The sequence below is a fragment of the Flavobacterium azizsancarii genome, from assembly GCF_027980145.1.
GTDB lineage: Bacteria > Bacteroidota > Bacteroidia > Flavobacteriales > Flavobacteriaceae > Flavobacterium > Flavobacterium azizsancarii.
In genome coordinates, this window is the sequence record NZ_JAMZNK010000035.1 from 1 (window position 1) to 57,671 (window position 57,671).

Sequence of the window (57,671 nt, forward strand, 5' to 3'; positions counted from 1 at the left end):
ATCTATCTTAAAATGTATCGTAAATTAAGAACCGCCTTGGTACGGATCCGTATGCCGGGTGGTGTGGAAGGTCGCCTAGGGAATTAATCCCTAGGCTCCTATCCGATTTTATTTATTGCTGAAGCTTAAAAAGATAAAAAGCAAAACCCAAATTCCTGATATAATATAAATAGAGTTTAGGTATTGTTTGTTTTCTGATTTATGATATCTGAAATAAAGAATTAGAGAATAAATTATACTCACCGGAATTGAAAGTAGAAATAATAAAAACCCTGGGCCTGGAGCGCAGACTCCACTTAGACTTCTTTTCTCTCCTATTAATGCGATTGTAAAGTAAAAGATAAAAAATAATATGGTTTTAATCTCGGGTCTAATTTTTGCCATAAAGGTTTTAAAATATTATCTAATTGACACATTATCTCATTTTCTAATTACAACTGAATCTGTCTGTCAATCTGCTGATCCAGGGAAATAAACGTTTCTGTTCTTGAAACCCCTTCTATGGCTTGGATTTTAGTATTTAAAAGTTGCATTAGGTGTTCATTGTCGCGACAAATGATTTTGATTAAAACAGACCAGTTTCCTGTTGTGTAATGGCATTCCAAAACTTCGGGAATCTTTTTTAAATCCTTTACAGCTTCCGAGTTTCTTGAAGCTTTGTCAAGATAAACACCAACAAATGCCATTGTATTATATCCTAAAACTTTTGGGTTTACAGTAAATTTAGAGCCTGAAATAACACCTGATTGTTCCAGTTTTTTCAAACGCTGATGAATTGCAGCTCCGGAAATACCTATTTTATTGGCGATTTGCAAAATTGGTTTTCGGGCATCATCCATTAAGTAGCGCAGGATTTCCTTGTCGATGCCGTCAATTTCAATTATAAGGGAGTTGATTTTCATAGTTGTAGTTTGAAACTTATTTAGATGATTTGCTTTAGAATAGAAATCAAATGTAATGAAAATGCTGTGAAATAGAAAATTCCAATATTCAAATTCCAAATTCCAATTTTCTTCACTTTAAGTTCAAAGAAATAAATTCCAATTTTCTTATTTGTAAAATTTTCAACGTATTTAAAACATAGCCCAAGGTTTTAGCCTTGGGAGACGGATTGGGATAATGAATGAAAAATGATAAATTACACTCCACGGTTAAAAAACGTTGGCCATGTCAATATGTACAATGTTTAAATTTTTAAATAAAAATAAACATGGAATTTGATTAAAAAAGAAAAATTCCAAATCCCAGCATTAAAGTTGGAATTTGGAATTTTAAAAATTGAATATTTTGAAGGGATTATTTCCCTTTGTTTGCTTCGCTTATATATTTTTCCAGAGCCATTGTCATAGAAGGAGTTTCAGGAGTTGGAGCAAGAATATCGATTCTTAGTCCGTAGTCTAAAGCTTCTTTTTGAGTTGTGCTTCCAAAGACAGCAATTCGTGTTTCGTTTTGTTTAAAATCAGGAAAGTTTTTAAACAAAGATTTTATTCCGGTTGGACTAAAAAATGCTAAAACATCATAATAAACATCAGCAAGATCAGATAAGTCGCTCATTACAGTTTTGTAAAAAACAGCTTGTGTCCAGTCTACTTTGAGATTGTTTAATGTTATAGGAGCATCCGCATTCAATTGATCAGATGCCGGAAGCAGAAATTTTTCGTCTTTGTACTTTTTGATAAGAGGTGATAAATCTGCAAAATCTTTTGCACCAACGTAAATCTTACGTTTTCTATACACAACATACTTTTGCAGGTAAAATGCAACAGCTTCAGATTGGCAGAAATATTTCAATCCTTCAGGAACTTTATAACGCATTTCATCTGCTACTCTAAAAAAATGATCCACCGCATTACGGCTTGTCAAAATTATCGCAGTATAGTGATTAAGATCGATTTTTTGCAATCGAATCTCTTTAGCATTAACCCCTTCCACATGAATAAATGGTCTGAAATCAATTTTTATTTTGTGTTTTTGTTGGAGCTCAAAGTAAGGAGAATTTTCCACTTTAGGTTCAGGCTGTGACACCAAAATTGTTTTCACTTTCATATTATAAACATTTTCTAAGCACTCCCTTTTGTAATCCAATAATAGAGAAAATAATAAGGTGCTATTTCAAGAGCGCAAAGATATAAAATAAAATAAAATAACTTGCTGATTATTACGTTTTGATATGTTTTTATTGAAATAAAATATGAGTATAGGCTGATACATAGCGAAATACCTATGATTGCAAGCGGTATAATTTTAGGAATATTGTCATAATAAAACAAAATAGCATTAATAGGAAGGATTAAAACGCCAATATAAGTTCTATAGGTAACTTTTTGTAAGTTAAAAAGATCAGCAAACTCATCGATGTTGAATGAAGTTGCAACAATTTTCTCGATTAAAAACTTTGCCAGAATAAAATAAAGCAAAAAAGTTGCGATCTGAATGAATAAAATCCAATCTGTTTTTAAGATGCTGTAAGTTCCGGTTTTATCATCCTGTGAAAAGATGTGCATCGTTAACTGAATGAAAAAAGCATACGAAACAACTTGCACGAAAAACAAGCCTACCGTAAAGCTGCTTTTTAAATGGTTGTTATCACGATATATTTTTGCGTATTTGTCTGAAAAAATAAGCCTGCTAAATTCACTAAATCTGGTTTCATATGCAGATTTAGTCATAGCAACTACAGCAAAGGTCAACACAAATAAAAGTGTTGCCCAGTCTTTGTTTTCGATAATTCGAGGGTGAAGTTGTTCAATCATAACGCCACAAAATTAGTAATTTTTTGTCTCAATACTTTTATTATATATTTATTATGAATCAAATGCTATAAAAAGTTTACTTTTGCGATGAAATTTACGCAGAAAAATGAATGATTGTATTGTCATAATTCCCACTTACAACGAAATCGAAAATATTGAAAGTATAGTTAGAGCTGTTCTTTCACAACATAAGCCTTTTCATCTTTTAATTATCGATGATAATTCGCCGGATCATACGGCTGATAAGGTTATTGCGTTGCAGGAAGAATTTCCGGACAGGTTATTTTTAGAGAAAAGAGCTAAAAAAGCAGGTTTAGGAACCGCTTATGTTCACGGTTTTAAATGGGCTCTTGAACGCCAATATGATTTCATTTTTGAAATGGACGCTGATTTTTCTCACAACCCCAATGATCTTGAAAAATTGTTTGATGCTTGTCATTTTGGCGGAGCAGACTTAGCTATTGGTTCTCGTTATGTAACCGGTGTAAACGTTGTAAACTGGCCCTTGAGCCGTGTTTTAATGTCTTATTTTGCATCTGTTTACGTGAAGTTTATTACCGGAATGAAAATTCATGATGCTACAGCCGGATTTGTTTGTTACAAAAGAGAAGTTCTGGAAAAAATCAATCTTAATAAAATTAAATTTGTGGGCTATGCCTTTCAGATCGAAATGAAATACAGGACTTACTGTGCTAAATTTGAAATTACCGAGGTGCCAATTATTTTTACGGACAGAACCAAGGGAGTTTCAAAAATGAGCAATGCCATTATCAAAGAAGCTATTCTGGGTGTAATTTCATTAAGATTAAAAAAATTAGTCAATACCTTATAATACCACTATGGCGATGAACAGGATTTTAATAAAGAATGCTAAAATTGTAAACGAAGGATCTATTTTTGAAGGTGATGTTTTGATCGAAAACGATTTGATCGTTGAGGTTGCAGACAGCATTAGCTTAAAAACATCAGATTGTAAAGTGATCGATGCTGAAGGAAGTTACTTAATGCCGGGTGCAATCGATGACCAGGTACATTTTAGAGAGCCTGGATTAACACATAAAGGCGATATCGAATCAGAATCAAGAGCGGCAGTTGCTGGGGGAATTACTTCTTTTATCGAACAGCCCAATACAGTTCCCAACGCTGTTACTCAGGAAATCTTAGAAGATAAATATCAAATTGCAGCCGTAAAATCATTTGCGAATTATTCGTTTATGATGGGGGCAACCAATGATAATCTTGAAGAAGTTTTAAAAACAAACCCTAAAAATGTTGCAGGAATCAAGATTTTTCTAGGATCTTCGACAGGAAATATGTTGGTCGATAATGAAGCGACTTTAGAAAAAATATTCTCAAGTACACCAATGTTAATTGCTGTACATTGTGAAGATGAAACTACAATTCAAAATAATCTTGCTGCATTCAAAGAGCAATATGGTGATGATGTTCCGGTTACGGCGCACCATTTGATTCGTAGTGCAGAGGCTTGTTATATTTCGTCATCAAAAGCTGTTGCTCTGGCGAAAAAAACAGGAGCGCGTTTGCATATCTTTCATCTTTCGACTGCGAAAGAAATGGAATTGTTTACGAATAAAATTCCGTTAGAAGATAAAAAGATTACTGCTGAGGTTTGCGTACATCACCTTTGGTTCACTGATGAAGATTATAAAACAAAAGGAAACTTTATTAAATGGAACCCTGCTGTTAAAACGGCTGAAGACAGAGCAGAACTTTGGAAAGCTTTGAATGACGGACGTATTGATGTAATTGCTACAGACCATGCGCCTCATACAAAAGAAGAAAAAATGCAATCTTATCTTAATGCGCCGTCAGGAGGTCCGCTTGTGCAACATGCTGTAGTGGCAATGTTTGAAGCGCATCATCAGGGAAAAATTAGCGTGGAGAAAATCGTGGAGAAAATGTGCCACAATCCGGCTAAAATTTTCAAAATAGAAAAAAGAGGATTTGTTAAAGAAGGTTATTTTGCTGATTTGGTAATTGTAAACCCAAGTTTGCCATGGAGCGTAAAACCGGAAAATATCCTGGCAAAATGCGGTTGGTCGCCTTTTGAGAATTATACTTTTAAATCAAGGATTACACACACTTTTGTAAATGGTCAGATGGTGTATAATAACTTTAAAGTAAAAGATATCCGCGCTGGAAAAAGATTATTGTTTGATAGATAAAAAGCTGAGATGAAGAATTGTATAGTAATAATATTGGTTGTGTTTCTTTCTGTAAGTTGTAAAAAAGAGTTGGTCAAACAACCTGCAAAACTTATTGAGAAAGAAAAGATGATTGATATTATGTATGATCTGTCTCTTCTGGATGCTATGAGATATCAAAATCCATTGTCATTAGATTCTATTGATACTAATCCGGTTAAGTTTATTTTGCAAAAATATAAAGTAGACAGTTTGCAGTTTGCTCAGAGTAATATGTACTACGCGACAGATTATGAGACTTACAAGGAAATGTTTGATGAAATTGGCAAAAGACTTGCTGTTGATCAAAGAGCTACAGATTCAATAGTGAAAATTGAAGATAAAAAGGCAGCGAAAGAAAAGAAAAACAAAGCCAAGGATACGATTAAAGATCTTGTTAAGAAACCTATGAAAGAACAAGTCAATATAGATTCTATAAAACAATTAATACAATCAAGAAAGAAGAGATAATTTTATAATTTCGAAGTATCCTTTATATATTGATGTACATCTAAAAAAACCGTTCTCAGAGCGGTTTTTATTTTTTCATTCGAATACAAATTTTTAGAATAAGAAGCTTTTGCAGTTGCTTTAGTGAGACGTCTTTTTTGAAGAAATAAAGTTGAAAATCCCAAATCTGCCATCCAAAGAAAATTCATAAGCAATGGTTTAGCATGAGTACTTGGTTTTTTTACTTTTAGAGTATCAGCAATTGTATTGAGGATATCGCGAAAAACAATATTGTCGGCAATTAAAGTAAAGCGTTCGTTTTTGATGTCGCTTTTCATTAGTTCGTGCGAAATTCTTACTACGTCATCAATTGCTATAAAACCGGTGTTTCCCAGCGTGTAAAAAGAAAGTCCATTAGCCACTTTTCGGTACAATTCGCTGCTTCCCTCATCGAAAATTTTTGTTGTGGATATTGGTCCTAAAATCACGCCTGGATTTATGATCATCACATCAAGTCCTTCCTGAAGTCCGCGCCAGACTTCCATTTCTGCACCATATTTAGAAATAGCATAATCACTATGGGGTTTCTCCGGATTCCAGTCTGTTTCTTCGGTAATATAAGTTTCGTGAGGAGCAATATCGCCTAAAGCTGCAATAGAACTTATAAAACAGAATTTCTTTATTCCTTTAGCAATAGAAAAATTAACCATATTGGCAGTTCCCTCAATATTAGTTTTTCGAAGTAGTTCTTCATCTTTGGGATCGAAAGAGATAAAAGCAGCACAATGGTAGACGTAATCAATATCGATAAAAGCAATTTCTAAAGAAGGAACATCTAAAATATCGGCTTCAAGCCAATTGATTTTTTCGAACAAATCCCCTTTTTTATATAAGTCAAAAACGGCTTTTGTCTTTTGAATGTTTTTTTGGTTTCGGTATGTAGCCCGAACACTTTCTCCATTTTCAATTAAATGAAGTAATAAATGCGCACCAACTAAACCTGTTCCTCCAGTTACTAATACCATTTTGTAAATATACCGATTTTGCCACAAAGGCACAAAGACACAAAGTTTTTTGTTCGTTTTTTTGCTGCAAAGACAAAAAGGTCATAATTGTTATTTGTTTTAATAGAAAGGCAGTGCGATCAGTTTTCTTATTTATTTCCTTTGAGTCTTAGTGTCTTTGTAGCATTGCTTTTTGATTTTGATATTGACATTGATTACATTTGCACAAATTATTTTAAAAATGAAGAATCTAGTTGAAGAATTAAAGTGGCGAGGGTTATATCATGATAGCATGCCAGGAACGGAAGAACAATTGCTTAAAGAAGTAACAACGGCATATATAGGTTTTGATCCAACGGCAGATTCACTACATATTGGTAGTATGGTTCAGATTATTTTATTGGTTCACTTAAACAGAACGGGGCATAAAGCAATCGCTTTGGTTGGAGGTGCGACCGGAATGATTGGTGATCCGTCTGGGAAATCTGACGAAAGAAATTTGTTGAACGAAGAGACTTTGGCTAAAAACGTTGCAGGAATAAAAAGTGTTTTATCCCGTTTCTTAGACTTTAATTCAAAAGAAGCAAATGCTCCCGTTATGGTGAATAACTATGACTGGATGAAAGAATTCTCGTTTATTGATTTTGCACGTGAAGTTGGAAAACGTATCACGGTAAATTATATGATGGCGAAGGATTCAGTAAAAAAGAGATTGGCCGGAGAAGGCGAAGGAATGTCTTTTACAGAGTTTACTTATCAATTGATTCAGGGTTACGATTTTTATCATTTATATAAAAACAACAATTGCGTTTTGCAAATGGGTGGTTCTGATCAATGGGGTAATATTACTACCGGAACAGAATTAGTTCGCAGAATGGGTGGAGAAGGTGCGAAAGCTTTTGCATTGACAACGCCATTAATCACAAAAGCAGACGGTTCTAAATTTGGGAAATCTGAAGGTGGAAATGTTTGGTTGGATGCTGATAAAACTTCGGTATATAAATTTTACCAGTTTTGGGTAAATGCAACAGATGTTGATGCTGAGAAATACATTAAAATCTTTACTTTTTTGGATAAGGAAACGATTGATGTTTTAATCGAAGAGCATAAAGCAGCGCCACATTTAAGAGTTTTACAAAAGAAACTGGCTGAGGAAATCACCATTTTTGTTCATTCTGAAGAAGAATTAGAGAAAGCAATACAGGCTTCGAATATCTTGTTTGGAAACTCTACTGCAGATGATTTGAAAAAATTAGATGAAACTACTTTTTTAGAAGTTTTTGATGGAGTTCCACAAGCTGAAATCACCAAAGCTGATTTAGAAAATGGATTGGATATTGTTACTGTTTTAAACGAAAAAACAGGTTTCTTTAAATCAAACGGAGAGGCGAGAAGAGCTTTGACAGCAAACTCAATTTCTGTAAACAGAGAAAAAATTAAAGAAGATTTTGTATTAACAGCAAATGATTTAATCAATAATCAGTTTGTGTTGTTGCAAAGTGGAAAGAAAAATTATTTTGTGATTAGAGTAGTTTAGTCGTTTGTTGAAGGTCAAAAGCGATTTAACGAATAAACAAATTGACGATTAACCTTTTTTATAAAAACGTCCCAATACCTCGAAAGAGTTGTTGGGATTTTTTTTGTTTTATCTTTTTTTTAGTGACAGAGTAATTATTTGTGCGTAGAATCGTATAAAAACCTATATTAGTGGCTTGTTACTTAAAACCTAATTTATGATTGGACTTTTATTTTTATATTGGATTTGGAAAGCATTCGCTAATTTGGCGCTTGAATATGGTAAAAATAAGTGGGCTTATTTCTTTTTTGGATTAGTGTCTTATTATGGGGGAACTATTGTTGCTGGATTTATTGTTGCTATTGGATTAGCGCTTGTCAATGGTTTTGATTCTCTTGGTAATGAAGATTTTGTAGATCCAATTTGGAATCTATTTTATATACTTTTTGGAGGATTAAGTTGTTACGGCATTTATAAGTTTCTGGAAAATAAAGCAGAAAAGGAAAGAGAATTAAATAAAAAGGATGGCATTGAAAATATAGGTGTATACAGTGAAGATTAATTTTTGATTTAGTGTTAATTCGGTTTACCGATTAAACAAATCAACGATGCAACATTAGAGAACCATCAAATTACAACCACGAATATCAGAATTATCAAAACGTCCCAATACCTCGAAAGAGTTGTTGGGATATTTTTTGCCCAGATCCTGCGTGGCAATAAAAGAGCAGGAGTTGATATTGGCTAAATCAATAACGTTTACTCCGCCTGTTTTTTCATCTTTCACATAAGTAAGTGCATCTTCAGGATCGCGTACAAGTATATGCATCCATGACGGGCATTCAAAAACGCCTTCGCCCAAAGAATAGGCCTGTCCAAGAAGTTCCGTCATTCCGTATTCTGAGTGAATGGTTGAAACGCCAAAACCTTTGCACAGTATCTCGTGTAATTCTTCGCGGATCATTTCTTTGCGTTTGCCTTTCATTCCTCCGGTTTCCATAATAATGGTGTTTTGAAGGTTGAACTGATGTTTTTCGATCAAATCTAATAAAGCATACGTAACACCAATTAAAATGACATTTTGACCAGACTCATCGAGTGCGGTTAATTTCTTAATTAAGTCGTCGTGATTGTGTAAATAAAACCCGCTTTCATGCTGATTGGATAACTTTATTAAGTCTTCGACCATGTAAATTAACGAAGAGCCGTCGCGCTCAAGATAGGATGGTAAAAGCGCTAAAACAACGTAATCTTCGATATTGCCATAAAATTGGGAAAATCCTTTTCTATAGCTTTCTTCATAAAGAGAAACATCAGTCACAATATGTCTGCTGGTAATCATTCCTGTAGTTCCGCTGCTTGTAAAAGTAACCTGAGCGGGATCATTATTAGAAACTACGTTATGGCTTTTGAAAAACTGAATAGGTAAAAATGGAATTTGTTCCAGCGATTTTACCTGTTGTGGATTGACTTTTAAAAAATCACAGAAATTACGATATACGATATTATTCTCGTGTTGAAAACGAAACACTTTTAAGGCTGTTTTTTCAAATTGTTTATGACTCGAAATCGTAAATATATCGTTGGCTGTAATCAAAACTTTTTTGTGCAAAGATATTGTTTTTAGTTTTTAGTCATCGTTTTCAGTGGCAGTTTTTGGTATGTAATGCAACTGAAAACTGAACCTGAGGCTGAAAACTAAAAAAGCTCCTGAAAAGGAGCTTTTTTATGATTTTATCGAATGATGAGCTTTCTGGTTGCAGAAGCGTTCTCTTCACTTATTTTTATGATATAAACACCAGGAACAAGATCAGACACGTTTAATTCTCGTGAACTTAAATGTGTCTGAAGTACTTTTTTGCCCAGTACATCAAAAATTATAATTTCTTTTTCTAAGTCATTTTTAGAGGAGATGTATACTTTTCCGCCAGTGACCGGATTAGGGTACAAGCTTAAACCCTCAATGACAGTCGCATCTTGAGGTTTTGGTAATTGCTTACTATCTTGTGCTGAGACACTCATAGTAAAGAAAAAAGCCAATAAGAATGTAATATAAAAGTAGTTTTTTGCCATCGCATATTTTTGATTAATGTAAATATACAAAAAAAATTACAAAAATTACGCCAAAAAAAAACATCCTAAAAATTTAGGATGTTTTTAACAATTTTATGTTTTGAGTATGTTATAGACCTTTTGTCCATCCAGCAGCCCAAGTAGGAACTCCTGATCCGTTTCCTGCTCCAAGTGCAGTAGTCGATTCTGTGAATACTTTAGAAACATCAGCAACTAATTTTCCAGTAGTTGTACCTTTTGATTTTACAGGAACATCTTCGAATTTAACGTTAGTTGCTAATAAGTCAACTCCTACGTATGAAATCGTTTCATCGTGTTCAACATCAAAACCAGTTTTCCAACCTTTTAATACAACATTGTCAAATTTACCTTTTGTTCCAACTCTCAATTTAAATGCTTGAGATTCTGCACTTGTGTCAGTTGATCCAAAACCAACTAAAGTAAGGTTTTTGATTGTTGGGAAAGAAATTGGACTAGCCAGGTGGTTGTTAGCGTTATTATCTGCTTCTACACCTCTGTTACCAGCGTTTGTTCTGATTCCGTAGAAAAACTCACCAGTTCCGTTCCATCCTTCAGTCCAGTCAAATAAATCATCCCCAACGTTTGCAGCATCTTTATTAGAAACTACTAAGTGAGAAGCATTTACGGTTCCACCAAACCACTCGAATCCATCATCAGAGCTTTCGAAAATTTGAACGTAATCAACGCTTGTTCCTTTACCAACACCAAAGAAAGAGATTCCGTTGAATTCTTTATCTGAGTTGTAAGCGTATCCAGGATATTCAATTCTTAAGTATTTGATTGATCCAGAGTTGTCATTAACGTCAGTTCCACCGTATGGTAAGTCAGAAACTTCAGCAGATGCAGTTGCTCCTTTGTTGATAGGCGCTTTTCCGCAAATTACTAATCCACCCCAAGCTCCAGGTTTGTGTTCTGTAGCTGTCATAACTACAGGATTTGCAGCTGTTCCCTGAACGTCGATTTTTCCACCTTGAGAAATAGCAATGTATCTTATAGACTCAATTTTGTTTACATCTAATTTAGATGCTTCAATAATAACTCCGGGTTTGATAGTAAGTTTTGCAGTACTCTTAACGATTAATTTTCCTGTAAGTTTATAAGTTCCGGATTCTAAAATAACTTCTCCGTCATTAATCTCCCCTTGAAGATTGTCTCTGTTTACTACGAAACTAGAGCCAGGTAAAGTAGGTGCATCATTGTTGTTGTCGCTTGAGCAAGACGTTGTAAGTGTTACAAGTGATAAAGCTGCTAAGCCGAAGATTGTTGAAAGTGTGTTTTTCATTACTTTTTTTATTAGTTTGTGTTTGTGCAAATATGAAAACTTAAGTCTGAATGAATGTTAAGCTGTCGTAATGGATTTGTTATATGTTTTTTAACGAAATGTTAAGAAATTAACAAGCGGGTTTCTTGTTTGTTTATTAGAATTGGTAATTCATTCCCAATCCAAATGTTACTCCTTTTTTATAGTTAAAAACTAAAACGTCTCCGCCAGTGTTTTCCTGAACTCTCTTAAATTGTGGGTTCAATAAGTTTCTTGCTCCAAAATCAATTCCAAGGCTCTTGTTTAATTTAGTTTTGAAAACTAGATCTAAAGTCCCCATTGCTTTGTCTACTAAATTTCCCTTTTGTTCAGATCCAATTGCGTAAAGTTTATCAGAATAATGATTGTATGCGATGGTCGCCATAATTCCGGCATCATTGTTCCAGTTTTTAGTATAAGATAGATCCGCATTTAAAATCAAATCAGAAGCGCCTGTAAAACCTGAACTAGTATCCGTAAGGTTGATGTTCATTCTGCTGTTGGTTTCTTTTTGAACTTTTTCAGAATCAATTTCCTGATGTGTTTTCATTAATGAAGCATTAAACCCAAAAGAAAGTTTGTTAGTATATTCTCCTTCAATTTCAAAAATGTTTTTTCTTGCTTCCAATTCAAGTCCGTAAGCATAACCTGAATCTCCAATGTTTACCCATGAAATATCATTTGATGCAGAAGCAATTACAACTTCGTTAATTGGATCTAAAATGTATTTTCCAAAAGCAGTAACAGAGAATAATTCATCGCTTTTTGGGAACATTTCCCATTTTAAGTCAAAATTGTAATTTTGTGAAGGATATAAATCAGGGTTACCAATTTTAGTTTCCATTACATCTTCATAAATAAACAAAGCACGCTCTTTAAATTGTGGTAATGTATAGGTTTTGCTTGCTGCCAAACGAAGATTTTGCTTTTCGCTTAATGCATATTTTAAAGCTAAACTTGGTAAGAATTCGTTTCTGTCAAATTCATTTTTACCACCAGATGCATCAAGTTGTGTTCTCCAGGTAACACTTTGAGATATTTTTTCGTATCTAAAACCTAAAACACCACTTAGTTTTTCAGATAATTTATATTCGATATTAGCAAATCCTGCATGAATGTCCTGATCACCGCTATAAGTTTGCGGCGTCATTCCGGCAAAAGCACCAATTGAAAATGTACCGTTGTTGTAGTTTGCCTGATTAAAGAAAGCATCTAAATTATTTGGGGTTACACTCGTTCCTAAACCTGCCTGACTTACATTGAAGTTGAATTGTATAGCTTCGAAATCGCGTTTTTTAAATTTACCGTTATAACCCGCAACGATTTTTCCTTTTGAAGTGCCACTTTCTTTATCTCCTAATTTATAAGTAAAAGCAAGATTAGCAGCAGCTTCGTCTTCTTTTAGGTTTTGATAGTATCTCTGATTGTCAGTAGTTGTTCTTTGAGCAATTGTGTAGATATCAGTAGTTGGGTTATAGAACATTTTATTTTGAGTCCTGTCTGGCATATCGCCTTTGACAGTATTGTATGAAACTCCCCAATCAAAATCTATTTTATCTGTTATTTTGTGGTTTCCTAAAAGCTGATTGATGAAAACAGTATTCTGTGAGAACGTTCCTCTTTGAACAAGAAGACTCGCATCAGCATTATCAAAATCTCTATCAGTTCCAAAATAAGTATCTCTCGTTTGCTCAGATGAATTGATGAACAAAAAGTTGTAGCCAATTTTGTGATTTTTGTTTAAGCGATAATTGGCATTAAACATCCCGGTAGAGTTTGTGTTGTAAGTGTATTTTTCCTGGTGAAAAGATTTTAATGATGCTCCCTGCGCATTTACACTTTGGCTTAAACCTTCTCTATATTCGTAACCATTGTTAAAGCTCGCAGTTGCAAAAACGCTAAGTTTTCCTTCTTCACCAATATTGAAAGTTTTTCCTGCTTTCAGATTAAAGTTTCCGCCAAAAGGGCTTTCTTTTTTAGGATTCAGGCTGTTTTCAAAATTATATCCCGTCAAAGCATTTTGAGGAACTCCGTATGAAACAAAACCTGATTTATTAGGGCCTTGCTGTAATAAAAATTTATCAGAATTTTGTAGAGCATTTGTGTTCACTTTAGATCCCAGTGAGATTTCAAACATTCCTTTTCCGCGGTAATCTTTTGAAACTATATCTACGTTTCCTCCTGCAAAATCACCATACATTCTTGATCCGTAAGATTTGTCAATAGAAATATATTCCACAATATCTGTTGAAAAAAGATCCAGAGCAATGTTTTTTCTCTCAGGATCATTAGATGGTATTGGCAATCCGTTCATCGAAGTAGAATTATAACGGTCACCAAGTCCTCTTACAAAAACATTGTTGCTTCCTTCTTGTTTAGAAACTCCTGAAGTTTTTGCTACAGCCGCAGCTACATCGCCAACCCCTTTTCTTGACAATTCCTGCGCACCAATAGTTTGTTTAATGTCAACCGCATTCTTTTGTTCTAAAAGTAATGCAGATTCTTTTTGTTTGTTTACTGCTGCTGATTTTACAACAACATCTTGTAGAGTAAAACTTCCTGAAGAAAGTACCTGACTAACCGTAATAGTTTCGTTTGCTTTTACAATTACTGGTTTCTCTACAGATTCATATCCAACGAAACTAAAAATAATAATATAATTTCCCGGATTTACGCTCAACGAATATTTTCCGTCAATGTCAGTGTTCGCGCTTGTGTTAGTCCCTTTTACTAAAACATTTGCGAAAGGTAAAGGTTGATTATTGGTTTCCTTGTCGGTTAGTACACCAGAAATCGTACCTTTGGTTTGCGCGACCGAAATCGTACAAATAAATAATGTAATAAATAGAAATTTTAAATTGAATTTCATTTTTGTGTTGTGTTTAATTTATTTTTGTGCAAAGAAAGAAACGCCGTGTAAAGTTCATGTTAGGCACTTGTTATGTTTTTGTGTCTTGTAGATTATCAAATTGTTACCACATTAAATTACCGTTAACCGCAGTTTTTAACGGTTATTTTGTTAGTATATTTACGCTGTGAAAAAAAAAACATCGAATGTATAATGAAGAAAATTTGATGTAAAAATCTCAATTTTTGCTATTTATGAAAAAAACACAAACCAAGATTTTATTAGTTGACGATGAACCAGATATCTTGGAAATCGTAGGCTATAACCTTGCTCAGGAAGGCTATCAGATTGTTACAGCTTCTAACGGAAAAGAAGCTATAGCAAAGGCTCAGAAAGAATTGCCGGACTTAATTATTATGGATGTTATGATGGCCGAAATGGACGGAATGGAAGCCTGTGAACACATCAGAAAAATTCCGGAATTAAATAATGTTATCATAACATTTCTGACAGCCAGAAGCGAAGATTACTCACAAGTTGCTGGTTTTGATGCAGGTGCAGATGACTATATTACCAAACCAATAAAACCAAAATTATTGGTAAGTAAAGTAAAGGCTTTGTTAAGAAGGTTAAAAGAACAAGAAGTTGTTAGTGATACCTTGAATGTAGGCGGAATCGAGATTAATCGTGAAGAATACAAGATCATAAAAGGCAATGTCGAAATTGCTTTACCAAGAAAAGAATTCGAATTATTTTACTTATTAGCCTCTAAACCTGGAAAAGTTTTCAAAAGAGACGAAATCCTGGATAAAGTTTGGGGTAATGAAGTGGTAGTAGGAGGAAGAACAATCGATGTTCATATTAGAAAACTACGTGAAAAAATAGGAGAAGAGCTTTTTAAAACCATCAAAGGTGTTGGTTATAAATTTGAAGTTTAATTTTTTTTAAGACACTGAGGTTCTAAGATACTAAGTTGCTAAGGCTCCGAGTATAATGAGGGGTTTAGTTAGGATTTACTTACATAAAAAAATAAACCATATAAGGAGTTAAAGAGCATATGAGCTTTAATTTCTTATATGGTTTTTGAGTTAACTTTGTTTTGAGTTCAAATGTTAATTTAAAAGAAATTCATTAACTCAAAAGAGAAACTTAATTTTTCTTAATCTCTTAATGGTTAAATAAATCAATGAAAATTAATTTTAAAAAAACATACAAATTTGCAGTAAAATCAGCATTATATATCAGTCTCTTTGGGACAGGATTTGTGTTGATCCTGATGAACTTATTTTATAAAAATCAATTAAAACATCAGGTAGCCTTTGGAATAATCTTTCTTATTTCAATTTATATATTCTCCTTTCTGGTTTTACAATATCGTGTAGAGCGTTTTATTTATCGAAGAGTAAAGAAAATCTACGATGAGGTTTCGTTGCTGGAATCTACCACACTTATTAATCAGCCCATAACTACAGATATGGAAACTCTTTCGCGCGAAGTGAAAAAGTTTGCTACAGATAAAAAACTGGAAATCGAAATGCTCGAAATTCGTGAACAATATCGAAGAGAGTTTTTAGGCAATGTTTCACACGAATTAAAAACACCTTTGTTTACCGTTCAGGGTTATGTTTCGACTTTGCTGGATGGTGCTATGGATGATAAAACAATCCGTAAGAAATACCTTAAACGTGCCGAAAAAGGAGTTGAGCGACTTATTTATATCGTCGAAGATTTAGACATGATTACCAAATTAGAATCAGGTGATTTAGATTTGAATATTACCGATTTTAATATTGTAGAATTGATTCAGAATGTTTTTGATTTGTTAGAAATGAAAGCTGACAAAAAGAAAATAAAATTGGCTTTTGAAAGCAAAAATGTACAATCTGTAGTGATACGTGGAGATAAGGACAGGATACAGCAGGTTTTGGAAAACCTGATTGTTAATTCTATTAAATATGGTAAGGATGTTGGTTTAACTGAAGTTGGCGTTGTAAATCTAACCAAGAAAAAAGTCTTAATCCGAATTAGCGATAACGGAGAAGGAGTTGAAAAACAAAATATCCCAAGACTTTTTGAACGTTTTTACAGAGTTGACAAAAGTGGAACCCGATCTGAGGGTGGTTCCGGTTTAGGATTGGCGATTGTTAAGCACATTATCGAAGCGCATAAAGAGAAAGTATATGTAGAAAGTGAATTCGGAATTGGTTCTGAGTTTTCTTTTACACTCGAAAAAGCACATAAGACAATAAAAACCGAGGTTAAATAATTGTAATCAGATTTAGCTAAAGTGCTGTAAAATATGACGTTTTAACAATTAATCAATTTACAGTAAAACCTCATAACATTAAATTTTTATTATAGTAACATCCTGTTAATGATTTCTTAACATTGATGCGGCATCTTTGCATCGTAAAATTAAGGGAATTACAGAAAGGATGATAAAAAGAAAATTAGTGGCCGTTTTATTGCTGATGAATTTCGCAGCAATTGCTCAGGATCTGAATAAACAGGATGTAAAAAACGAAGTAATGCGTATTTTAGATTCTATCAATAAAGCAAAACTTCCGGATACCAAATCTGGAGTTAGTAGTGAAGAACATTGGTACGACAGAATCTCGTTGCGAGGTTATGCACAAATAAGATACAATGGTTTGTTTTCTACAAATGATAAAGTTTCCTGCGAGCAATGTGACAAATCCTGGGGAACGACTTCTACGGAACCGGATGCAAAATCAAACAACGGACTTTTTATCCGTCGTGCACGTCTAGTATTTTCCGGTCAGGTACATCCAAATGTATTTTTCTATTTTCAACCTGATTTTGCGAGTTCGCCAAGTACCGGAATCCAGAATTTTGTTCAGATTCGGGACTTGTATTTCGATCTTTCTTTTGATAAGAAAAAGGAATACCGTGTTCGTGTAGGACAAAGTAAAATTCCTTATGGTTTCGAAAACATGCAGTCAAGCTCCGTTAGGTTGGCATTAGATAGAAATGATGCCATGAACAGCGCAATATTAAACGAACGCGATTTAGGGCTTTTCTTTTACTGGGCGCCAGCCAAAATCAGAGAGCGTTTTGCTATGTTGGTAAAAGATGGTTATAAAGGTTCAGGCGATTTTGGAGTTTTTGCCTTTGGGGTTTATAATGGTCAAATAGCCAATAAACTGGATGGTAACCGGGATCTGAATGTTGTCACGAGACTGACTTATCCTTTTGTTATTGGCAGTCAGATTATCGAGCCGGGAATTCAGGCATATACCGGAAAATGGGCTTTTACCGGCGAAATTTCACCAGGAGTAAAAGTTAACGATCCACAATATGTAAAAGATCAAAGAGTAGGGGCAACATTTGTTTTGTACCCAAGACCTTTTGGGATCCAGACAGAATATAATATAGGTACCGGACCTCGTTACAATACCGTAACCAATACGGTTGATGAAACAGATTTGAACGGAGGTTATATATTACTGAATTATAAATTAGATATAAAAAAGCAGCACTTATATCCTTTTGCTAAATTTCAATATTATGACGGAGGAAAAAAGTATGAAAAAGATGCCAGAAGTTATGTTGTCAGAGATTATGAAATTGGTATAGAATGGCAGCCTTTTAAAGCTTTTGAACTTACGGCAGAATATGTTATCGCAGACAGGACTTTTGAAGACAGCGTGCTTCCAATAAACCGTCAGCAAGGTAATTTGTTACGATTGCAGGCACAGTTTAATTTCTAAAATTAGTCCTCAAAAACCGTAAATAACGAATCCCAGTCAATGGTATCGTTAAACTGAGTTAAACCTTTAAACGACTTTACTTTTGAAAGATCTTCAATTGTAAAGGCGTCTTGCATTGCATACGGTACCAGGTTTTCTTCCTGAAGTTTGATTGCTAAATATTCTTGTTCGTATTGTCCGGGAGTAGGGATGAAAAAAGCTTTTTTTCCTAGTTTTGCTAAATCCATTACAGTAGTGTAACCAGAACGGCATAAAACAAAATCACTCTCATTAAAAGTTTGTTCTAATTGTTTCGAGTTCATGAAATTATAATACGTGACATTTCCGGCTTGCCATTTGGTTTGTGTTTTCTCGACAATGCCCTGTATAAAAACAACCTTGCCTTTGTAGTTCAAAACCTCTTTTTGCAGTTTTTCATCTAAGAAAGTGCGTTGGGGTTCCGGACCTGATAAAATAATCATCAGATCATACAATTTAGGTGTTTCCTTTTTGCGCATTCTGCTTAAAGGACCAATATATTTTAGATTAAGATCAGTTGTTTTAAGATGGCCAAGATCTCCCGTTAAATTTGTCTGCTCATTTGTATCGGGAACCCAGCATTCAGTATATTTCTTTATAATATGCTGATGGCATTTACTGGTAAACCAAGTTGTATTTCCCGTCATGACATTTAGCTGATGAGTCATAAAAACCGAAGGGACTTTTTTGCTGAAAACCCCAAGTCGGTTATCAGAAATAATTCCGTCGATTCCGTGCTTTTTGATCCAGCGCTTTACTATTTTTTTCTCGTCGAGAATTGCAACGATCATTTTGGGTAAATTTTTGATCAGTTTCCATTTAAAATTTTTACCATTCTTCGCATACTCAATATGATAAGAGGGTAATTCGAGTGTTTGAATGTATGGAAACTCTTTTCGTAATAGTGCCAGTGCGACACCGTCAGAGGCTATTATTGGAATATAATTGTTTTCCTGAAGCGCTTTTATAATCGGGATACATCTTGTGGCGTGGCCCAATCCCCAGTTTAATGGAGCAACTAAAATTGTTTTGTTCGCAGAATAGTCAATGCTCATAGTTTTAACGCTTTTTAAAAACGAAGATAGAGAAATATGTTTTTTATGTTATTTCGCACATATTACTAAATTATTAACTCTGGAATCTCATCATGACTCAATAATCCTTTAAAACCGTTAAAGAAAAATAATGCTAATTGAGCAAGGTTACTTATATGTTAACTAATGTTTTCTTAATTATTTTTCAAAAAAAAAGGAGCTATTATTAGCTCCTTATCTATATCTGTAAAATTATTATTAATCCTGAATATACGTTTTGTTTCCGTTTTTGTTAATGTAGTATTTACCACCTTTTGGTCCGGTGTATACTTTTTTTCCGTTGTATTCGCCAGTAACCTTGTCTGCTACTTTTGGCGCTTTTTCGTTAGTTTCCTTTACAGTCTTAGTTGCTGTTTTAGCCGTTGCTGTAGCATCTTTTTTAGCCGTTTTTGCTGTAGCATCAGCTTTAGTTGCTGATTTCTTTACGTCAGCTTTTGCACTTTCTGCTGCTGTAGTAGCTTTTTTTGACGCCTTAGTAGCGTCACTTTTTGCTTTTGCTGCGTCTTTGTCGGCAGCTTTTTTAGTTGCTGCGGCACTTTCTTTTTTTGCAGATGCTGAAGCGTCAGTAGCATCCTTCGCTGCTTTTTTAGATTTTGTGGCTTCTTTTTTAGCATCAGTTGCTGCCTTATCTGCAGTTGCTTTTGTTTTTTTAGCGGTAGCAGTAGTTTTGCTTTTTGCATCTTTTACAGCTGTTTCCTGTGCATAGAAATTAGAGGATAACACAACCATAAAGCAAAGTAATAATAATTTTTTCATAAGGTTACAATTTTTAAATTTTAATTAAAATTAGTCAATTTATTAATACGTTTTTCGTAAACTGTTAAAAATAAGCACGAAGCTAAACGTTGCCACTGTGAACGACAGATTCTGTTTTACTTTGCAGGACTTGATAATTTAAAATTACATTCGAAAATTGCGTAATATATTTTTGTGAAAAATAATTCCAAGACTATATTCTGTCCCTCCTTAAAACCTTTAGGTATTTGAAATCCGACAGTGGAGAACTCATTTTTGACAGACTTATCTATTGCAGATAATTCTCAAGTTCAAGTCTTGAGAGTTTGTTTAAAAACTATTTTCGGCTTTTTATCTGATTGTACATACATACAGATATCGAAAGTGCCAGAACAAGAGAGGTTGCCGTTTTTATCAGATTTCCGGTATGATCCGGTTTATAAAAGAAGTATGCTAAATAAAGACAGCTAATAATAGCCATGCTGTATTTGAATATAAAGAATTTCATGTTGTCAATGAATATTGATCCGGTATGATCATTTGTTTTTTTGCCTGAATTATTTAATATGTTCCGATATAACAAGAAGAATGGCAATAATAACGATGACTAAAAATACAGAGTTTGGATTTGCAAAATTAATGGTCCATCCCATTTGTTTCATTCGTTTTGGCGGAAACAATCTTTTATCCTTTGGATTGTAATAGAAAATTCCCCAAATCCAATTATTAGGATCATTATTCCATTCGTTCTGAGTTTCCTCACTGGGATTATTGTTATAGTTCATTATTTACTTGTTTTTCAGCATGTCTAAATTACTACTTTGTGAGCGTTTGTTTTATGTGATTATCGGGTATTTTTAATACGTAATTTATAGGTATTTTTTATTTAAAAATAATAAATCCTTTGTGAGTATATATTTATAAAACTGTCCTCTATTGTTTTGTAAGGAAAACTCTGTTTATTATGAATATTGTTGTAGCGAATAAAATCAAGACACTTCGAAAAGATAAAAAGATGTCGCAGGAAGAAATGGCAGATTATCTTAATATGTCACAATCAGCATATGCAAGAATGGAAAATGGCGAAAGTCATACTTGGGCAATTCATATTTTAAAAATCTGTAAAATTTTCGGAATAGCTCCTGAAGAGTTATTGAAGGTAGAAAGTAGCCATAAAACAGGACCTTCTGATAATGCGATTCCTGAATTATCTCATACTGTAATAGAACATTATGAAGAACGAATCAAAGAATTGAAAAAAGTAATTAAGGATTTGAAGAACAATAAAAAACTGCTGAATTCATAAATTTTTTTAGCTTTGTCAGAATATAACAAACGTAATTTATGGATACCAGTAAGGAACTCTTATTTTTTTTTAGTGCCTTAGGAGTTTTCAACGGAATTATTTTGGGCGTGTATTTCTTCTTTTTTACCAGAAAAAAATACCTGACCAATTATTTTCTGGGTGCGCTCTTATTTGCCTTGAGTATCAGAATTGGGAAATCGGTGTTTGTGTATTTTAATCCCACGTTGCCAAAAATGTATTTGCAATTTGGGTTAACCGCTTGCTTTTTTATTGGTCCCTTTTTATATTTTTTCCTGAAATCAGCCGTTGCTGAAATTAATATAATGCCCAAATCCTGGAAACTCATACTTTTATTCTGGGCAATATTGATTGTTTCGGTCGGAATTATTTATCCGTATGAATATTATCCTTTGCTTTGGAACCAAATTTTTATATGGATTATTTATTTTCAATGGATTGCTCATATTATTTTCTCTGGTTTTACGATCAGAGAAATATTAGCAAAAATCGTAAATAGAAAACACAAAACAACTCCGGCAGAAATGTGGTTCGGGATGCTTTTTTTTGGCAATTTCCTTTTATTCTTTTTTTATTTTCTTGCCATAATGCGTGCTCCGGCAGCTACTTATATTAGTGGAGCAATTGTTTTTTCGATTATGTTCTATTTAATTATTTCTGTCCTTTTATATCGTAAAAAAACGGATGATTTGTTTTTATTAAACGGATCAAAGAATTCCGGTAAAAAAATAGATTCAACAGAAGCCGAGATTTTTACACAAAAACTCGAAAGTGTAATGAACGAAAAGACTTTGTATAAAAATCCCAATCTTACATTACAGGACTTGTCTAAAGAAATAAATATTTCAAGTCATCAATTATCACAATTTTTGAATAATAATCTGGGGAAGAACTTTACCAGTTTTGTAAACGAATACAGGATCAAAGAAGCTTGCGAAATTATGATTTCAAACGACAAACTAACTTTAGAATCTATTGGGTATGATGTCGGTTTTAATTCTAAATCTACTTTTTTTGCAGCTTTTAAAAAACATACCGGAACCACTCCATCCAACTATCAAAATCAAGCTTTACAGGCTTAGAGGGAGTATAGGTTTATAAATTCGTACTCCTGATTTCTATTCTGGTTACCTCCTATTGCGATTTAGAACTGACTTTTGTCTCAACAAAGTCAAATTTTAAATTGCCAAATCTATGAGATTCCTAGTTTCTGTTTTCATTTACACTTATTGCTTCCTTTTTTGTGCCTTAGAAATAAATGCACAATCCAAGCCAACAATTCCTGAGAAAATTACAAATCAAAATAATGAGTTAGACGAAGTTGTTATTAAAAGGCAGACTTCATTAGTTAAATATTCAGCAAACGGAACAATCGATGTTAATGTGGCCAATACGTTGCTTTCGACAAGCAGCTCCGTAAACGAATTATTAGGCAGAGTTCCTAATGTTATTGTAGCCGAAGGACAAATAAGTGTTCTCGGAAAAGGCGAAGCGATTATTTACCTTAACGGAATATTGATTAATTATGAACGTTTTGCGGCAATTCCGGTTTCGCAAATTTCAAAAATTGAAATCATCTCAAATCCATCCTCAAAATATGATGCCGAAGGAAAAGCGGTAATCAATATAATTACAAAACGAAATATCGAAAATGGTACAAAAGGAACGGCGAGCCAACATGTGACGGTTTCTAAATTTGCAGGAGCAAGTACCAATACACTTCTCGATTTTAATTATACCAAAGGAAAGTTTTCTTTTATAACCAATTACGGATTGCAATTGGGCAAAGGCAGGGAATTGTTGTATACAACAAGAACAAGGCCAAATCCTGATGACTATATGCGATCTGAACTAACAACAGAATGGAAAAGACAATTTAATAATTACTCTAATTTTGTGCTTGGACTGCAATATACCTTTTCTGAAAAAAGTTATATTTCAATGGCTTACAACGGTAATGTTGAAGATCTGGGAGGCGTTGTAGAAAGCAGGAATGCAATAGATACTAATTCAGGAACAAGTTTTTATGCCACGGATATTGCCAAAAATGATGTTTTGCTCAACCAATTCGTAAATCTAAATTACAATACAATCACAGACAGCAAAGGTTCGTCATTATTTATAGGATCTCAATATTCTAATTATAACGGAACTGTAAAGGATTTTATTGAAGAAAATAGTTTTCTCGATGCAATAAATGAGAGAAGATATTTGAAGAATAATGTGGGAAGCACTATAAATATTATCGCTGTACAAGCTGATTATTCGAAAAAGATAAGTGAAAATACAAAGCTCGAAATGGGATTGAAATGGAGTCAGGCAAAAATACAGTCAGGGACTGATTTTCTAACTGCAGATACAGACGATTTGAATTTTGAATTTGATGATCTGCTTTCGAGTGATTTTAAATACAGCGAAAAAATTAGTGCGGCGTATTTGAATTATGGAAGCACATTCAGCCAAAAAATCAATTTTTCAGTTGGCGCACGAGCCGAAAAAACAAATTATGATTTGTATACAAATGCAAATGGGATTCAGAAATTTAATAAAAACTACACGAATATTTTCCCAAATCTACTTTTGAATATGGATTTTTCAGAAGATTTGAAAATGCATTTTTCGTATGTTTCAAGGATCACCAGACCAAGATATCAAGCATTAAACCCATTTGTAATTTATCAGGATCCTTTTACGACCATAGAAGGAAATCCTAATTTATTGCCTGAAAAGACACATGCTTTCGAAATTGGTGCTCTGTATGAGAAATTTGATTTTAAATTAGGATATACCTACAAAATTGATCCAATTTCCGGAGCTGCATTGCGAGGCGATAATCCCGATAGTTATGTTTTAAGATCTCTGAATTTAGAGAAAGAACATACTTTATTTACCTCGGTTTCAAGGTCTTTTGCCAATAAATGGTGGAGTTCTACCAATACCATAAGTCTGAATGTGAGTAAAGCTGTGGATAATTTTTATGAATATACATCGGGAGCCGTAAAGCCACAAATATATTTGTATTCGAATAATACATTTACCATTCCTGATTGGTTCAAAATACAAGTATTAGCGTGGTATTTAGGAGATAAAAGTTACGGATTACGTCATGACGATAGTAGATCGACAGTAGCAATAGGAATAGAAAGAAACTTTTTTAAAGATGCCTTAAAGCTCAATTTTATCGCAAATGATCTCTTTCATGGTTTTAGGCTTTCAGGCGATTATAACGTTGGACAGACTGAAATTTATTATCATCGAACCTTAACAACACAGTATTTTAAACTGATTGCGACTTACAATTTTGGCAACTCAAAAAAAGCAAATTATAAAAAGTCAGAGATTGAGCAAAGTGAGAATAATAGAGCGAGGTAAAGGCAAAATAGCTTTATGAATTCAGCTGCTTTTAATAGTAGGATCTAATTTGTAAATCGGGATAAAAGATACAAAGTAAATACAAGTATTACAGCAAAGAAAACAGAGTTGGGATTACCGAAATTAATGGTACATCCTATATATTTTATTCTTTTAGGAGAAATAATCTTTTGTCTTTGGGGTTGTAAAAAAAAGCCTCCAAACCCAATTGTTTGGATCATTTCGCCATTTGTCTTTTTCTTCTTCAGAGGGTTTGTTGTTGTGCTCCATTTGTGCGACGAATTATTTCGATTTTGTTTAGCTTATTTTTTGTTATTTAAATATCGGTATCCCAAAGCAATTATTATAACAATGATTGACGGGAAAAGGGCTGGATAATTCATCTTTTTATTTTGATGTTAAATCTTTTCGTGATTTTCACTTTTTCTAATACATTTTTTTTCCTGATACATTAATTTAATATCGCAAATCTATCTATAATTTTAAAAAAGTCTCAACCGAAAATCGGTTATTTTAAACCTATATTCAGTATATTGTAAAATATTTATTATATTTAATTCGCTAAAACTGTTAATTATGAATAAAATTATAGGAAATAAGCTTAAATAGCTGCGGCGGTCTAAAAATCTGTCACAAGAAGAAGTGGCAGATTTTTTACGTATATCGTTATCTGCCTATTCACGAATGGAAAGAGGAGAAAGCAATTCGTGGGCCAGTCATTTTAATAAAATCTGCGAAGTTTTTGAAATAATTCAGGAAGATTTGGTGAGGAAAGAATCGAAATCCTGGCTAAGCGGAGATTTGATGAATGAAGAACCTTTGACGGAAAATGAAGTAATAAATGGTTACAGAAAAATCATAAAAAAATACGAAGTGCAAATCGAAGACCTTAAAATTATAATTACTCAAAATGGGAGAAGGAAATAAGGGAGGCTTCACTTATTGATGAAGGCTTTCCGTAAACATTCGATTTGGAAAATGTTTCTGTTTTTTAAGTCTTAAAGCTAAATCAAAACTGATATTAATATTATTTTAATATATCAGGAAATATGGTGTAATAGATTTACATCGTAAAATGTTGTCATGGAAATTAGCTTAGAAAAGTATAATAATGATGCTATTGTTTATGCTTAGCATATTTTATGAAGATTAGAATTATAGCAAATAATAATGAAATGATAATTATATTGTTTGGATGTGCATAATTAGCATGCCACCCAAGTTCTTTCATTTTCTTAAGGAAGTATTGTCGTTTGTCTTTCGGATTGTAATAAAACATTCCCCAGATCCAATTTTTAGGATCATTTTCCCATTCCCTTTTGACTTCTTCGCCTGGATCATTGTTGTCTTCCATGATTAAGTATTTTTAACTTTAGACAAATACGAGTAAATTTAGTAAATTATTTATAGCCTGATTGTTTTTCGTTTTTTTTAATAATGATTTATAGAGTACTGTAGTTTCTTAAGAAATAAAAAAGGCTCCACTTATTAGTGAAGCCTTTTCAGGTATGTGAATTAACTAATTAACGGAGTAAAGATGATTTAATTAATCTCTTTCGTAACGATTTGCATCGTCTCACGGCTTACTTGTTTTAGTAAAACCACTTTATTGTCTTCGACAGTTTGTGCTGCTTGTTCTGTAAAGTGACGAATCGTATATAAAGTTACATTTTCATTAAAATCTACTTTGAATTTTTTAGAAAGTATCGCATTTAATTCCGTGAAATTTTCGAATTTATCTTCTACACAAACAGAAAAACTAATCGCCGAATTCTGGATCAAATTTACTTTTAGTTTGAATTCATGAAATAATCCAAAAATCTCGCTGATGTTTTCTTCCATTATAAAAGAGAAATCTATTGATGAAAGCGAAATCAAAAGCTGGTTTCTCTTTACAATAAAACAAGGATATTGTGGCTCAAGATCAACACCTTTAGAAACGCAGGTTCCTTTTAATAACGGGTTGATAAAAGATTTTACGTACAACGGAATCTCTTTTTTCTGTAAAGGCTGTAATGTTTTTGGGTGAATAACCGTTGCGCCATAAAAAGCCAATTCGATCGCCTCACGATACGAAATCTGATTTAATAAACTCGCATTCTCAAAATAACGCGGATCCGCATTCATAACACCGGGAACATCTTTCCAGATCGTTACACTTTCGGCATTTAAACAATAAGCAAAAATTCCTGCAGTATAATCAGAACCTTCACGACCAAGAGTAGTCGTAAAGTTATTCTCGTCAGCACCTAAAAAGCCTTGCGTGATGTTCAAGATTTTTCGTTTCACATTTTTACTGATCAGTTGTTGGGTAGTTTCCCAATCAACCTCGGCATCTCTGTAATTGGCATTCGTTTTAATGAAATTACGAACATCCAGCCATTGCGTTTGAATACCCATAAAATTCATGAAATGACTAAGAATAGTAGTGGAAATCAATTCTCCAAAACTTACAATCTGATCGTAAACAAAATTGTAATTTGGCGATTTATTATGTGCCAGGAAATATTCTAATTCAGAGAATAAAGCTTTTACTGCAGTAAATACTTCATGTTTCTCATTTTCGAATAAATCCAATAAGATTTGATTGTGGTATTTTTTTATTTCTTGCACAGAAGAATTCAATTCTGCCGATTTATCAAAATAATTCTTGATTACAACCTCAAGAGCATTTGTAGTTTTTCCCATCGCTGAAACGACTAAAATTACATCTTCATAACCTACTTTTTGTAAAACGTCATAAACGTTTTTAATTCCATCAGCGTCTTTTACAGATGCGCCACCAAATTTAAATACTCTCATTTTTTATATATGCTGTTTTTTATAAAATTCCAATTTTTTTAAACTCCAAATTCCAATTGAATTGTAGAGGCGCACAGCTGTGCGTCTTTATTTTGTCACAGATTAAAAAGATTAAAAAAAATTTCCAATCTGTGTCAGTTCGCCACGAATTTCACGAATTTACACTAATTAATTCGTGCTAATTCGTGAAATTCGTGGCAAAAAAAATCTTGTAAATCATTTTAATTTGTGGCAAACTTCTTTTTACAATTTTGCTAAATACGAATTAATTCCCTTTTCATCCATTTGAACTACTCTCCATTCTTCAAGAATTTTAGCACCTGAGTTTTCATAGAATTTCACGGCAGGAGTATTCCAGTCCAGAACATTCCATTCTACTCTTCGAACATTCTCTTTTTTTCCTTGTTTCATAATTGCAGTATACAATGCAGATCCCAAACCGGTACCACGCATTTTGTCTTTTACAATCAAATCCTCCAGATGAATTGTTTTTCCTTTCCAGGTAGAATAACGATAATAGTAAAGCGCGATTCCAACAATTTCCTCTTCAACTTCTGCTACAAATATGTGAAATAATGGGTTTTCACCAAAGCCATCACGCACTAAATCATCAACAGTTATAACAACAGCTTCCGGTTCTTTTTCGAATATTGCCAACTCCTTTATTAATCCCAAAACCGATTGCATGTCTTCAGGATTTCCTTTTCTAATATTCATATTCTGTTAATTTAATTTTATTCCTAAATATACGATAACCACTTTTATTTCAAAAATTTGCTTGTACGAATTTCTTGTAAGGGCAATTCATATATTCTTATTATTAAGCGTTTATTCGCTAAAAATCTATTTTTTTATTCGGTACTTCCCGTCTTTAATTAGCAAATATACAATAGTGGCAAACTAACAAAATAATTTTTGAATCATTCTCACAAAAAAAGCGATATTTGTGACTTATAATCAAAAACTACAACGATATAGTAATGGAAGAACGCAATAAAACACTAGGAGAGTTTATTATTGAGAACCAAAAAGCATTTCAGTATTCGTCGGGAGAGCTTTCCCGAATTATCAACTCTATACGTTTGGCGGCAAAAGTCGTGAACTATAAAGTCAACAAAGCCGGATTGGTGGATATTATTGGCGCCGCAGGCGAACAAAATATTCAGGGAGAAGACCAGCAAAAATTAGATGTGTATGCAAACGAAGTATTTATCCAGACGTTAATAAACCGTGAGATTGTCTGTGGTATTGCTTCAGAAGAAAACGACGAATTTATTACTGTCAAGGGGAGCGACAACAGTAATAATAATAAGTACGTGATCTTGATGGATCCGCTTGATGGATCATCGAACATTGATGTAAATGTTTCTGTGGGGACTATTTTTTCTGTTTTTAGAAGAATTACACCAATAGGAACCCCGGTAACAAGCGAGGATTTTTTACAACCGGGAATCAATCAAGTTGCAGCAGGTTATGTAATTTATGGAACTTCGACCATGTTGGTTTATACGACCGGTCATGGCGTAAACGGATTTACATTAAATCCGGCCATCGGAACATTTTATTTGTCACATCCGAATATGAAATTTCCTCAAAATGGAAATATATATTCTGTAAACGAAGGAAATTATGTTCATTTTCCGCAAGGCGTAAAAAACTACATTAAATATTGCCAGAGAGAAGAAGAAGACAGACCATATACTTCCAGGTATATTGGAAGTCTGGTGTCAGATTTTCATAGGAATATGATCAAAGGCGGAATTTATTTATACCCAACAAGTTCAAAAGCACCAAAAGGGAAATTACGTTTATTATATGAATGTAACCCAATGGCATTTATTGCAGAACAAGCTGGAGGAAAAGCAACAGACGGTTTTGGAAGAATTATGGAAATCCAGCCAACTGAATTGCATGAAAGAGTTCCTTTTTTCTGCGGAAGCTATAATATGGTCGAAAAAGCAGAACAGTTTATGGCAGCTGAATAAGTCTCAGTTTTTAGTCTCAGACAACTTAACAGGTTTTTAAAACCTGTTAGGTTTTTTTGTTCAAGTCTTAAGTTGTTCAGGATTCTAACAGAAAACCCGACAAATTTCAAAAATCTGTCGGGTTTCTTTATTTAAGGTAGCAAACTGTTTACTGTGACTGTGACTGAGACTGTAAACTGAAAAACTTTTTACTTGTTCATATTTTCCATTTCGAAAAGAAAAGTATCCAAGTCTACTTTTTTATCTACTAAAGACAATGCTTTCGAAACAATATAATTTACGTTTCCTGGAGTAAAACCTAACGCTAATCCCATACGGGTTAACATCACTTCTTGTTGGTCTCCTAAATGATGGTCAACGTGCACCATTCTCGCTAAATCAAACAAACGCTCTAAACGTTGTGTGTATAAATAAGGAGGATTTATTGCATGTTTCCAAGGATCCGTAAGGATTTCATTATATTCGTCTTCTGAAATTTCTAATCTTGAAGCTAATTTATTTAAGAAGTCTTTTTCTTCTAAACTTACTTTGCCGTCAGCAAAAGCTACACGAACAATTGCAGAGAAATGACCTCTGTTTCTTTCTTTGAATTCGTTATCAAATAATTCTGAAAATGGCATAATTTGTTGATTTTTATATCGCAAAGATAATTTTTATTTTAAATTATTAATTTTAATTTTCTCATAAAATTTAACTTATTTTTATTCCTTGATTTAATCTGCGTCACCTTTAATTTTTCAAAATAAATCGTAAGTTTACAACCCCTAATCATTAATAGTAGTACCCGTATGTCAGAATTTTGGATTTATTTTCAAATAGGATTAAAGCACGTTTTAGATATTCATGCTTATGATCATGTTCTTTTTTTAATTGCATTAACAACGCCTTATTTGTTTAAAGACTGGAAACGTATTTTGCTTTTAGTTACCGTTTTTACAATTGGCCACACTTTAGCTTTATTACTTTCGGTCTTTGGAATTATAGCAATAAAAGTGAATACGGTTGAATTTTTAATTCCGATAACGATTTTAATAACGGCTATTTTTAATCTCTTTACAGCCGGGAAAGCATCAAAAAACGATGGATTGAATTTAGTATTTTTTGTAACCTTATTTTTTGGAATTATACACGGACTTGGATTCTCAAATTATTTCAAAACTATTTTAGGAGGATCACCTAGTTCAAAATTACTACCTTTAGGCGAATTTGCTTTGGGAATCGAAGCAGCTCAGTTAGTTGTGGTCTTTGTAGTTTTGATAATATCATATATTGTACAAACCGTATTTCGTTTTTCAAAACGTGATTGGGCGCTTGTAATGTCAGGTTTTATTATAGGAGTTGTTATTCCTATGATTATCGAAAGCCCAATTTGGAACAGATAAAATAAATGGAAGATAAAAAATTGAATAAATACGATAAAGCTTATTTGAGAATTGCCAGGGAATGGGGTTCACTTTCGTATTGTAAGCGAAAACAAGTAGGCGCTATTATCGTAAAAGACCGAATGATTATATCTGATGGATATAACGGGACACCGTCCGGTTTTGAGAATTGCTGTGAAGACGAAGACGGATTAACCCGTTGGGATGTTTTGCATGCCGAAGCAAATGCGATCCTGAAAGTTGCCAGATCAACACAATCGTGTGAGGGAGCAACTTTGTATATTACACTTTCGCCTTGCAAAGAATGCAGCAAATTAATTCACCAGTCCGGAATAAAAAGAGTGGTGTATCAAAACGGATATCGCGATGATTCCGGAATTCAGTTTTTAATAAAAGCAGGTGTCGAAGTCGAACATATTCCTGTTTTAGAAGAGTAATGAAATTAAACTCAAAATATTTGCCAATCATTATCGGAGCTACCTTTGCTCTGGGAATAGTCAGCGGAAGCCTAATGAACGCTCCCGTTGATGATCAGCTTTTGGCTAAAAATTACTCGAAAACCAAGCTGAACAAACTGATTGATTTTATCAATAACGAATATGTTGACAGCATCAATACAGATTCTATTGTAAATCTTACGGTAGATAATATTCTCTCAAAACTAGATCCGCATTCTGTTTATATTCCGCCAACAGAACAAGCTGAGGTTGCTGAAAGTATGAAAGGAGATTTCGTTGGAATCGGAATTAATTTTTATATGTATAAAGATTCTGTTGCGATTATAAAACCAATTGAAAACGGACCTTCGGCGAAAGCGGGAATAAAATCAGGTGACCGAATTTTATTTGCAGGAAAAACGAAATTATTTGGGCGAAAATTGCCTTCAGACAGTTTATTCTCTAAGCTAAAAGGAATAAAAGGTTCTGAAATTGAATTGACCGTTTTTAGAAAATCAGAACAAAAGAAACTAAAGTTTAAAGTAAAACGAGATATTATCCCAATAAAAAGTGTGGATGCTTCTTTATTGCTCGATAATAAAACAGGTTACATGAAAATTAACCGTTTTGCCGAAACGACTTTTAATGAGTTCAAAACCGGTTTAACCAGACTGAAACAAAGCGGAATTGAGTCTTTGGTTATTGATCTTCGTGATAATGGCGGCGGCTATATGGAAGAAGCCATTGCAATTGCTGATGAGTTTTTGAAAGACAAACAATTGATCGTTTTTACTAAAAATAAAAACGGAACTACCGAAAAAACATATGCCACAAAAGCAGGAAGTTTCGAAACCGGAAAAGTCTATGTTTTAATCAATGAAAATAGTGCCTCAGCAAGCGAAATTTTGGCTGGAGCAATTCAGGATAGTGATCGCGGGACTATTGTGGGCCGTCGTTCTTTTGGTAAAGGATTGGTACAGCGCGAAATGGATTTTAATGACGGATCTGCGGTGCGATTGACCGTGGCGAGATATTATACGCCAACCGGAAGATCGATCCAGAAACCTTATAAAAAAGGAAATGAAGAATATTTTAAAGAATCAGAATCTCGTATAAAATCAGGAGAACTTTATGCAAAAGACAGTATAAAAGTGGCTGATTCCTTAAAATTTAAAACTCCAAAAGGGAAGATCGTTTACGGTGGTGGCGGAATTGTTCCGGACATTTTTGTACCAATAGAAGCAGAACACGGAAACGAGAACGTCGCTTATTTGATGCAAACCGGAATTGTTGGTCATTTTGTTTTTGAAGAATTAGATAAAAACAGAAACGCTTTTTCAGGACTTAATTTTAATGAGTTTTTGGCTAAGATGAAAAGTTCAGACGTCAATTTTAAAAAGTTTAGAACCTATATTTTAATGACGGGTTTAGATCTGAAATTAGATAAAACCAAAGCTTTGGTAAATCGTTACATTACAGCAGAATTTGCGAGACAGCTTTATGGAGAATTATATTACTATGATGTTATCCTGAAAGAAGATGCGATGATTAAAGCAGTTTTGAATCCAAAAAAGTAATCCTTAATTTTTGATCAGATGAAAATAGAAACTATTGTAAATGCTGAAATTGAGCTTCTGACAGCCATTAAAAATGCAGATGTTCCTACTTTGGATAAAATGCTGCACGATGATTTGCTTTTTAATTTACCCGACGGACAAACGATTACGAAAGAATTCGATCTGAATTCATATCGTTCAGGCAAAATGAAAATTGAAGTAATAGAAGCGTCAGATCAAATTATTAATATAATAGATGATCTGGCTGTAGTTACAGTAACTGTTATGTTGAAAGGAACGTATGATGGTAATCTTTTAAATGGAGCCTTTAGATACATCAGAGTCTGGAAACAGTTTGAAGAAAATATAAAAGTAATAGCGGGAAGTTGTGCTGTCTTAAAATAAAACAATAATTTTAAATAATATAACAGATCATTTTAGGAAATGAGCGAGCTTTACAACTCAAATAGAAAATATGAAAAATCTAAAAAGAATAAGTTTTCTGGCAGTACTAATGGCATTTGTGATTTCTTGTGCTGGTATGAAAGATAAAAATACGATTTCAGGAAAAGTTGAATCCATTGAATTTGGAAAAGACGGTTATACGGCTAAAATCAATACAACTAAAAATGAGGTTTATTATGCTGTAATCAGCATTGTAAATGTTGGTGGCCCACAAAACTACAAGAAATTAAAAGTAGGTGATGAGGTTTCGTTAAAAGGAGAAATCTGGAAAACCGATACAGAGAAACATATTAAAGTAAAAGAAATTGTTTCAGTAAAATAAGGCTTGTTTTTTTAACATTAAGAGATTAGCTTAACAGTTATTTTACCATTAAGAGATTAAGAAAAATTAAGCTTTACGGCTAGATTTTCGTAATCTCTTAATGGTTTTATTTTATAAGATATTTAAGTATTTGTAGTATTATATGTAGCAAGCTTGATAAACTTAATCTCTTAATGGTAGATGAAAAAAACTAATGTTTTAAATTCTATCGAATACTATCATGAGCGTGGGTCTGTACGCCGTTATTCCATAAAGTAAGAATATCTGTGGCAACAGCGGCGCCACTTCCGGCAGCAATTGCCAGTTGGCTTCTCCAGCCTGCTAAAGTCCCTATAACATAAATGCCATCGGCTACTTTATGATCGTTGTTTTTAAGCTGAATACGTTGTTTTTCAGGAAGTGCTTTTTTATGAGGTTCAATATATTGAGTTAAACCTTCAATGTCAAAAGTATTGGCAGAACCAATTCCTACAACGATATTTTTTGTTTTATATGAGTCTTTATTTGTAGTAACAGTAAATTCAGGATAAGTACCTTCAAGTTTAATTACCTTCTCATTCTGTATTTGAGTAATATGAGGGTAAGTCATTGCTAAATGCTGTGTGCTTTCGAATAATAATTCCGAACCCAATTTGCCGGGTCTTATGCCATAAGCGTTATAGAAGATCGCTTCTTGTAAAGAAGAGCTTTTTTGGTGGGTAAAAATTCCGATTTTCTTATCGGTTGCAAAAGCTTTGTTTTTGGCAGATCCTAAAACGAGTGCACAAGAAATGCCTGATACACCTCCGCCAATAATTAAAACTTCAAACATATTATCGTCCGTTTGTTTTCTCTTCAATTCTTTTAGAAATTCTAAAAATCAAAAGAATCAATACGGCACAAAATGAAGCTGCAATTCCAATAAAAGCAACTACACTATCTCCCTGAAAAGGATTTTTGAAGTCTAGCAACGTAATATTAAAAACAATTAAAGCTAATGCTAAAAGCACTAAGATGGAAGTAAAGATTTTCATAATGGTTGTTTATTTGCCTAAAATAATAAAGTAAAACCTTTAGATGTTAAAAAATATCCTCAAGTTGTATTTTAGAAATTTTATGGGGTAAATTTATAAAAATAAATGTTAGACAAACAAACCTTTAACATTAGCAGCAAATAATTTAACAGCAATCGCTAAAAGTATCACTCCAAATGTCTTACGAACAACGCCAAGTCCGTTTTCTCCTAATAAAGTTTCGATTTTTTTAGAAGATTTTAAAACAATATAAACCAATATGATATTTAATATAATGGCAATTATGATATTAATGGTGTGAAATTGAGAACGCAACGAAAGTAAAGTAGTCATAGTTCCTGCTCCGGCAATTAACGGAAATGCTAAAGGAACAATAGAAGCTGATCCCGGCTCTTCGTCGCGATAGATTCTGATTCCTAAAATCATTTCAAGAGCAAGGAAGAATAATACAAACGAACCCGCTACGGCAAATGAGTGAACATCAATGCCTATAAGGCTTAAGAAGCCTTCGCCCACAAAAAGAAAAACAATCATAATAAGTCCTGCAACTATCGAAGCCTTCTCAGATTCGATATGTCCCACTTTTGCTCTTAAATTCACAATAATCGGAATCGACCCTACAATATCAATTACGGCAAAAAGTACCATTCCAACAGTAATTATTTCTTTAAAGTCGATTTCTAGCATATCACTTTGATTTTAAGGGTTTAAAATTTTTGCAAAGGTAGATAATAAAGGTAGGTGTTTTTTTGACACGATGTATTTTTGTTATAAAAACACGTTACATGTGTTGAAAAAGTGATATATGTAACAATTATTGTTTGTTGCACAGAGTTTCGCAAAGTATTCTCGCAAAGATTCACAAAGCTTGAATTGTAAAAAGATTAAAAACAGAATGATTCTTTGTTAATCTTTGTGAAAAACTCTGTGAATCTTTGTGGTAGATTTTTTATCCGTTTTCTTTGTCTATCTTTGCACTTTATAAATTTCAGTACTTTATTATCATGTTTCAATTAGGGAAAACCATTATTTCAGAAGATATTCTTGAAAAAGAATTTGTGTGCAACTTGTCAGCTTGTAAAGGAGCTTGCTGTGTTGATGGAGATGCAGGTGCGCCTTTAAGCGAAGCGGAAACTAAAATCATGGAAGAAATTTACCCTAAAGTAAAACCTTTCTTACGTAAAGAAGGAATTGCTGCAATCGAAGCGCAGGGAACCTGGGTAAAAGGAACTGATGGGGATCTTGAAACGCCGTTAATCGACGAGAAAGATTGTGCCTACGTTATTTTTGACGGTAAAACCGCTCTTTGCGGAATCGAGCAAGCTTACAATCAGGGAATCATCGATTGGAAAAAACCAGTTTCCTGTCATTTATATCCAATTCGTGTAAAAGACTTTACGGAGTTTGCTGCGGTTAATTACGACAAGTGGGATATCTGTGACGATGCCTGTTCTTTAGGAAAAGAATTAGAAGTTCCGGTCTATAAATTTGTCAAAGAAGCATTGATTCGCCGCTTTGGGCAAGACTGGTATTTAGAGCTTGAAAAAGTAGCCGAAGAGCTCAAAAAGTCTTAAAAATCTTCACGCTTTAGTTACTGCTTTATAAGCTTGTTTTTTAACCCAAAAAATAAAGTTTTAACTCAAAAAAAAACTTTTAAAAACAATTGCATATTTCTTGCTTTTTATAACAAAAAGTCTATATTTTACAGGGGCTTTAGGTTTAAAAGGTGGTATTAAATACCTCATTTACAAATATTTAATTATTGTCTGAAAAATATCTCATTTTTCATGCGTTGTTAAAAACTACGTCGAATTGTGAATAAGTTTGGCTTTCATTTTTAGCGATAAATGACAATCTTTGTAGTCTATTGAAATAGTAAAAATTCAATACAAAAATTAAACAAAAATTACCATGTCACAAGTCGAGCCAATATTACAAGAAAATAAAAATCGTTTCGTTATTTTTCCTATCAAACACCATGATATTTGGGAATGGTACAAGAAAATGGAGGCTAGTTTCTGGACTGCCGAAGAAATCGATTTGCACCAGGACTTGACTGACTGGAATAATAAATTGAGTGAAGACGAAAGATATTTCATTAAACATATCCTGGCGTTCTTTGCTGCTTCTGATGGAATTGTAAATGAAAACCTTGCTGAGAACTTTGTAAACGAAGTGCAATATGCCGAGGCGAAATTTTTCTATGGTTTCCAGATCATGATGGAAAACATTCACAGCGAAACGTATTCTCTATTAATTGACACTTACGTGAAAGATGAAGCAGAGAAAGCTGAATTGTTTAACGCTTTAGAAGTTTTTCCTGCAATTAAGAAAAAAGCAGACTGGGCTTTAAAATGGATCGACTCAGATTCGTTTGCTGAAAGACTAATTGCTTTTGCTGCTGTTGAAGGAATTTTCTTTTCAGGTGCTTTCTGTTCTATTTATTGGTTGAAAAAACGTGGTTTAATGCCAGGTTTAACTTTTTCTAACGAATTGATTTCCCGTGACGAAGGTGTACACTGTGACTTTGCAGTACACTTACACAATCATCACCTGATCAATAAAGTGCCAAAAGAAAGAATCAAAGAAATCATCGTTGATGCTTTAGACATCGAAAGAGAATTTGTTACAGAATCACTTCCGGTAAGTTTAATAGGTATGAATGCCGTTTTAATGACGCAATACCTGGAATTTGTTGCTGACAGATTATTAGTAGAATTAGGTTGCGAGCGTGTATATGGATCAGCGAATCCGTTTGACTTCATGGATATGATCTCACTTCAGGGAAAAACCAATTTCTTTGAAAAACGTGTTGCCGAGTATCAAAAATCGGGTGTGATGAACACAGATAGCGATGCTCAGAAAATTTCATTTGATGCAGATTTTTAGACAACAAGAATAGTTTAGCGTTACCTCGAAACGCTGGAAAGAATAAAATTTTTATAATAAATATTTTCGCTTGAATCTCTTTCCCAAATCGCAGATTCAATGACAATTTTTAATGCTTTTTCAATCTGTTTTCCAGACTGGAACAGGTAACTATTGAGAATCCTACAATTCTCAAAAAAATAATTTAAAAACACGCAATGTTTAAGTCCTGGAATTCGTTATTCCAGTGTCTTTCATTTTTTCAATAACTAAAATAGTAAGCTTATGTATGTAGTAAAAAGAGATGGTCACAGAGAGCCGGTAATGTTTGATAAGATTACAGAAAGAATCAAAAAATTGTGTTACGGTTTAAATGAACTTGTAGATCCTGTTAAGGTAGCTATGCGTGTTATTGAGGGATTGTATGATGGGGTTTCAACTTCTGAACTTGATAATCTTGCGGCAGAAACAGCAGCTTCTATGACAATTGCGCATCCTGATTATGCACAATTAGCGGCGCGTGTGGCAATTTCGAACCTACATTCAAATACAAAAAAATCGTTCTCAGAAACGATGAAAGATATGTACTTATACGTAAATCCAAGAAATGGACAAGAATCGCCATTACTTTCGGATGAAGTATTCAAAGTAATTCAGGAAAACTCAGAGTTCTTAGATTCACATATCATATATACAAGAGATTTTAATTACGATTACTTTGGTTTCAAAACCTTAGAGCGTTCGTATTTGCTAAAAATAAATGGTAAAATTGTCGAAAGACCACAACATATGTTGATGCGTGTTTCAGTTGGTATTCACCTTGACGATTTAAAATCAGTTATCGAGACTTACGACTTAATGTCTAAAAAGTTCTTCACGCACGCAACACCAACGTTGTTTAATGCAGGAACTCCAAAACCACAAATGTCTTCTTGTTTCCTTTTGGCAATGCAGGATGATAGTATTGATGGTATTTATGATACATTAAAACAAACGGCTAAGATCTCGCAATCAGCGGGAGGAATTGGTCTTTCTATTCATAACGTTCGTGCAACAGGATCTTATATTCGCGGTACAAACGGAACTTCAAACGGAATCGTGCCAATGTTGAGAGTGTTCAACGATACGGCGCGTTACGTAGATCAGGGTGGTGGAAAACGTAAAGGAAGTTTTGCGATTTATATCGAAACATGGCATGCTGATATCTTCGAATTTTTGGATTTAAAGAAAAATACGGGAAAAGAAGAAATGCGTGCAAGAGATTTATTCTTTGCTATGTGGACATCTGATTTATTCATGAGACGTGTTCAGGAAGATGCATCATGGACTTTAATGTGTCCTAACGAATGTCCTGGATTATACGATGTTTACGGAGAAGAATTCGAGACAATGTATCTTGATTATGAATTTAGAAATAAAGGAAGAAAAACTATTCGTGCACGTGAATTATGGGAGAAAATCCTTGAATCGCAAATCGAAACAGGAACTCCATATATGTTGTACAAAGATGCAGCAAACCGTAAATCGAATCACAAGAATTTAGGAACAATTCGTTCATCAAACTTGTGTACAGAGATTATGGAGTACACTTCTAAAGATGAAATCGCAGTTTGTAACTTAGCTTCAATTTCATTACCAATGTTTATTGATAACGGAAAATTCGATCACGAAGCACTTTACAATGTTACAAAACGTGTAACCCGTAACCTGAACAAAGTAATCGACAGAAATTACTATCCGGTAAAAGAAGCTGAAAACTCTAACTTGCGTCACCGTCCGGTAGGATTGGGAGTTCAAGGTTTAGCAGATGCTTTTATTATGTTGCGTATGCCGTTTACAAGTGATGAAGCAAAAGTATTGAATCAGGAAATTTTCGAAACATTATACTTCGCAGCTGTAACCGCTTCTATGGAAATGGCAAAAGAGGAAGGGCCATATTCTACATTTGCAGGTTCTCCAATGTCACAAGGAGAATTCCAATACAATATGTGGGGAATGAAAGATGAAGAATTATCAGGCCGTTGGGACTGGGCTTCATTAAGAAAAGAAGTAATGGAGCATGGAGTTCGTAACTCATTATTAGTTGCGCCAATGCCAACAGCTTCGACTTCACAAATTCTTGGAAACAACGAAGCTTTCGAACCCTATACATCAAACATTTACACACGTCGTGTATTGTCTGGAGAATTCATTGTTGTAAACAAACATTTACTTCATGATTTAGTAGACAGAGGTTTGTGGAACGAAACATTGAAACAAGAAATCATGCGTCACAACGGATCTGTTCAAAATATTGATGTGATTCCACAAGACCTGAAAGAATTATACAAAACAGTTTGGGAAATGTCGATGAAAGACATTATCGATATGTCACGTCAGAGAGGTTATTTTATTGATCAATCACAATCATTGAACTTGTTCATGCAGGATGCAAACTATTCTAAACTGACGTCAATGCACTTCTATGCTTGGCAATCTGGTTTAAAAACAGGAATGTATTACCTGAGAACAAAATCTGCGGTTGATGCGATTAAATTCACCCTAAACAACGATAAAAAAGAAGAAGATGTGCCAGAAGCAGTTTTAGTTCCTGAAACTGAAGCAATCAGCGTTGAGGATTACAAAGCGATGTTGCTAAAAGCACAAGCAGGAGATCCTGAAGATTGTGAAATGTGTGGATCTTAATTCTTGATTAGAAGAAAGAGAATAGAATAAAGAGGAAAGATTTTATTCTTAATTTATAGAAAGCAGTTGTCGTAATGATAGCTGCTTTTTTTTTATCAATTCCGAGAAAAAAGGAAATTGTAATTTTTTATAACATAGCCAGAGGTTTCAAGCTTGGGGACACAATACATTATCCGATTCAATATGCGTCCCAAGGTTTAAAACCTCGGGCTATGTTATTATATTGTCTGATTCTATATGTATCCTAAGGTTGAAATCTCGGGCTATGTATTGTATTATCCGATTCAATATGCGTCCCAAGGTTGAAACCTCGGGCTATGTTATTATATTGTCCGATTCTATATGTGTCCTAAGATTGAAATCTCGGGCTATGTTGTATAGCTGTTTGAATAAAAAATATTTCATACAAATAGATTGTAGTTTCGTGATTTAATTAATTTCGTCCATTTCATATCAATTCGAATTAAACAATATCCCTCAAAAATCTACGTTTAAATTAATACCAAAGATTTTTAAAAATCAGCACCTTAGCATCTAAGTAACTTAGCTCCTTAGCACCTTCCTTAAATTAAACCTTTAAAGAAAACTAAAGTCTTATTGCTAAACAAATTCCTGTGTTATGAAAAAAAGCAATCTTTGGTCGTTACGGTTGGGATTTTCCGGAAAAGAATCCTATAAAATTGAGGAACTAGGATTAGAAAAATTTCTAAAGCATTCCTATGATTCAAAGTTTGACAAACAACTTCCTGCTTTTTTAGACGACGACCCCAAGACACTTATCGAACTTAAGGAATTACGCGAATCTATAAAAGCCGCCGATTCAGAAGAAAAAAAGAAGATCCTCAAAAAAGAAATCTACTCGACTATTGAATTAAAAAAATGGTGGATTGCCAAAATGCGAAACGACGAATTTCCGTTACGTGAAAACATGGTTTGTTTTTGGCACAATCATTTTGTTTCCACTTCTCAAAAAGTAAAAGTTACCTACTGGATGTATCAGCATAATATGATTTTACGCGAAAATGCCTTTGGGAACTTCAAGGAACTCACGAAGCAAATCGTAAAATCGAATGCTATGGTGAAATACTTAGACAATGTCGATAATAAAAAAGGCAAATACAATGAGAATCTAAGCCGTGAATTACTCGAATTATTCACCATCGGGATTGGGAATTATTCTGAAAGTGATATCAAAAACGGAGCAAGAGCTTTGGCGGGATTAAATTATGGCGATGACGGAGCAGTTTACAGGCGTTTTGCTGAAGACGATTCTGATAAAACATATTTCGGTAAAACCGGAAATTGGAAAGCAGATGATCTCGTCGATATTATTTTTGAGCAAAAGGAGATACCATATTTAATTACCCGAAAAATTCTGAAATGGTTTATTTATGATAATCCATCAGATGAATTGGTAACTTATTATGGCGATTATTTAAGAAAAGTAAAGTTTGAAATTGAACCATTACTCACTAAAATATTTACCGAAGAATATAAAAAAGATATTTCAGGCACTAAAATAAAAGATCCCTTGGTTTATATTCTGCAGCTTTTAGACGAATTGCATATTGACGATCTTGATGATACGATAGTTTTGTATTTTTTGAAACAACAAGGAATGGATCTATACAATCAGGTTAATGTAAAAGGTTGGGACGGTGGAAATTCCTGGCTGACTTCGCAGGTCTATTTGCAGCGGAATAATACATCAGATTTGCTTTGCAGCGGAAGAAGTGTTACCAGAAAAGTATTGAATACAATGGCTTCTGAAACTGAAAAACCAAAATCAGAATTGGAGAAAATTGACGTGAAAATCGATTTTGATTCCAATGGAAATAACAAAACCATTATCACCGAGTTATCGAACAGATTATTATTTAAAGTCAATGATTCGATGCAAAAAGACATGGAGAATTTGCTGAAATATGATTTTGACCCAAAAGAAGAACATGCCAGTTTTGCCGTAATAAGGCTCTTTAATTATATCACAAAACTACCCGAATATCAATTAATTTAGAAAGCTACAGCCATGAACAGAAGGAATTTTCTAACGCTTACAGGAACTCTTACAGGCGGAATGCTTGTGCTTCCTGATTTTTTACACGCTTTTGGTTCGCAAAATAATTTAGTAATCGGCGAACAGTGTGTTGTATTTGTTCAATTGAATGGAGGAAACGACGGATTGAATACTTTTATTCCGTACGATAATCCGTTGTATTATGATTTAAGAACAAAAATTGCTTTGAATAAGGATGTCGTTGTCGGAAAAAATAAAGGAATGGCATTTCATCCTTCGTTAAAAGATTTTGCTCAAATGCAGCAAAACGGAGATTTAACTGTAATTCAGAATGTGGGATATCCGGAGCCAATTCGTTCTCATTTTCGAAGTCAGGAAATTTGGCAGACCGCAACAGATTCGAATAAATATATTAATGAAGGCTGGTTAGGAAGGTATTTAGATTTACAATGTAACGGACATCAGGCAACGGCAGGAATAAATCTGGATTCTATCGATAATCTGGCATTAAAAGGAATGGAACCCAATTCGATAACCGTAAAAGATCCAAACCGATTTAAGATAAAAGGAAATAAAGAAGAAGATATAACCTTATCGGATAATCCACAATTAGATTTTGTTCGAAAAATAGCCAATTCCGTTACCGAAGGATCTGATGAAATCCAGAAAGCATTAGCGAAATCAAAATCAGAAATCACTTATCCTAAAACCGATTTATCTAAAAACTTAGAATGGATTGGCCGATTGATAAAAGGGAATCTAAATTCGAAAGTATATTATACTTCTCTTGGCGGATTTGATACGCATGATAATCAGCTTGCGATTCACGAGAAAAAATTAGCCGATTTAAATGATGCGATATACAGTTTTTATCAGGATTTAAAACAAGCGCAATTGCTTCAGAATGTTACAGTGGTAGTTTTTTCGGAATTTGGACGACGAGTAAAAGACAACGGAAACGGAACAGATCACGGAACTGCAGCGCCAATGTTTATTATTGGAGGAAATAACAAAGGAACAATTTTAGGAAATAATCCAGATCTGGCAAACTTGGATAATGGCGATTTAAAATATGAAATTGATTTTAGAAGTGTGTATGCTTCACTGTTACAGCAGAAAATGAATTTCGATTATGCAAAAATTGGGATTAGGAATAAACCAGTTTCGGGATTGTTTTAAAATTTTATAGCCACAAATTTCACGAATTCCCGCGAATTTTTATTTGTTGTAATTAGTATTTTTTTTGAAACTGAATTAGTGAAATTGAATTTTAATCGGCAATTAATTTGTGAAATTCGTGGCAGAAAAACTTGATGAAATATGGAAATCATAAAATTATCTAAAGATAGAGACACTGAAAAAAAGGTTTTGGCTAAACAACTATGGAATAGTGTATCTGGTGATGTTAAGAGAGAATTAGATATTCGTATGCAAAATTTAGAAAATGGAAAAACTGAATTGTATACTTGGGATGAGGTTAAGGCTCATTTAAGATCTCTTAGATAATTCTAATTCCTATAATTAGTTAGTTGTCGAGCTACTTATGAAGATTGCTCCTTCGTTTAAATGACAATATTAAGAATAAAACTTAGAATTTTAGCGACTCAAAACCTTAGAATCTTAGAAAAACCAATTGTAAATATCTCATATTAAGTCGATATTTTTATATTATCATACAAAACATCATAAATTTGTTAAGAAATCCTTTTTTGTTTCATAAAATGCAATATTTTTTTTGGTGCAGTGAAAATAATTTATACATTCGCAGAGAATTTATTGAAAAACACAAACAAAATGGCAAGTAACCGTTTTTATTTTAGCAACTCTTTTTATTTCTTCTTTAGTAGAAGTGAGGATTGTGCTATGGTTATTTGAGAAAATTAAAAAAGACAAATAAAACTAATATACAATCCTGATGAAAATCAGGATTTTTTTTTGAATATATGACAACTAAAATTGCAATACAAGGTATAAAAGGTTCTTTTCATCATCAGGTTGTGAAAGAGTATTTCTCTGAAAATGTGGATATTGATGAGTGTTTGTCTTTTGAAGAATTGGTTGACAGTCTTCTTTCGGGAAAATCTGATCAGGCAGTTATGGCGATAGAAAATTCGATTGCAGGACCAATTATCCCGAATTATGCCTTGATTGACAAGAATAATTTGCACATTATTGGAGAGCATTATTTGAGTATTCACCAAAATTTAATGGTTTTGAAAGGTCAGAAAATCGAGGATATAAAAGAAGTTCATTCGCACCCAATGGCCATTCTGCAATGTATGGATTTCTTAAAACAATATCCAAACATCAAATTGGTTGAAGATAAAGATACAGCTGAAACTGCCAGAAGAATTCAGGAAAAACAATTAACCGGAATTGCAGCAATAGGAAGTAAGGTAGCTTCGGAAATGTATGATCTGGAAATTATTGCGCCGGAAATTCAGACGATCAAAAACAACATGACACGTTTTGTAATCATCAAAAAGCAAAATTCATTTTTGCCTGAAAACGAAATCAACAGAGCGTCAATCAAATTTGAATTAGATCACAAAAGAGGAAGTTTGGCGGCGGTTTTAAATGTAATGAGCGATTGCAAATTGAATTTAACTAAGATTCAGTCGCTTCCAAAAATAGAAACACCCTGGAAATATTCATTTTTCGTAGATGTAACATTTGAGAAATACGAAGATTTTGCAAAAGCCAAATCGCTATTAAATATAATGGCAGAATATTTAAAGGTATTGGGAGAATATAAAAACACGAAACCTTTAAGTCAGTCTTAAAGTTGGAAAGTCGAAAGTCTTAAAGTCAAAAAAGCATACAGCTTACGGCATAAAGCCTAAAGCATTTTTTAATAAAAAATAAAAATGATTACAACAGCAAAAAGATTAGATACAGTTGAAGAATACTACTTCTCATCAAAACTGAGAGAAGTTCGTCAATTGCAATCTGAAGGAAAATCTATCATCAATATGGGAATTGGAAGCCCTGATTTGAGTCCGTCGAAAGCAGTAATTGAAGCAGTTGCTGCAGCAATTCTGGATGAAAACGGGCATGGTTATCAGAGCTATCAGGGATTACCGGAATTGAGAAAAGGGATGGCAGATTTTTATCAGAATCAGTTTGGTGTTGAATTGAACCCTAATAATGAGATTTTGCCTTTGATGGGTTCAAAAGAAGGGATTATGCACATTTCGTTAGCATTTTTAAATGAAGGCGATCACGTTTTGATTCCGAATCCGGGTTATCCAACCTATACTTCGGTAACCAATCTGGTTGGAGCAGTTCCAATTTATTATGATCTGAAAGAAGCAAATGCATGGGAACCGGATTTTGAAGCTCTGGAAAAATTAGACCTGAAGAAAGTAAAAATTATGTGGCTGGGTTATCCGCACATGCCAACAGGAGCAAGAGGAAGTTTAGCATTATTTGAAAAATTGGTTGCTTTTGCTAAAAAACACAACATATTATTGGTCAACGATAATCCGTATAGTTTTGTTTTGAATGATAACCCAATGAGTTTATTGCAGGTTGAAGGTGCCAAAGAAGTGGCTTTAGAACTAAACTCTTTAAGTAAAACATTCAATATGGCAGGCTGGAGAGTTGGGATGGTTTTAGGAAATCCTGAAATTATCGATGCGGTCCTAAAAGTAAAAAGCAATATGGACAGCGGAATGTTCTATGGAATTCAGAAAGGGGCAGTTGCAGCTTTGAATTGTGATAAATCATGGTTCGAAGATCAAAACAAAATTTACAGACGCCGAAGAGAATTGACAGAAAAATTAGCAGAAAAATTAGGCTGCGAAGTTTACAAAGAAGGAGTTGGGCTTTTTGTCTGGGCGAAACTTCCGGAAGGAATCGAATCATCAGAAAAGTTCATAGACGAGATATTATACGAGAAACATATTTTTATCACCCCGGGAACAATCTTCGGAAGTAATGGTGAAGGATATATAAGATTCTCGTTGTGTGTAAAAGAAGAAAAAGTACAAGAAGCGATAGATAGGTTTTAAGTATTAAGATTTTAGAATAAAGAATAAAGAATCCGGATTTTGACATAGTTTATCAGGCTGAACGAAGTCGAAGTCCACATTCCAATTGGAGCCCCCTTCGACTTCGCTCAGGGTGACAGAAAAAAATAAAGGTCTTGAAAAAACGAGAAGCCCTAGCCCTGATAGAAGCGGCATCCTTTAATGGTTGGGTTCATCATAAAAGATACAGCGGATAGCAGGAAATAGCTTCTAATAAAAAGAATTATGAAAGTATACGTAATAGGAATAGGGCTAATAGGCGGTTCGATGGTGCTTGACATCAAAGAAAAACACCCCGATGCTACTATTTTTGGAATAGATAATAACGAAAAACACTTGCAGGAAGCAATTGATTTAGGTGTTATCGACAAGGCGGGAAGCTTTGAGGAATTGGCAGATGCTGATTTTGTAATTGTTTCGGTTCCCGTAGATGTGGCTTTGGTGGTTCTGCCTAAAGTTTTGGATGCAGTTGGAGATAAAACAATTGTTTTTGAAGTAGGATCGACTAAAAAGCCAATTTGTGAAGCTGTTGCCAGTCACCCAAAAAGAAGAAATTTTATCGCAACGCATCCTATAGCGGGGACGGAGTTCTCAGGACCTTCGGCAGCGATAAAAGGTTTGTTTCAGGGGAAAACGAATATCATTTGTGAGGTGGAAAAAACCACTTTTAAATTGCAGGAAAAAGCATTGAAACTTTTTAGCGAAATAGGAATGAGGATTCGATATATGGATCCAACTTCGCACGACAAACACATTGCTTACGTTTCGCATTTGTCGCACATTAGTTCATTTATGTTGGGAAAAACAGTAATGAACAAAGAAAAGGACGAACAGGATATTTTTGATATGGCGGGAAGTGGATTTGAAAGCACGGTACGTCTGGCAAAAAGTTCTCCCGCAATGTGGACACCGATTTTCAAGCAAAACAAGGAACACGTTATTGAAACATTAGAAGAATACATTTCAAATCTGAGTCGGTTTAGGGATTTGTTAAAAGAAGATAATTACAATGCCATTTTTGAAGAAATGGAAAGCACGAATAAAATCAAAGAAATATTAAACGGATTAACAATTAAAAAGTAAAAATAGAATTAAGATGGAAAATAAGAAAGAAATGAGAAAGTGGTTAGATGATTTCAATTTAAATCACCCACTTGTGATAGCTGGACCATGTAGTGCAGAAACGGAAGATCAAGTATTGAAGATTGCGCATGAATTAAAAGATTCAAAAGTTAGTGTATTCAGAGCTGGAATCTGGAAACCAAGAACGCGTCCGGGAGGATTTGAAGGTGTTGGAGAAATTGGTTTAAAATGGTTGCAAAAAGCAAAAGCTGAAACTGGTTTGTTAATGGGAACTGAGGTTGCGACTGCAGCACACTGTAAACTAGCTTTAGAACATGATATAGACGTTTTATGGGTTGGTGCCCGTACAACTGCAAACCCATTCGCAGTTCAGGAAATTGCTGATACCTTAAAAGGAACTGATAAAATCGTTTTGGTTAAAAACCCTGTAAACCCTGATTTAGCTTTATGGTTAGGTGGTGTTGAGCGTTTACACATGGCTGGAATCGAGAAATTAGGAGTTATCCACAGAGGTTTTTCTACTTACGAAAAAACAAAATACAGAAATATCCCGGAATGGCAAATTGCTATCGAATTGCAAAATAAATTCCCTGATTTACCATTAATCATCGATCCGTCTCACATTACAGGAGATCGTAAAATGATTTTTGAAGTAACGCAAGAGGCTTTAGATTTGAATTACGATGGTATGATCATCGAAACGCACTACGATCCGGACAATGCCTGGTCTGATGCTGCTCAACAAGTTACTCCAGACGCTTTGAAACAAATCATTAAAGATTTGACGATCAGAAAAACGGATGATACTACAGATCAGTACACTCAAAAAATGACAAAACTAAGAGCTAACATCGACGTTCTTGATGCTAACTTATTAGAATTGTTAGGAAAACGTATGAAAGTAGCTGACGAAATTGGTCAGGTGAAAAAAGATGCAAACGTAGCGATTCTTCAAAACAACCGTTGGAACGAAATCTTAGGGAAAATGATTCTTGAAGGAGAGAAAAAAGGTCTTACTGAAGAGTTTGTTTTGAAGATGTTCAAAGCAATTCACCAGGAAAGTATTGGTCACCAGGAAAAAGTAATCAACGCTTAATTTCTTTTAAACCATATAAGTGATGTAAGTTAATTTTGAAATTATTTTAAAGTTCTCTTATAACATTATTTAAAAATAGATTGTTTTTTTAAGAATCTCCGGCACTTTGTAAAAGAAGTGTTGGAGATTTTTTTTTGTTTAACACAAAAAAATAAAAGGTTAAATATGATTTTCTATACAAACATAGCCCAAGGTTTCAACCTTGGGGACAAAGATTGTGAATATGCATTGCAACCCCAAATATTGCGACCCTTGATTGCGTCTTCAAGGTTGAAACCTTGGGCTATATTTTTCACAGCTTTTAATCTCAATCTTAGGCTAATATTTTCTTATATAACTTATATGGTTAAATATTTTTTTTAAATCCATTCCAACCTTTTTAGATTTTATATGCTCTATAGTTATATACAAACTTAACTATCGCGTTATGAAATCAAAAAGACGTTTATCCAAGCCAGATTTTTTTCAGGTAAATTTGAAAATACTACTTTTTTTCTTAGTGTTCTTTGGAACAAAAACTTTCGCACAAAGCCCTGAACTTACTGTAAAAGGTGAGGGTGCGGAAAAAGTGAGAATGAATAAACTAATCGTCAATGTAAAAGTGGTAGGAAATATCGCTTACACTACTGCCGAAATGCATTTTTTTAATTCGGGAACTCGCCAGATGGAAGGAGAGCTTATTTTTCCGTTACCTGAAAATGTTTCGGTTTCAAGATATGCCATTGATATAAATGGAAAAATGCGTGAGGCAGTTCCGGTAAATAAAAATAAAGGGAAACAGGTTTTTGAGGCCATAGAACATCGTCGCGTTGATCCGGGATTGTTAGAGAAAGTCGATGGAAATAATTTTAGAACCAGAATCTATCCTATAATGCCAAACGGAGAACGTACTGTAGTTATTGGTTACCAAGAAGAACTTTCGGCATTTGATAGAGATAATTTGTCTTATCAGTTGGTGAGCCGTTATCCTAAAAAACTCGATAATTTCGAAATGAATATTTCGGTTTTAGGAACTTCAACTTCGCCAACTGTCGCTGAAAACTCCGGTGATGCAATTGTTTTTTCAAAATGGAATCAATCTTTTCAGGCTTCTATAAAAAAAGAAAATTATCAGCCTTCTGAAAAGTTACTTTTTAAGATTCCGATTCAGGAAAATGCTCCAAGTGTTGTGATGCAGAATGTGGGTGGACAGCATTATTTTTATGGCAATACTTTTATCGAAGGAAATAAGATCGCTAAGAAAACACCAGTTTCTATTGGTTTGATCTGGGATAATTCCCTGAGCTGTAAAACAAGAGATCTCAAAAAAGAACTGGCTTTGCTGGATGCTTACTTTCAGAAAATAAAAAACACGAAAGTGACTTTGTACTTTTTGAATTATACTTTCGAAAAACAAAAAGAATACACCATCTCTAATGGAAATTGGTCTGAACTAAAAGCTGTTTTGGAACATACAAAATACGATGGAGGAACTCGCTTTTCGCAAATAAATTTCATAAACAATGACGAATATTTATTTTTTTCTGACGGATTATCTTCTTTGAGTGATAACGTTTTACCAAAAACAAAAAAGCCACTCTATGCGATCACGTCATCAGTTTCTGCTGATTTTGCCTTTTTGAATTACTCGGCAATGCAAACTGGTGGTAATGCTATTAATTTAAATCAGTTAAATCAAGAAAATGCTATGGATAAATTGGTGAATACGAATCTGAAGTTTTTAGGTATTAAAGAAAATTATACAGTAACAGATTTGTTTTCAATACCGGGAACTTCGGCTTCAGGAAGTTTTAGTTTTTCGGGAATTTCTTTGAATCCAAAAAATGAAGTTACCTTATTATTTGGTTATAATAATGAAGCTGTTTTAGAGCGAAAAATTACTTTAGATGCAAGTCTTCAAAATACAAATGATGTAAATGTTGAAAAGCTTTGGGCGCAGAAAAAAATTGCAAATCTTGATTTTGAATATGCCAAAAATGCTGATGAGATTGAACTTCTGGGAAAGAAATACGGGATCATAACTAAGAATACTTCTCTGATTGTTCTGGAAGATATTCGCGATTATGTTGCTTATGATATTGTTCCTCCAGCAGAATTACGTGAAGAATTTGACAGAATTAAAAAGCAGGAAAATGATAGTCGTTTGGCACAGCAAAAGAATAATTGGGAGAGTATCGAGAGTTATTTTGAAGGATTAAATTCATGGTGGAAAAAGGATTTGAAATATGCTGCTCCAAAACCTTTGCCAGAACCCAAAGTTAAAAATCCCCGAAGATCAGTTAATAATACCATAAACAGAAGTTCAGGAAGAAATGCAAGTGCTATTTCAAGCAGAAGGGCAAATGTTGCGGCTGGTCAGGTTTCAGGAACGGTTTTAGATGAGGAAGGAATAGCCTTGCCGGGAGTGACCATAACTGTACAAGGAGAAAGACAAGGAGTTTATACTGATTTTGATGGTAAGTTTGTAATAAGAGCTGCCGAGAATAGTACACTTAACTTTAGTTATCTTGGTTTTGAGCGTTATCAGGTAAATGTGGGTGCAAATAATCAATTTACAGTTAGATTACGAGAATCTTCAGCACGTTTACAAGAAGTGGTTGTGACTTCATATGCTGCTCCTGTTAGAAAAAAAGATGTTTCATATGCGGTACAATCAATATCAGCTGAAGCGGTTTCTAAAAATGCTGATATATCGCAAGCGCTTGCCGGTAAAGTAGCAGGAGTTCAGGTAGTACCAACGCCACAGAATAATACGTCACTTGTTCAGGGAAATGAAACGCTTAAAGATGAAAAAGAAAATTCAGATACTGAAAATGTGGAATATGAAGATTCAGATGTAATTAAAAACGAACCTAAAACCTGGAATCCCGATAGATTATATCTTAAAGCTTTAGCAGCTGCACCAAAAGAAAGACAATATGAATTGTATTTTGAATTAAGAAACGGACAAGAAAGAAATCCAAGTTTTTATTTTGATGTAGCGCACTTTTTCTACAATCATGGCGATGTTAAAAAAGCATTGCAAATCATTAGTAATATTGCTGATTTAGGTTTAGAGAATCATCAGCTTTATAAAACGTTAACCTATACGTTGCGTCAATGGAAAGAGTTTGATGATGCATTATTTACTGCAAAACAAGTTGCAAATTGGAGAGCACATGAACCGCAAAGCCTAAGAGATTACGCATTGGCTCTGGAAGATTCAGGAAAATATCAGGAAGCTTTTGATGAATTGATCAAAGCTTTAGAAGTAAATTATTACGGAGAAATGAGCGGACAATATGAAGGTGTAGAAGATATTATTTTGATGGATATTAACCGTTTAATGATCGAGCATAAAAATTTAAAAACAGGAAAACTTGACAAAAAGTATTTAGCAAAAATGCCGGTTGATATTCGAATTATAATGAACTGGAACTTGATGGATGTCGATCTTGATTTGCATATTATTGAACCAAACGGAGAAGAATGTTATTACGGGCATAAAGACACAAAAGCCGGAGCCAGATTCTCAAAAGATTTTACACAAGGTTATGGTCCGGAACAATACTTAATTAGAAATGCCGTGAAAGGAAAATATCAAATTAAAACCAATTATTTTGGTGAAAGCGAATTAACAGAAAACGGTCCGGCAACAGTCATGGTAGAAATTTATACGACAAGAGCAGGAAAAACAACCAAAACTTTAAAAACAATTCAGTTAGGTAAAATCAAGGAAAATGAAATATTAGCCGAAATAGTTTGGTAAACAGGTTATTTTTTAATGTCTGTTCTTAATTTTAAAAGGCGAAGTTGCGTTGTTCAATTCTAAAAACGTAATTTTGCCTTTTAATATATTTTAGATTTTCAAGATAATTGAAAATCTAAAATAAACAATCTAAAATTTGAATGACAGGACTCGTATATAAATCTACAGGAAGTTGGTACACTGTAAAATCTGAAAAAGGCGATTTTATAGAATGCCGTATGAAAGGGAAGTTTAGGATGAAAGGTATCAAAAGTACCAATCCTATTGCTGTAGGTGATATTGTCGATTATGAACTCGAAGAAACCTCTGATACTGTAACGGGAACGATTTTTAATATTCACGAAAGAAAGAATTACATCGTTCGTAAATCAGTTAATTTATCGCATCAAATGCATATTATTGCGTCGAATATCGATCGCGTATTTTTATTGATCACGATTAATAATCCACCCACAACCTTCAATTTTATTGACCGTTTTTTGGTAACTGCCGAAGCCTATAATATCGAAACGATTTTAGTTTTTAATAAAATAGATACTTTTGATGAAGCCACTCTTGATGATCAATTGTACATGCAATATGTCTATCAGCAAATTGGTTACAAATGTCTTCGTGTTTCTTCTACAGAAATGAAAGGAATTGAAGAGTTAAAAGAAATGATGATTGGTAAAGTAAGCATGTTTTCAGGACATTCAGGTGTAGGGAAATCTACCTTGGTAAATGCCATGGAACCATCTTTGCATCTTAAAACCAAAACTATTTCTGAAGCGAGCAAACAAGGTCAGCATACTACTACATTTGCCGAAATGTATGATTTGTCTTTTGATGCAAAAATCATCGATACACCAGGGATCAAAGGTTTTGGGATTGTTGATATGGAAAAAGAAGAAATCAGTGGATATTTTCCTGAATTTTTTAAACTGAAAGATCAATGCAAGTTCAACAATTGTCTGCATAAAGAAGAACCGCATTGTGCTATTAAAGCCGCACTAGAAAGAGACGAGATCGCTTGGTCACGTTACAATAGTTACTTAAAAATACTGGAAGGCGACGATGAAAATTATCGTACAGATTCTTATGATGAAGATCGTAAAGCCAGTGATGAGATGAGAAAATAAAAAAATAAATTCCAATTTTTTAAATTCCAATTAGAAAAGAATAAGATGTCAATTGTAGAGATGCACAGCAGTGCATCTTTTTGTATCATAATTTCAAAAATCTGTTTAATTCGTGTAATCTGTGGCTAAATAAATTCACAATTTATAATTCACCATTAATATGAGAGTAGTTCTTCAAAGAGTTTCCCAGGCATCTGTAACTGTAGATGATCAAAAAGTAGCTGATATTCAAAAAGGTTTGTTGGTCTTAGTTGGAATTGAAGATCTGGATACTCAGGAAGATATCGAATGGCTGGTTGGCAAAATCATAAAAATGAGAATTTTTGGTGACGAAAACGACGTCATGAATTGCTCGGTTCAGGATATCGATGGTGATATCATTGTAGTAAGTCAGTTTACACTTCATGCTTCTACAAAAAAAGGAAATCGTCCTTCGTACATAAAAGCTTCAAAACCAGAGTTTGCTATCCCAATGTATGAGAATTTTGTAAAGGCTTTAGAAAAAGAATTCAAAAAGAAAATCCAAACAGGAATTTTTGGTGCAGATATGAAAGTTAATCTGCTCAATGACGGTCCTGTAACGATTTTAATAGACAGTAAAAACAGAGATTAATATATTATTAGAGAAGTGTTAAAGGTTTCTAAAAATAATATATATTTGGCGAAATTACTTACTAATGAAATTAACTTTTTCCGGGTTATTCTTTTTCTTACTTGTTAATCTTTGTTCTGCCCAAAAGACAGATTTTGTTTTTACACCAGTTTCTGATAGTCTTAAAGAAAATGCCAATGCAGTGGTTCGTCTGAACCAATTAGATATTAATATTGTTTCGCAGAGAGATATGAATATCAAGACTCAGCGAGTAATAACTGTCTTAAATGAAAAAGGTTTAGCTGAGATCGATGCATATCAGCACTATGACAAAAGAACCACTATTAAAAACATTGAAGCAACAGTTTATGATTCTTCAGGTAAGGAGATTAAGAAAATTAGGCGAAAAGATTTTACAGATCAAAGTTCTGCCGGCGGTAGTACACTTTTTTCGGATAATCGCTATTTGTATTTAAATTATACACCAATTTCATATCCGTTTACCGTAATTTTTAACTGCGAAATTCAAACTTCAACTACAGCCTTTATTCCCGTTTGGTATCCGTTGTCCGGTTATTTTTTAAGTGTTGAAAAAAGTGTCTTGAATGTCACATATCCTAATGCACTTGGTTTTAAGAAAAAAGAATCTCAGTTTTCTAATTTTAATATAAAGAAAGCTTCAGATACAGATACTAAGCTTTCTTATCTCGCAACTAATATTTTAGCTCAAAAACCGGAAGATTATAGTCCTGTTTTTAAAGATTTATATCCAAAAGTTGCCATGAGCTTAGAATATTTTAATTTAGAAGGTATTGATGGTAATGCAAAAGATTGGAAAGAATATGGCAAGTGGTTTTCGGATAAAATTTTAACAGGTACCACAAATTTACCAGAAGAAACAAAAACAAAGATAAAAGCTTTGGTAGGCAACGAAACAGATCCTGTGAAAAAAGCAAAAATTGTTTATCAATTTGTACAGGAAAAATCCAGATATGTAAGCATTAAGGTAGGAATTGGAGGTTGGAAACCAATGTTGGCAAGCGATGTAGACAGATTAGGTTATGGCGATTGCAAAGCATTGTCTAATTATACAAGAGCATTATTAGATGCAGTAGGAGTTCCGTCTTATTATACTGAATTATACGGTGATTCGAATTTGATGGATATCGATGAAGATTTCTTTTCCATACAAGGAAATCACGCTATCTTATGTGTGCCGGATAAAGATAAATATGTTTTTTTAGAATGTACAAGCCAGGATGATCCTTTTGGATATCAGGCAAACTTCACGGATAACAGAAAAGTTATTGTTATTAAGCCTGATGGAGGAGAAATTATAAGAACAAAAATCTATAATCCATTAGAAAATTCGCAATCAAGTAAAGGAAGTTATATAATAGATGATAAAGGACATTTTTCTGGTCAGGTAAATATTATGTCTGAAGGTTCTCAGTATGGTACAAGAGAGCGTGTGCAGAAATTACAGCCAACAGAAAAAGAATCGCATTATAAAGAGTACTGGAATAATATCAATAATTTGAAACTCGGTAAAATTACTTTTACCAATAACAAAGAAAATATTCAATTTACTGAAGATGTACAAATAAGCGCTATTGATTATGGAAAACTCACAGGAAATAAAATAATTTTTACTGTTGATGCTTTTAATCAAAGTTCGGGGAATGTTAAAAGAATTAGAAATAGAAAAAATCCATTCCAGATTCAGCGTGGCTATTTAGATACAGATGAAATCGAGATTAATTTACCAACAAGTTTTGCAATCGAATTTCTTCCTTCAAACTTCGAATTGAAAGGAAAATTTGGTGAATACAAAACTGAAATAATCAAAAAAGAAAATAATAAACTGACTTATAAACGCTCTATATTTATAAATAAAGGCAATTATTCAAATAAAGAATTTGATGAATATCGTCTTTTTATGGAGCAAGTATCAAAAAACGATAACGCCAAAATTATACTAACCAAGAACTAACCAAAATGAAAATTATTAAATTTTTTAGTCTGTTAATTGTGTTACTATTTACTCCAAAAGTAATAGGACAGGAATTTAAACTGGGAAAAGTCTCAATTGCTGAATTAGAGCAGAAAAAGCATCCTAAAGATTCATCGGCAGCTGCCGCCATTTTGTATAAAAAAGGAAAAACCAGAATAGAATTTGATGTGAATTCTGGCTTTGTAAGTGTTACAGAAGTAGAGACAAGGATTAAGATCTATAAAAAAGAAGGTTATAAATGGGCGAACCAAAGTGTTTGGTATCATAATGAGTCTGATTTTAAAGAAAAAGTAGCTTTTAGTGATGCGGTTACTTATAATTTAGTAGATGGTAAGATTGAGAAGATAAAGTTAAAAAGCGATGGAGTTTTTGATGAGGCAGTCGATAAGTTCAGAGGGCAAAAAAAGATCACAATGCCTAATGTCAAAGAAGGCTCTGTTATTGAATTTAGTTATATAATAAGAAGTCCAAGTGCCCGAGTAATAAAAGAGTGGGGTTTTCAGACCAGTATTCCGGTAAATTACTCAGAGTTTGTGACTTATATACCGGAATATTATGTCTTTAATGCGAGGCAGAAAGGATATGTTTTCCCTAAGATCACCAGGGTAAAAAATACCAGAACAATAGTTTTTACAAGTAAAGAACGAGGTGGGATAAATAATCCCCTAACATCATTTACTTCGGATAAATTAAATTATACCGAAACACAGACAACGTATGTAGCTGTAGATTTTCCGGCAATGAAAGACGAAGCCTATGTTAATAATATTGATAATTATTCTTCAAGTATTCAACATGAATTGTCGATGACGAAATTCCCGCAGGCAGAGATGAAAATGTATTCGGTTGATTGGAATGCAGTTGTGAAAACAATTTACGAATACCAGGATTTTGGTCCTGAATTGAACAAGTCCGGATATTTTGAAGAGGATTTAAGAAAGAAATTAGAAGGAAAAAATACAATTGATGAAAAAATACTGGTCGTACTGGATCATGTAAAAACGAATGTAAAGTGGAATGATTATTTTGGATACAACTGTGATAATGGTGTTAAAAAAGCATACAAAGAGAAGACAGGAAATATTGCGGATATCAATTTGATGTTAACTGCTATGCTGCGTTATGCAGGTTTAACTGCAAATCCGGTTTTGGTAAGTACCCGTGCCAACGGAATTTCAATTTTTCCAAATAGAACTGCTTTTAATTATGTTATTGCTGCAGTTGAAACTCCAAATGGTAAGATTTTGTTAGATGCATCTGATAAATTTTCGACTCCAAATGTTTTGCCTTTGAGAACTTTAAATTGGTCTGGTCGATTGATTAGAAAAGACGGAAGTTCTGAAGAAGTAGATTTGATGCCTCAAAAAACTTCAAATGATATTGTTTTCATGAGTTATAGTATTGATGCAGAAGGTAAGGTGACAGGAAAAACCAGAAGGCAATGTACAGATTATAATGCCATGATTACAAGAGAGAATATTAATGGGCTTAAAGAAGAAGAATATTTAGAAAAGCTGGAGAATAGAAATAACAAAATCGAAATAAGCGAATATTCAAGAACAAACGAAAAAGAATTATTGTTGCCTACTATGGAAACATATTCATTTACCGGAAATAATTTATGCGAAGTAATAGGAGGGAAAATATATGTAAGTCCTATGTTATTTTTTACAAATGAACAAAATCCTTTCAAGCAGGATGTCAGAGAATATCCAGTTGATTTTGGATTTCCTTTTATGGATAAATATAGTATAACACTTCAAATTCCTGAGGGTTTTACTGCTGAGGTATTGCCTGCTCCATCAATTATTAATATGGAGGATAATTTAGGAAGTTTTAAGTTTATTATTGCCGCAACCGAAAACATGTTGCAGATTAATATCCAACATCAAATTAATGAAGCTATTGTATCTACAGAACAATACGAAATGCTTAAAGAGTATTATAAAGGAATGATTGCAAAAGAAACTGAAAAAATTGTTTTAAAAAGAATATAGCAGTATTAAAGATTAGG

General features: G+C 33.7%; 52 protein-coding genes. 33 read left to right on the forward strand and 19 right to left on the reverse strand.

Going from position 1 to position 57,671, the window contains the following annotated elements:
- Window positions 1-431: 431 nt before the first annotated feature.
- The 3 genes from NJT12_RS17650 to NJT12_RS17660 all read right to left on the reverse strand — a co-directional run bounded on the left by NJT12_RS17650 (window position 432) and on the right by NJT12_RS17660 (window position 2,753).
- Window positions 432-902: an Lrp/AsnC family transcriptional regulator gene (locus NJT12_RS17650; protein ID WP_017496220.1), complete on the reverse strand. Its 471-nt coding sequence runs from the start codon at window positions 900-902 to the stop codon at window positions 432-434.
- Window positions 903-1,296: 394 nt separating this feature from the next.
- Window positions 1,297-2,046 carry a uroporphyrinogen-III synthase gene (locus NJT12_RS17655; protein WP_072964327.1) on the reverse strand — a complete coding sequence of 250 codons (750 nt, stop codon included), beginning with the start codon at window positions 2,044-2,046 and terminating at the stop codon, window positions 1,297-1,299.
- A 14-nt stretch (window positions 2,047-2,060) separates the two neighbouring features.
- Window positions 2,061-2,753, reverse strand: coding sequence for a DUF4271 domain-containing protein (locus NJT12_RS17660; RefSeq protein WP_271337248.1), 693 nt, complete (start codon window positions 2,751-2,753; stop codon window positions 2,061-2,063).
- A gap of 106 nt (window positions 2,754-2,859) precedes the next feature.
- Here NJT12_RS17660 and NJT12_RS17665 point away from each other — a divergent pair, with 106 nt between their 5' ends.
- From NJT12_RS17665 to NJT12_RS17675, 3 genes are read left to right on the forward strand one after another with little or no spacing between them, the layout of a single operon-like run.
- Entirely contained in the window at window positions 2,860-3,585 is a 726-nt protein-coding gene (locus NJT12_RS17665) for a polyprenol monophosphomannose synthase (RefSeq protein WP_271337249.1), read from the forward strand.
- 13 nt (window positions 3,586-3,598) lie between these two features.
- The gene (locus tag NJT12_RS17670; protein ID WP_271337250.1) at window positions 3,599-4,939 is read left to right on the forward strand and encodes a dihydroorotase; all 1,341 of its coding nucleotides are present in this window, start codon (window positions 3,599-3,601) and stop codon (window positions 4,937-4,939) included.
- 9 nt (window positions 4,940-4,948) lie between these two features.
- The gene (locus tag NJT12_RS17675) at window positions 4,949-5,428 is read left to right on the forward strand and encodes a DUF4296 domain-containing protein (protein ID WP_271337251.1); all 480 of its coding nucleotides are present in this window, start codon (window positions 4,949-4,951) and stop codon (window positions 5,426-5,428) included.
- Window positions 5,429-5,430: 2 nt separating this feature from the next.
- Here the strand turns inward: NJT12_RS17675 and NJT12_RS17680 are convergent, their stop codons facing one another.
- Window positions 5,431-6,432: an NAD-dependent epimerase/dehydratase family protein gene (locus NJT12_RS17680; protein WP_271337252.1), complete on the reverse strand. Its 1,002-nt coding sequence runs from the start codon at window positions 6,430-6,432 to the stop codon at window positions 5,431-5,433.
- Window positions 6,433-6,652: 220 nt separating this feature from the next.
- Between NJT12_RS17680 and tyrS the strand changes: the two genes are divergently transcribed.
- A complete protein-coding gene (tyrS, locus tag NJT12_RS17685; protein WP_271337253.1) occupies window positions 6,653-7,948 on the forward strand; it encodes a tyrosine--tRNA ligase in 1,296 nt (431 codons plus the stop codon).
- Window positions 7,949-8,144: 196 nt separating this feature from the next.
- The gene (locus tag NJT12_RS17690; protein ID WP_271337254.1) at window positions 8,145-8,489 is read left to right on the forward strand and encodes a hypothetical protein; all 345 of its coding nucleotides are present in this window, start codon (window positions 8,145-8,147) and stop codon (window positions 8,487-8,489) included.
- A gap of 54 nt (window positions 8,490-8,543) precedes the next feature.
- Here the strand turns inward: NJT12_RS17690 and NJT12_RS17695 are convergent, their stop codons facing one another.
- The 4 genes from NJT12_RS17695 to NJT12_RS17710 form a co-directional block, all read right to left on the reverse strand.
- Window positions 8,544-9,524: a LuxE/PaaK family acyltransferase gene (locus NJT12_RS17695; protein WP_271337293.1), complete on the reverse strand. Its 981-nt coding sequence runs from the start codon at window positions 9,522-9,524 to the stop codon at window positions 8,544-8,546.
- A gap of 137 nt (window positions 9,525-9,661) precedes the next feature.
- Window positions 9,662-10,000: a T9SS type A sorting domain-containing protein gene (locus NJT12_RS17700; protein ID WP_271337255.1), complete on the reverse strand. Its 339-nt coding sequence runs from the start codon at window positions 9,998-10,000 to the stop codon at window positions 9,662-9,664.
- A gap of 109 nt (window positions 10,001-10,109) precedes the next feature.
- On the reverse strand, window positions 10,110-11,303 hold the full coding sequence (locus tag NJT12_RS17705) for a hypothetical protein (protein WP_271337256.1): 1,194 nt from the start codon (window positions 11,301-11,303) through the stop codon (window positions 10,110-10,112).
- Window positions 11,304-11,439: 136 nt separating this feature from the next.
- The gene (locus tag NJT12_RS17710) at window positions 11,440-14,190 is read right to left on the reverse strand and encodes a TonB-dependent receptor (protein WP_271337257.1); all 2,751 of its coding nucleotides are present in this window, start codon (window positions 14,188-14,190) and stop codon (window positions 11,440-11,442) included.
- 233 nt (window positions 14,191-14,423) lie between these two features.
- Between NJT12_RS17710 and NJT12_RS17715 the strand changes: the two genes are divergently transcribed.
- The 3 genes from NJT12_RS17715 (at window position 14,424) to NJT12_RS17725 (ending at window position 17,900) form a co-directional block, all read left to right on the forward strand.
- The gene (locus NJT12_RS17715) at window positions 14,424-15,107 is read left to right on the forward strand and encodes a response regulator transcription factor (RefSeq protein WP_213299981.1); all 684 of its coding nucleotides are present in this window, start codon (window positions 14,424-14,426) and stop codon (window positions 15,105-15,107) included.
- Window positions 15,108-15,355: 248 nt separating this feature from the next.
- Window positions 15,356-16,435: a sensor histidine kinase gene (locus NJT12_RS17720; protein ID WP_271337258.1), complete on the forward strand. Its 1,080-nt coding sequence runs from the start codon at window positions 15,356-15,358 to the stop codon at window positions 16,433-16,435.
- Between the two features lie 169 nt (window positions 16,436-16,604).
- Window positions 16,605-17,900, forward strand: a complete 1,296-nt coding sequence (locus tag NJT12_RS17725; protein WP_271337259.1) for a porin — start codon at window positions 16,605-16,607, stop codon at window positions 17,898-17,900.
- 2 nt (window positions 17,901-17,902) lie between these two features.
- On the opposite strand, the gene NJT12_RS17730 is transcribed toward NJT12_RS17725, so the two are convergent.
- The 4 genes from NJT12_RS17730 to NJT12_RS17745 form a co-directional block, all read right to left on the reverse strand.
- Window positions 17,903-18,973 (reverse strand): glycosyltransferase, encoded by a 1,071-nt coding sequence (locus NJT12_RS17730; RefSeq protein WP_271337260.1) that lies wholly within the window; start codon window positions 18,971-18,973, stop codon window positions 17,903-17,905.
- A 237-nt stretch (window positions 18,974-19,210) separates the two neighbouring features.
- Entirely contained in the window at window positions 19,211-19,768 is a 558-nt protein-coding gene (locus NJT12_RS17735; protein ID WP_271337261.1) for a hypothetical protein, read from the reverse strand.
- Between the two features lie 316 nt (window positions 19,769-20,084).
- The gene (locus tag NJT12_RS17740; protein WP_271337262.1) at window positions 20,085-20,255 is read right to left on the reverse strand and encodes a hypothetical protein; all 171 of its coding nucleotides are present in this window, start codon (window positions 20,253-20,255) and stop codon (window positions 20,085-20,087) included.
- A 49-nt stretch (window positions 20,256-20,304) separates the two neighbouring features.
- Window positions 20,305-20,532, reverse strand: coding sequence for a DUF5808 domain-containing protein (locus NJT12_RS17745; RefSeq protein WP_271337263.1), 228 nt, complete (start codon window positions 20,530-20,532; stop codon window positions 20,305-20,307).
- 179 nt (window positions 20,533-20,711) lie between these two features.
- Between NJT12_RS17745 and NJT12_RS17750 the strand changes: the two genes are divergently transcribed.
- The 4 genes from NJT12_RS17750 to NJT12_RS17765 all read left to right on the forward strand — a co-directional run bounded on the left by NJT12_RS17750 (window position 20,712) and on the right by NJT12_RS17765 (window position 25,370).
- Window positions 20,712-21,053, forward strand: a complete 342-nt coding sequence (locus NJT12_RS17750; RefSeq protein ID WP_271337264.1) for a helix-turn-helix domain-containing protein — start codon at window positions 20,712-20,714, stop codon at window positions 21,051-21,053.
- Window positions 21,054-21,091: 38 nt separating this feature from the next.
- Complete coding sequence (locus NJT12_RS17755) at window positions 21,092-22,153, forward strand: helix-turn-helix domain-containing protein (RefSeq protein WP_271337265.1); 1,062 nt, start codon at window positions 21,092-21,094, stop codon at window positions 22,151-22,153.
- A gap of 112 nt (window positions 22,154-22,265) precedes the next feature.
- Window positions 22,266-24,443: a TonB-dependent receptor domain-containing protein gene (locus tag NJT12_RS17760; RefSeq protein WP_271337266.1), complete on the forward strand. Its 2,178-nt coding sequence runs from the start codon at window positions 22,266-22,268 to the stop codon at window positions 24,441-24,443.
- Between the two features lie 609 nt (window positions 24,444-25,052).
- Window positions 25,053-25,370, forward strand: a complete 318-nt coding sequence (locus tag NJT12_RS17765) for a helix-turn-helix domain-containing protein (RefSeq protein WP_271337294.1) — start codon at window positions 25,053-25,055, stop codon at window positions 25,368-25,370.
- A 190-nt stretch (window positions 25,371-25,560) separates the two neighbouring features.
- Here NJT12_RS17765 and NJT12_RS17770 read toward each other — a convergent pair whose 3' ends face one another.
- The 3 genes from NJT12_RS17770 to NJT12_RS17780 all read right to left on the reverse strand — a co-directional run bounded on the left by NJT12_RS17770 (window position 25,561) and on the right by NJT12_RS17780 (window position 27,962).
- Window positions 25,561-25,797: a hypothetical protein gene (locus NJT12_RS17770; protein WP_271337267.1), complete on the reverse strand. Its 237-nt coding sequence runs from the start codon at window positions 25,795-25,797 to the stop codon at window positions 25,561-25,563.
- A gap of 188 nt (window positions 25,798-25,985) precedes the next feature.
- Window positions 25,986-27,245: an aspartate kinase gene (locus NJT12_RS17775; RefSeq protein WP_271337268.1), complete on the reverse strand. Its 1,260-nt coding sequence runs from the start codon at window positions 27,243-27,245 to the stop codon at window positions 25,986-25,988.
- A 243-nt stretch (window positions 27,246-27,488) separates the two neighbouring features.
- The gene (locus NJT12_RS17780; protein ID WP_271337269.1) at window positions 27,489-27,962 is read right to left on the reverse strand and encodes a GNAT family N-acetyltransferase; all 474 of its coding nucleotides are present in this window, start codon (window positions 27,960-27,962) and stop codon (window positions 27,489-27,491) included.
- Between the two features lie 263 nt (window positions 27,963-28,225).
- Here NJT12_RS17780 and fbp point away from each other — a divergent pair, with 263 nt between their 5' ends.
- Window positions 28,226-29,230, forward strand: coding sequence for a class 1 fructose-bisphosphatase (fbp, locus tag NJT12_RS17785; protein ID WP_271337270.1), 1,005 nt, complete (start codon window positions 28,226-28,228; stop codon window positions 29,228-29,230).
- Window positions 29,231-29,418: 188 nt separating this feature from the next.
- Here fbp and NJT12_RS17790 read toward each other — a convergent pair whose 3' ends face one another.
- A complete protein-coding gene (locus tag NJT12_RS17790) occupies window positions 29,419-29,850 on the reverse strand; it encodes a tellurite resistance TerB family protein (protein WP_072964353.1) in 432 nt (143 codons plus the stop codon).
- Between the two features lie 168 nt (window positions 29,851-30,018).
- Here NJT12_RS17790 and NJT12_RS17795 point away from each other — a divergent pair, with 168 nt between their 5' ends.
- From NJT12_RS17795 to NJT12_RS17815, 5 genes are all read left to right on the forward strand, one after another.
- Entirely contained in the window at window positions 30,019-30,612 is a 594-nt protein-coding gene (locus NJT12_RS17795; protein WP_271337271.1) for a HupE/UreJ family protein, read from the forward strand.
- A 5-nt stretch (window positions 30,613-30,617) separates the two neighbouring features.
- A complete protein-coding gene (locus NJT12_RS17800; protein WP_271337272.1) occupies window positions 30,618-31,049 on the forward strand; it encodes a deoxycytidylate deaminase in 432 nt (143 codons plus the stop codon).
- A complete protein-coding gene (locus NJT12_RS17805; protein ID WP_271337273.1) occupies window positions 31,049-32,626 on the forward strand; it encodes a S41 family peptidase in 1,578 nt (525 codons plus the stop codon). Before NJT12_RS17800 ends, NJT12_RS17805 begins: the two co-directional genes overlap by 1 nt.
- An 18-nt stretch (window positions 32,627-32,644) precedes the next feature.
- Window positions 32,645-33,010: a nuclear transport factor 2 family protein gene (locus NJT12_RS17810; RefSeq protein WP_271337274.1), complete on the forward strand. Its 366-nt coding sequence runs from the start codon at window positions 32,645-32,647 to the stop codon at window positions 33,008-33,010.
- A gap of 70 nt (window positions 33,011-33,080) precedes the next feature.
- Window positions 33,081-33,392: a hypothetical protein gene (locus tag NJT12_RS17815; RefSeq protein WP_271337275.1), complete on the forward strand. Its 312-nt coding sequence runs from the start codon at window positions 33,081-33,083 to the stop codon at window positions 33,390-33,392.
- Between the two features lie 205 nt (window positions 33,393-33,597).
- Here the strand turns inward: NJT12_RS17815 and NJT12_RS17820 are convergent, their stop codons facing one another.
- The 3 genes from NJT12_RS17820 to NJT12_RS17830 form a co-directional block, all read right to left on the reverse strand.
- Window positions 33,598-34,203, reverse strand: coding sequence for an FAD-dependent oxidoreductase (locus tag NJT12_RS17820; RefSeq protein WP_271337276.1), 606 nt, complete (start codon window positions 34,201-34,203; stop codon window positions 33,598-33,600).
- Between the two features lies 1 nt (window position 34,204).
- The gene (locus tag NJT12_RS17825; RefSeq protein WP_017496183.1) at window positions 34,205-34,405 is read right to left on the reverse strand and encodes a hypothetical protein; all 201 of its coding nucleotides are present in this window, start codon (window positions 34,403-34,405) and stop codon (window positions 34,205-34,207) included.
- A gap of 108 nt (window positions 34,406-34,513) precedes the next feature.
- Window positions 34,514-35,092: a MarC family protein gene (locus NJT12_RS17830; protein ID WP_072964360.1), complete on the reverse strand. Its 579-nt coding sequence runs from the start codon at window positions 35,090-35,092 to the stop codon at window positions 34,514-34,516.
- A gap of 317 nt (window positions 35,093-35,409) precedes the next feature.
- On the opposite strand from NJT12_RS17830, the gene NJT12_RS17835 reads away from it, so the two are divergent.
- The 15 genes from NJT12_RS17835 (at window position 35,410) to NJT12_RS17905 (ending at window position 57,654) form a co-directional block, all read left to right on the forward strand.
- Window positions 35,410-35,979: a DUF3109 family protein gene (locus NJT12_RS17835; RefSeq protein WP_072964361.1), complete on the forward strand. Its 570-nt coding sequence runs from the start codon at window positions 35,410-35,412 to the stop codon at window positions 35,977-35,979.
- A gap of 337 nt (window positions 35,980-36,316) precedes the next feature.
- Window positions 36,317-37,294 carry a ribonucleotide-diphosphate reductase subunit beta gene (locus tag NJT12_RS17840; protein WP_271337277.1) on the forward strand — a complete coding sequence of 326 codons (978 nt, stop codon included), beginning with the start codon at window positions 36,317-36,319 and terminating at the stop codon, window positions 37,292-37,294.
- 264 nt (window positions 37,295-37,558) lie between these two features.
- The gene (locus tag NJT12_RS17845; RefSeq protein ID WP_271337278.1) at window positions 37,559-39,958 is read left to right on the forward strand and encodes a ribonucleoside-diphosphate reductase subunit alpha; all 2,400 of its coding nucleotides are present in this window, start codon (window positions 37,559-37,561) and stop codon (window positions 39,956-39,958) included.
- A 619-nt stretch (window positions 39,959-40,577) separates the two neighbouring features.
- Complete coding sequence (locus NJT12_RS17850) at window positions 40,578-41,975, forward strand: DUF1800 domain-containing protein (RefSeq protein ID WP_271337279.1); 1,398 nt, start codon at window positions 40,578-40,580, stop codon at window positions 41,973-41,975.
- Between the two features lie 12 nt (window positions 41,976-41,987).
- Window positions 41,988-43,154: a DUF1501 domain-containing protein gene (locus NJT12_RS17855; RefSeq protein WP_271337280.1), complete on the forward strand. Its 1,167-nt coding sequence runs from the start codon at window positions 41,988-41,990 to the stop codon at window positions 43,152-43,154.
- 141 nt (window positions 43,155-43,295) lie between these two features.
- Window positions 43,296-43,481 (forward strand): addiction module protein, encoded by a 186-nt coding sequence (locus tag NJT12_RS17860; protein ID WP_271337281.1) that lies wholly within the window; start codon window positions 43,296-43,298, stop codon window positions 43,479-43,481.
- A 437-nt stretch (window positions 43,482-43,918) separates the two neighbouring features.
- Window positions 43,919-44,758 (forward strand): prephenate dehydratase, encoded by an 840-nt coding sequence (locus NJT12_RS17865; RefSeq protein WP_271337282.1) that lies wholly within the window; start codon window positions 43,919-43,921, stop codon window positions 44,756-44,758.
- A gap of 84 nt (window positions 44,759-44,842) precedes the next feature.
- Entirely contained in the window at window positions 44,843-45,988 is a 1,146-nt protein-coding gene (locus NJT12_RS17870) for a pyridoxal phosphate-dependent aminotransferase (RefSeq protein ID WP_271337283.1), read from the forward strand.
- Between the two features lie 243 nt (window positions 45,989-46,231).
- A complete protein-coding gene (locus NJT12_RS17875) occupies window positions 46,232-47,089 on the forward strand; it encodes a prephenate dehydrogenase (RefSeq protein ID WP_271337284.1) in 858 nt (285 codons plus the stop codon).
- Window positions 47,090-47,102: 13 nt separating this feature from the next.
- Window positions 47,103-48,185 (forward strand): bifunctional 3-deoxy-7-phosphoheptulonate synthase/chorismate mutase type II, encoded by a 1,083-nt coding sequence (locus NJT12_RS17880; protein WP_271337285.1) that lies wholly within the window; start codon window positions 47,103-47,105, stop codon window positions 48,183-48,185.
- A gap of 427 nt (window positions 48,186-48,612) precedes the next feature.
- Window positions 48,613-51,933 (forward strand): VIT domain-containing protein, encoded by a 3,321-nt coding sequence (locus NJT12_RS17885; protein ID WP_271337286.1) that lies wholly within the window; start codon window positions 48,613-48,615, stop codon window positions 51,931-51,933.
- 140 nt (window positions 51,934-52,073) lie between these two features.
- On the forward strand, window positions 52,074-53,051 hold the full coding sequence (gene rsgA, locus NJT12_RS17890; protein WP_271337287.1) for a ribosome small subunit-dependent GTPase A: 978 nt from the start codon (window positions 52,074-52,076) through the stop codon (window positions 53,049-53,051).
- 160 nt (window positions 53,052-53,211) lie between these two features.
- Window positions 53,212-53,664 (forward strand): D-aminoacyl-tRNA deacylase, encoded by a 453-nt coding sequence (dtd, locus tag NJT12_RS17895; protein WP_271337288.1) that lies wholly within the window; start codon window positions 53,212-53,214, stop codon window positions 53,662-53,664.
- Window positions 53,665-53,728: 64 nt separating this feature from the next.
- Window positions 53,729-55,636 (forward strand): transglutaminase family protein, encoded by a 1,908-nt coding sequence (locus NJT12_RS17900; protein ID WP_271337289.1) that lies wholly within the window; start codon window positions 53,729-53,731, stop codon window positions 55,634-55,636.
- Window positions 55,637-55,641: 5 nt separating this feature from the next.
- A complete protein-coding gene (locus NJT12_RS17905; RefSeq protein ID WP_271337290.1) occupies window positions 55,642-57,654 on the forward strand; it encodes a DUF3857 domain-containing protein in 2,013 nt (670 codons plus the stop codon).
- The last annotated feature ends 17 nt before the right edge of the window (window positions 57,655-57,671 follow it).

What these genes read in the sequence shown, in the direction of transcription:
- dtd (WP_271337288.1), top strand. Translation starts at nt 53,212, where the DNA reads ATGAGAGTAGTTCTTCAAAGAGTTTCCCAGGCATCTGTAACTGTAGAT.
- NJT12_RS17705 (WP_271337256.1), bottom strand. Translation starts at nt 11,303, where the DNA reads ATGAAAAACACACTTTCAACAATCTTCGGCTTAGCAGCTTTATCACTT.
- NJT12_RS17730 (WP_271337260.1), bottom strand. Translation starts at nt 18,973, where the DNA reads ATGAGCATTGACTATTCTGCGAACAAAACAATTTTAGTTGCTCCATTA.
- NJT12_RS17715 (WP_213299981.1), top strand. Translation starts at nt 14,424, where the DNA reads ATGAAAAAAACACAAACCAAGATTTTATTAGTTGACGATGAACCAGAT.
- NJT12_RS17650 (WP_017496220.1), bottom strand. Translation starts at nt 902, where the DNA reads ATGAAAATCAACTCCCTTATAATTGAAATTGACGGCATCGACAAGGAA.
- tyrS (WP_271337253.1), top strand. Translation starts at nt 6,653, where the DNA reads ATGAAGAATCTAGTTGAAGAATTAAAGTGGCGAGGGTTATATCATGAT.
- NJT12_RS17815 (WP_271337275.1), top strand. Translation starts at nt 33,081, where the DNA reads ATGAAAAATCTAAAAAGAATAAGTTTTCTGGCAGTACTAATGGCATTT.
- NJT12_RS17795 (WP_271337271.1), top strand. Translation starts at nt 30,019, where the DNA reads ATGTCAGAATTTTGGATTTATTTTCAAATAGGATTAAAGCACGTTTTA.
- NJT12_RS17820 (WP_271337276.1), bottom strand. Translation starts at nt 34,203, where the DNA reads ATGTTTGAAGTTTTAATTATTGGCGGAGGTGTATCAGGCATTTCTTGT.
- NJT12_RS17745 (WP_271337263.1), bottom strand. Translation starts at nt 20,532, where the DNA reads ATGAACTATAACAATAATCCCAGTGAGGAAACTCAGAACGAATGGAAT.
- NJT12_RS17875 (WP_271337284.1), top strand. Translation starts at nt 46,232, where the DNA reads ATGAAAGTATACGTAATAGGAATAGGGCTAATAGGCGGTTCGATGGTG.
- NJT12_RS17720 (WP_271337258.1), top strand. Translation starts at nt 15,356, where the DNA reads ATGAAAATTAATTTTAAAAAAACATACAAATTTGCAGTAAAATCAGCA.
- NJT12_RS17665 (WP_271337249.1), top strand. Translation starts at nt 2,860, where the DNA reads ATGAATGATTGTATTGTCATAATTCCCACTTACAACGAAATCGAAAAT.
- NJT12_RS17865 (WP_271337282.1), top strand. Translation starts at nt 43,919, where the DNA reads ATGACAACTAAAATTGCAATACAAGGTATAAAAGGTTCTTTTCATCAT.
- NJT12_RS17805 (WP_271337273.1), top strand. Translation starts at nt 31,049, where the DNA reads ATGAAATTAAACTCAAAATATTTGCCAATCATTATCGGAGCTACCTTT.
- NJT12_RS17830 (WP_072964360.1), bottom strand. Translation starts at nt 35,092, where the DNA reads ATGCTAGAAATCGACTTTAAAGAAATAATTACTGTTGGAATGGTACTT.
- NJT12_RS17845 (WP_271337278.1), top strand. Translation starts at nt 37,559, where the DNA reads ATGTATGTAGTAAAAAGAGATGGTCACAGAGAGCCGGTAATGTTTGAT.
- NJT12_RS17675 (WP_271337251.1), top strand. Translation starts at nt 4,949, where the DNA reads ATGAAGAATTGTATAGTAATAATATTGGTTGTGTTTCTTTCTGTAAGT.
- NJT12_RS17835 (WP_072964361.1), top strand. Translation starts at nt 35,410, where the DNA reads ATGTTTCAATTAGGGAAAACCATTATTTCAGAAGATATTCTTGAAAAA.
- NJT12_RS17770 (WP_271337267.1), bottom strand. Translation starts at nt 25,797, where the DNA reads ATGGAAGACAACAATGATCCAGGCGAAGAAGTCAAAAGGGAATGGGAA.
- rsgA (WP_271337287.1), top strand. Translation starts at nt 52,074, where the DNA reads ATGACAGGACTCGTATATAAATCTACAGGAAGTTGGTACACTGTAAAA.
- NJT12_RS17780 (WP_271337269.1), bottom strand. Translation starts at nt 27,962, where the DNA reads ATGAATATTAGAAAAGGAAATCCTGAAGACATGCAATCGGTTTTGGGA.
- NJT12_RS17885 (WP_271337286.1), top strand. Translation starts at nt 48,613, where the DNA reads ATGAAATCAAAAAGACGTTTATCCAAGCCAGATTTTTTTCAGGTAAAT.
- NJT12_RS17775 (WP_271337268.1), bottom strand. Translation starts at nt 27,245, where the DNA reads ATGAGAGTATTTAAATTTGGTGGCGCATCTGTAAAAGACGCTGATGGA.
- NJT12_RS17755 (WP_271337265.1), top strand. Translation starts at nt 21,092, where the DNA reads ATGGATACCAGTAAGGAACTCTTATTTTTTTTTAGTGCCTTAGGAGTT.
- NJT12_RS17690 (WP_271337254.1), top strand. Translation starts at nt 8,145, where the DNA reads ATGATTGGACTTTTATTTTTATATTGGATTTGGAAAGCATTCGCTAAT.
- NJT12_RS17800 (WP_271337272.1), top strand. Translation starts at nt 30,618, where the DNA reads ATGGAAGATAAAAAATTGAATAAATACGATAAAGCTTATTTGAGAATT.
- NJT12_RS17735 (WP_271337261.1), bottom strand. Translation starts at nt 19,768, where the DNA reads ATGAAAAAATTATTATTACTTTGCTTTATGGTTGTGTTATCCTCTAAT.
- NJT12_RS17900 (WP_271337289.1), top strand. Translation starts at nt 53,729, where the DNA reads ATGAAATTAACTTTTTCCGGGTTATTCTTTTTCTTACTTGTTAATCTT.
- NJT12_RS17655 (WP_072964327.1), bottom strand. Translation starts at nt 2,046, where the DNA reads ATGAAAGTGAAAACAATTTTGGTGTCACAGCCTGAACCTAAAGTGGAA.
- NJT12_RS17850 (WP_271337279.1), top strand. Translation starts at nt 40,578, where the DNA reads ATGAAAAAAAGCAATCTTTGGTCGTTACGGTTGGGATTTTCCGGAAAA.
- NJT12_RS17680 (WP_271337252.1), bottom strand. Translation starts at nt 6,432, where the DNA reads ATGGTATTAGTAACTGGAGGAACAGGTTTAGTTGGTGCGCATTTATTA.
- NJT12_RS17870 (WP_271337283.1), top strand. Translation starts at nt 44,843, where the DNA reads ATGATTACAACAGCAAAAAGATTAGATACAGTTGAAGAATACTACTTC.
- fbp (WP_271337270.1), top strand. Translation starts at nt 28,226, where the DNA reads ATGGAAGAACGCAATAAAACACTAGGAGAGTTTATTATTGAGAACCAA.
- NJT12_RS17740 (WP_271337262.1), bottom strand. Translation starts at nt 20,255, where the DNA reads ATGAAATTCTTTATATTCAAATACAGCATGGCTATTATTAGCTGTCTT.
- NJT12_RS17840 (WP_271337277.1), top strand. Translation starts at nt 36,317, where the DNA reads ATGTCACAAGTCGAGCCAATATTACAAGAAAATAAAAATCGTTTCGTT.
- NJT12_RS17860 (WP_271337281.1), top strand. Translation starts at nt 43,296, where the DNA reads ATGGAAATCATAAAATTATCTAAAGATAGAGACACTGAAAAAAAGGTT.
- NJT12_RS17825 (WP_017496183.1), bottom strand. Translation starts at nt 34,405, where the DNA reads ATGAAAATCTTTACTTCCATCTTAGTGCTTTTAGCATTAGCTTTAATT.
- NJT12_RS17660 (WP_271337248.1), bottom strand. Translation starts at nt 2,753, where the DNA reads ATGATTGAACAACTTCACCCTCGAATTATCGAAAACAAAGACTGGGCA.
- NJT12_RS17760 (WP_271337266.1), top strand. Translation starts at nt 22,266, where the DNA reads ATGAGATTCCTAGTTTCTGTTTTCATTTACACTTATTGCTTCCTTTTT.
- NJT12_RS17710 (WP_271337257.1), bottom strand. Translation starts at nt 14,190, where the DNA reads ATGAAATTCAATTTAAAATTTCTATTTATTACATTATTTATTTGTACG.
- NJT12_RS17670 (WP_271337250.1), top strand. Translation starts at nt 3,599, where the DNA reads ATGAACAGGATTTTAATAAAGAATGCTAAAATTGTAAACGAAGGATCT.
- NJT12_RS17810 (WP_271337274.1), top strand. Translation starts at nt 32,645, where the DNA reads ATGAAAATAGAAACTATTGTAAATGCTGAAATTGAGCTTCTGACAGCC.
- NJT12_RS17905 (WP_271337290.1), top strand. Translation starts at nt 55,642, where the DNA reads ATGAAAATTATTAAATTTTTTAGTCTGTTAATTGTGTTACTATTTACT.
- NJT12_RS17725 (WP_271337259.1), top strand. Translation starts at nt 16,605, where the DNA reads ATGATAAAAAGAAAATTAGTGGCCGTTTTATTGCTGATGAATTTCGCA.
- NJT12_RS17790 (WP_072964353.1), bottom strand. Translation starts at nt 29,850, where the DNA reads ATGCCATTTTCAGAATTATTTGATAACGAATTCAAAGAAAGAAACAGA.
- NJT12_RS17855 (WP_271337280.1), top strand. Translation starts at nt 41,988, where the DNA reads ATGAACAGAAGGAATTTTCTAACGCTTACAGGAACTCTTACAGGCGGA.
- NJT12_RS17880 (WP_271337285.1), top strand. Translation starts at nt 47,103, where the DNA reads ATGGAAAATAAGAAAGAAATGAGAAAGTGGTTAGATGATTTCAATTTA.
- NJT12_RS17750 (WP_271337264.1), top strand. Translation starts at nt 20,712, where the DNA reads ATGAATATTGTTGTAGCGAATAAAATCAAGACACTTCGAAAAGATAAA.
- NJT12_RS17700 (WP_271337255.1), bottom strand. Translation starts at nt 10,000, where the DNA reads ATGGCAAAAAACTACTTTTATATTACATTCTTATTGGCTTTTTTCTTT.